Source organism: Lentzea sp. NPDC051838, assembly GCF_040681245.1.
Lineage (GTDB): Bacteria > Actinomycetota > Actinomycetes > Mycobacteriales > Pseudonocardiaceae > Lentzea.
In genome coordinates this window covers 55557-97024 of the sequence record NZ_JBFAYI010000031.1, presented here as the reverse complement: position 1 = coordinate 97024, position 41468 = coordinate 55557, and the positions used below count along the sequence as shown (strand labels likewise).

Here is a 41468-nt window from a genome sequence, read left to right as displayed (position 1 = left end):
TGGGTCAAGTCGACGAAAAGCGTGTCGACTTGACCCAACCCCTCTGGCGCGGCCAACGATCAGCCACGACTCGTGACGGGACCCACCCCACCTGTCGTTTCTTGGCTAAAAGCGGCTCGCCTTCGGCTTCGCTACTGCTCGCCTTCGGCTTCGCTACTGCTCGCCTTCGGCTTCGCTTGAGGCGTGCCGATGCTTAGTTCGCTGGCGGTGCTGCTGCCGGTGTCGTCAGAGACGGGATCTTTGCCTTGAAGGCCTTGACCATGGCGTCCCTGCCGATTGAGTTGAACTGCTTGCCCAGGGTTCGCATGATCGAGTTTGCTGTTGGGCGGTAGAGGCCCGTTTTGTAGTAACGCGCGCCCTCTACTGGGGCGATCACGCCGCCGTCTGGGGACGGCTTGCCCAGGTATTCAGCCCACTTGGCGCCGGTGGGGTCTGCGGTGACGTTGATTTCGCGCGGTTCGCTGCCCGTGTAGTTGAGGTACGGGTAGTCGTACTCGTCGGCCAGGCCGCCGATCGAGTGGCCCAGTTCGTGGATTGCGATTTGGCCTGCTTGGGCGTTGGAGCCCGCTGCGGTGGCCACTGAGCCGCCTGCGCCGCCGTATTTTGAGGTGTTGCCGAGGGCGATCACCTGGTCTGCGGCTGGGGCTAGAGCGGCGTATTCCTTGGCCCTGGTTTCGTTCACGCAGAGGAGGCGTTCGGTGTTCGGGTCGCGACCCTGGCACCAGAAGCCCATGTCCAGGGCCGTGTCCTTGAGGAGGCCCTTGGTCGGGTCGTGGTCCACACCGGACTCGTTCGAGATGACGTTGACCTGCCAGACGTTGAAGTAGGCCTTGTACTCCGCGAAGGGCTCGATCGAGGAGAGTTCGTCCCACTTGGACTTCACGTTGGCGGCGTAGGTCTCCAGGTCTGAGGCGGTGTAGCCGTCGCCTACGAAGACCAGGTCGAAGGAGTTGTTCGGGTCGCCGTTGGTGGCGGTGGCCTTCTGGACCTCGACGACCTCGGCTGCTGCGAGGGTTTTGAAGCCCGTTGTCTTCTGGGCCGGGGCTTTGGGGGTCAGGGCTTGGGTGATGGAGCCGTCCTCGTTGAAGACCTCGCGCCATTCCATCGCCGGGGCAGCGCCGCCGGCCGGTACCTGGGCGAACAGGGCCAGCGCGGTTGCCGTCAGCGCTGGGAGGATCAGCCGGGAACGATGCATGTGCTGACGCTAAGCAACCGTGATGTCACCCACAAGGCGGCAATCGTCGGTACTTCGGAGCAGGTGTGGCGGGTGCAAAAGGTGATGCCGGTGGGCGGGTGATCTGGGCAACTACCTACTCTGAGGTGTGTGAACCCCACCGATCTGGCGATCTCCGGGCCGTTGCTGCTGGCCACCGGGGTTGCTTTGCTCGCTGGCTTCATCTCGTTCGCGTCGCCGTGCGTGGTGCCGTTGGTGCCCGGGTACCTGGCTTATTTGGCTGGGTTGGTCGGGGCTGAGGCGCCTCGGGTTGAGGCGAACGAGCCCGCCAAGCGGGGGCGGATGCGGGTGGCTGGGGCCTCGCTGCTGTTCGTGCTCGGGTTCACGGTCGTGTTCGTGCTGGCCTCGATGACGATCCTCGGGGTGACGGATGCGTTGCTGCTCAACGCTGATCTGTTCCAGCGGATCGGTGGCGTGGTCACGATTCTGATGGGCCTCGTGTTCATCGGGCTGGTGCCGGCGCTGCAGAAGGACGTGCGGTTCCACACCAAGCCCAAGGCCGGGCTTGTTGGCGCGCCGTTGCTCGGGGCCGTGTTCGCGCTCGGGTGGACGCCGTGTCTTGGGCCCACGTTGGCCGGGGTGCTGGCCGTGGCGCGGAGTACCGAGGTCGGGTCGTCGACTGTGCGCGGGGCTGTGTTGGTCCTGGCGTACTGCTTGGGTCTTGGGTTGCCGTTCGTGGTGCTGGCGCTCGGGGCGCGGTGGGCGCTCGGGGTGACCAAGTGGTTGCGCACTCATGCGCGGCAGGTGCAGATCTTCGGTGGCGTGTTGTTGATCCTGGTCGGGATCGCGCTCGTGACCGGGCTCTGGGGTGAGTTCGTCGGGTGGCTGCGCTACTCGTTCGTCGACGTCGTGGAGTTGCCGCTCTAGTGATCGCCTTCCTGCGCAACACGTGGCGCGGCCTCACGTCGATGAGGACCGCGCTGACTCTGCTGTTCCTGCTGGCGCTCGCGGCCATGCCGGGGGCTTTGCTGCCGCAGCTGTCGCTGAACGCGTCCAAGGTCGACCAGTACGTCGCCGAGCACGGCTGGTGGGGCGCGCTGCTGCAGAAGCTCGGGTTCTTCGAGGTTTACGCGACGCCGTGGTTCGCGGCGATTTATCTGTTGTTGTTCACGTCGTTGGTCGGCTGTCTGCTGCCGCGCACGTGGGAGTACTTCAAGCAGATGCGTGCGCGGCCGGTGTTGACGCCGCGCAACCTGTCGCGGATGCCGCATCACGCGCAGGCTGTTCTCGAGGTGACGCCGGACGAGGCGGTCGAGCGGGCGCGGAAGTCGATGCGCGGCTGGCGGATGGACTCCGGTGAGGGGACGGTCAGCGCCGAGCGCGGGTACCTGCGGGAGACCGGGAACCTGGTCTTCCACTTCGCGTTGCTCGGGCTGCTGGTGTCGTTCGCGCTGGGCAAGATGTTCAGCTACGAAGGGCAGGTCATCGTCCAGGCGAACGGTGGCCAGTTCTGCAACGGCGGCATCTTCAACTACGACCAGTTCCGGCCGGGGCTGCGCGTCGACGGCACGGACCTGACGCCGTTCTGCGTGGAGATCGGCAAGTTCTCGGCCGACTACTTGGACAACGGGCAGCCCGTCGGCTACAAGGCCGACATCCGCTACCAGTCCGGCGCGGACCTCGCGGCGAACACCTGGGAGCCGTACACGCTCCAGGTCAACCATCCACTTCGGACGGACGGCGACCGGCTCTACCTGCTGGGCCACGGGTACACGCCGACGTTCACGGTGACGTTCCCCAACGGCGAGAAGCGCACGCAGGGGATTCAGTGGCTGCCGACCGATCAGCTGACGCTGGCGTCGGAAGGTGCGACCAAGTTCGACCCGCCTGGCGTGACGGACGCGGAGAAGCGCCGCAAGGGGCAGATCGCGGTCACCGGGCTGCTGGCGCCGACGCCGTTGCTGCACGGCAGCATCCTGAACTCGAAGTTCCCCGCGCTGAACAACCCGATGGTCGCGGTCGACGTGTACCGCGGCGATCTCGGTGTGGACGACGGCCGCGGCCAGTCGATCTTCTCGATCGACCTGAAGATGGTCGAGCAGGGCCGGTTGCAGAAGGTCGCGCGCAAGAACCTCGCGCTGGGCGAGGAGCTCACGCTCGACGACGGCACCAAGGTGCGGTTCGACTCCGTGAACGACTGGGTGTCGTTGCAGGTCTCGCACGATCCCACGCAGGGGTACGTGCTGGTGTTCGCCATCCTGATCATCCTCGGCCTGGGGGTCTCGCTGACCGTCAAGCGCCGCCGGGTGTGGGTGCGTGCGACCCCTCAGGAAGACGGGCGTACGTTGGTCGAGGTCGGCGGGCTGGCCCGCACTGACCAGGCAGGATACGGCGAGGAGTTCACGCGGCTCGCCCGCGCGGTCTTGAACGAGGAGAAGTCCTGATGCCGGTCAACGAGACACTCGCGACCTACAGCGACTGGCTGTACCGCAGCGCGCTGGGCGTCTACCTCTTCGCGATCTTGCTGTACGCGGTTGAGCAGGCATTCGCCCGTGCCCCGCGTGAGGCGAAGGCGCTGGTCGGAGCGGGTGCTCCGACTCCGGGCCTGATCGAGCCGGAGCCTTCGAGGATCAGGGCAGAGCTGTCCAAGCCGGAGCGCATCGGTCGCATGGGCGCCGCGCTGACGGTGCTCGGCGCGCTGTTGCACCTGGGCTCGCTGGTCATGCGCGGTCTGTCGGCCGGTCGTGCGCCCTGGGGCAACATGTACGAGTACATGTCGCTGCTGTGCCTCGCCGCGGTCGTGACGTGGATCGTGCTGATGGTGAAGTTCCCGATCCGCCGCCTCGGCGCGTTCGTGCTCACGCCGATCCTGGTCCTGCTGTTCCTCGGCGGCACCGTTCTCTACGCCGAGTCCGCGCCCGTCCAGCCGGCGCTGCGGTCGTACTGGCTGGTGATCCACGTCTCGGTGATCTCGATCTCGTCCGGCGTGCTGCTGATCCCCGGTGTGACGTCGATCCTGTACCTGCTCAAGGACAGCAAGGCCGAGCGCTTCCCGAAGCTGCCGTCCGCCGACGTGTTGGACCGGATGTCGTACCGGACGACGGTGCTGGCGTTCCCGCTGTTCACCGCGGGCATCATCTGTGGCGCGATCTGGGCCGAGGCCGCCTGGGGCCGGTTCTGGGGCTGGGACCCCAAGGAGACCGTGGCGTTCGTCTCGTGGGTGGTCTACGCGGCGTATCTGCACGCGCGCGCGACGGCCGGTTGGCGTGGTCGCGGGGCCGCCTGGATCAACGTCGGCGGCTTCGTGCTGAACGTCTTCAACCTGTTCTTCATCAACTTGGTCACTAGCGGGTTGCATTCGTACGCGGGTCTCTAACGAGTTAAGCCCCCAGGTCGATGGAACCGTCGTCGGTTGCGTACCGTCGCAACCTGGGGGTCGGGGAAGGCTCGATCCTCCTTGCTCAGGGAGGGCCACAGCGGTGAATTGGCAACCACCGGGTGAGGAACAGGGCTCCGGCCCGCAGTACGTCGACCCGCAGACGGCCTACCTCGACCCGCAGCAGTCCGGTCCGCAGCACGTCAGCGGTGGTCAATCAGGCCCGTACGACGTGAGTGGCGCTCAGCCGGACCAGTACCAGGCCGACATGTACCAGGTGCCCGGCCACGCGTCCGGCAACTACCAGGTGCCCGGCAACGCGAGCGGCCCCTACCCGGTGCCGGGCTCGCAGTCCGGCGCGTACTCGGTGGACGGCTCCGGCGCGTTCCAGGTGGGTGGCGGCCAGTCGGGTGCACATTCGGTGAGCGGCGGCCAGTCCGGACCTCACAACACCGCTCAGTACGGCCAGTTCGCCGGTGGGCAGTACCCGAACAACTTCCCGCAGCAGCAGTACCGCTCGCAGGCCGAGCAGGTGTCGTCGCAGCAGCTGATCAAGAAGGAGAAGCGGCCGCCGGCTTCGGGCTGGCGCAAGTCGCTGCACAACATGACCGGCGGTGCGGTCAACCTCGGTGAGAGCGCTGCCGACGTCCGCCGCCGTGAGCTGATCGCGCGGATCAACCAGCCGCTGCGCGGGTGCTACAAGATCGCGATGCTGTCCCTCAAGGGCGGCGTCGGCAAGACCACGACGACGACCACGCTGGGCTCGACGTTCTCGTCGCTGCGCGGGGACAGGGTGATCGCGGTCGACGCGAACCCGGACCGCGGCACGCTGGCGTTGAAGATCCCGAGGGAGACCACGGCGACCGTGCGGCACCTGCTGCGCGACGCCTCGCGGATCACCCGGTACAGCGACGTGCGTGCTTACACCTCGCAGTCGCCGGCGCGGCTCGAGGTGCTGGCGTCCGAGCAGGACCCGGCCGTGTCGGAGGCGTTCAGCGAGGACGACTACCGCCGCACGGTGCAGCTGCTGGAGCACTTCTACAACATCGTGCTCACGGACTGCGGCACCGGACTCATGCACTCCGCGATGAAGGGCGTGCTGGACCAGGCGGACCAGCTGGTGCTGGTGTCGTCCGGCTCGGTCGACGGCGCGCAGACGTCCGCGGCGACGCTCGACTGGCTGGAGGCGCACGGCTACCGCGACCTGGTCGCGAAATCCGTCTGCGTGATCAACTCGGTGCGCCCGAAGTCGGGCAAGGTCGACCTCGACAAGCTCGCGGCGCACTTCCAGCAGCGGTGCCGCGCGGTGGTTCGCCTGCCGTTCGACGAGCACCTCGAAGAAGGCGCGGAGATCGCGCTCGACCGGCTCGCACCGGAGACCCGCCTGGCCCTGCTGGAGCTCGGCGCCGTCGTGGCGGACGACTTCCCGAACACCTGACCAGCCGGTGTGGTGACGCGACGAGAGGGGCCCTGAGGTCAGGGCCCCTTTTCGTTCACTCGTCGCGTTTGCGCTGCTCGTCGAGCTTGCGCAGGAACTCCGGGTCGTCGTCAGGTGCGATCACCTTGCGGCCCGGGGTGTACTCCGAATGCTGTGGGGCGAAGGCTCGCCACACCAGCACAGCCACGGTGAGCGCACCGATCACCGCCAGCAGGTAGATCATCTGGTCGCCACCTCCCTTTGCCACGAGATTACCCGCGGCACAGGGATTACTACGGTTTCAGTGGCGGACGGGTTCAGTCGCCTCGGTCGTCAGCTCCGAAAGCAGAGCCTTCACCTCGGTCTCACGGAACCTGCGATGTCCTCCTGGCGTGCGAATCGAACCGATGCGACCTGCGGTGGCCCATCGGGTCACGGTCTTCGGGTCGACCCGGAACAGATTGGCGACTTCCCCAGGCGTCAACAGGCGCTCGGACGCTGTAGTCACTCGTCCTCCTCAGATCAGACGTTCCGGTCTGATCGTGGCATCTGACCCATCAGGTACTCGAACGCTTGTTTTTTGGTAAAGAGGTAGTAAGGGACGACCGGGGCGAACCGGACATCAGGCCGGTACTGGGTGAGCGCAGTCGTGGGGCATAGGGTTACGCGGGTGGATGCTCTTGATCGTCAGATCATCGCCGCACTGCGCGCCAACGGCCGGGCCACCTACGCCGAGCTCGGCAGGCAGGTCGGCCTGTCCGCCTCCGCCGTGCACGAGCGGGTCGGCAAGCTCGAGTCCAGCGGCGTGATCGTCGGGTATCACGCGGTCGTCGACCCCAGCGCGGTCGGCCTGGGCGTGACGGCGCTGATCGGCATCCACCCCACCGACATCGCGGACGACAACGAGGTCGCGGACGCGTTGAGCGAGCTCATCGAGGTGGAGTCCTGCTACCGGGTGGCGGGCGACGAGTCGTTCATCGTCAAGGTCCGGGTGGCCACCGTGGACGACCTGGAGAAGGCTCTCGGACGGCTGCGGCGCATCCACGGCGTCGCCCGCACGCGCACGACCGTGGTGCTCTCCACGCGCTTCGAGGGGCGGCCGAACACCGGCGACGAGGACGGCGTCGTAACCTGAACGGGTGCTCGCTCGAGATGTGACGCTCTACGTCCTCGCCCGCCTCGGTCTCGTCGCGGTCGTGACGGGCGCGCTCCTGCTGTTCAAGGTTCCTTTGCTTCCGGCGCTGGCCGTCGGCGTGGTCGTGGCGCTGCCGGCGTCGTTGTTCCTGTTCAAGGGGCTGCGCGAGCGGGTGGCGGTCGGGTTGAACGAGAAGCAGCAGGCGCGGCAGGCCGAGCGCGACAAGCTGCGCGCCGAGCTGCGTGGTGACGAAGGTCCTCTCACCCAGGCGTAGGACGTCTGCGCGGTTATCGTGCCTGCGTGAGTACCTCTGTTGACCGTGTTTGCAGCCGGACCAGGCACTGGGTGCGCGAAGCCGTCTCGATCATCGAGGCCGACGCGAACCGCAGCGCGGACACCCATCTGCTGCGCTATCCGCTGCCGCTCGACTGGGGCATCGACCTCTACCTCAAGGACGAGTCGACGCACCCCACCGGTTCGCTGAAGCACCGGCTCGCGCGGTCGCTGTTCCTCTACGCGATCTGCAACGGCTGGATCACCGGTGGCACGCCCGTGATCGAGGCGTCGTCCGGGTCGACGGCGGTCTCCGAGGCGTACTTCGCACGGTTGCTGGGGCTGCCGTTCATCGCGGTGATGCCCCGCTCGACGTCGGCGGAGAAGGTCCTGCTGATCGAGCGGCAGGGCGGGAAGTGCCACTTCATCGACGACCCGTCGACGATCTACGACGAGTCGCGGCGGCTGGCGTCCGAGCTCGGCGGCCACTTCATGGACCAGTTCACGCACGCCGAGCGCGCGACGGACTGGCGTGGCAACAACAACATCGCCGAGTCGATCTTCGACCAGATGAAGCTCGAACCCTCGCCGGAGCCGGACTGGATCGTCGTCGGGGCGGGTACGGGCGGCACGTCGGCCACGATCGGCCGGTACATCCACTACCAGAAGCTGAACACGCGCCTGGCCGTCGTCGATCCCGAGTTCTCGGTGTTCTTCGAGGCGTGGCGGGACAGCAGGCCGGAGCTGCTGGGCACGCGCGGCTCGCGGATCGAGGGCATCGGGCGGCCGCGGGTGGAGCCGTCGTTCATCGGTCAGGTGATCGACCGCATGATCAAGGTGCCGGACGCGGCGTCCGTGGCGACGATCCGGTACGTGGAGGACCTGCTCGGGCGGCGCGTCGGTGGCTCGACCGGAACAAATCTCTGGGGTGCGTTCCAGCTCATCGCCGAGATGCGGCAGTCTCGCACGCGCGGGAGCGTGGTGACTTTGTTGTGCGACGGTGGCGAGCGTTACGCGAACACCTACTACGACGACTCATGGGTATCCGCACAAGACATGGATCTCGACCCGTGTCTTGAACGTCTCAACAACTTCCACCGCACGGGGAACTGGTGACGAGAGTCGTGCGTCACAGCGTGACCTGAGCACTTGAGTCCGCAGGGGGGACCCCGTGTCGTCGCTGTTCACCGACGCCGCCGAGCTGCGCGCGTACGCCGAGTATCTGCGCACCGAAGCGCAGGAGTTCGAGACGATCCGCAAGTACGTCCACGCCACGGCGTGCGACAAGGCGGGCTTCACCGGCCTGCTGACGTTGCTGCAGCCGGGCGTGGACATCGTGCGCGCGTTGTTCGACGAGACGCTCGACTTCGGCAAGTCCAAGCTGGAGGGCACGGCGTCCGCGGTGGACTCGACGGCTGAGGTGTACGAGGCCGTCGACCGCGCCCAGATGGCGATCTTCAACGGGTTGCTGAAGTGACCACCTCCTACCGGGACCCGCGCCCGGTCGCCGCGTCCCTGAAGCAGCCCGAGATCGACCGGGCCTCGTTGAACGACGTCCTCGCCGACCAGGGCTGGGGCGTGCAGGCGGTCAACTGGGTGTTCGAGGCCGTGACCGGCGAGTCGCTGGTCGCCACGATCATCACGCCGATCACCGGTGACTGGTCGAAGATCCGGGCCGACGGCGACGCGTGGCGCATGGTCGGCAACGCGATGAACGACGTCTCCTACAACCTGACCGACGCGGTCGGCCAGGTTCGTACTCACTGGGACGGCGACGCCGCGCGCGCCCACGAGAAGTACATCGCTCTCGGGTGGAAGGCCGCGCTGTTCGCGGAGATGGGCGTCACGCAGCTCATCGCGAAGGGCTTCGACACGGTCGCTTCCGGCGCCGAAGCTCTCGGCAAGCAGGCCGCGCGCTTGTTGGACTACCTGGTCAACAAGCTCCTGGAGGCCGCCGCCACCGTCTGGATCCCGGTCGCCGGCTGGATCAAGGCCGCCGAGATGGTCTGGAACGCCTACCAGATCTACCGCCGTGTCATGGACATCATCGACACGGTCCAGAAGCTCATCGCCGACGTGAAGTCGTTGTTCGACGCCGTGGGCCGCGTCTTCTCGGCGATCGGCAAGCTGAAGGACGCCGACACCCTCGCCGAGGCCATGAACGCCACCCAGGAGGTGGCGGAGGCGGGCCGCGACGTCCGCAACGCGGTCAACGACATCCACGACGACATGTCGTCGATCAAGGACTCCGCGACCGAGATCGCGGACCGCGGCCACGACATCGGCTCGAAGGTGCGCGAGGTCTACACCCCGCCAGGTTCCGCTGACGACGGCACCAAGGCAGCCGCCGTGTCCTCGGTGGCTCCCGGCGGTGCTCCCGTCTCGGCCCCGCCCGTCGTGCACGGCGGCCCGGACGCTCCTGCCACGCACGCCGCCGCCACTGCCGGCCCGACGGTGTCCGCTCCGCCCTCGCTCGGCTCGGGTGGCGGCGCTGGCGGTGTGCCCACGGGCGGTTCCGGCGGCGTCCCGACCGGCGGTGTCCCGACCGGTGGCCACAGCGGTTCGGGAGGCGCGCCGACCGGCGGCCACGCGACCCCGCCGCGCCCGGACACCACGCACGCGGCAGGCGCAGCCCCCGCAGCCGCCCCGCCGTCGCACCACCAGACCCCGGTGGGCGGCGCCATGCCCATGGGCGCACCCCCGATGGGAGGCGCAGGCGGCGACTCCACTCGCAGCTCGGGTTCACGGCCTGGTTCCTCCGCGGGCTCAGCCTGGCCCACCACCCCGTCCGGCACTCCGTCCGGCCCAGCCAAGCCGGCGGGCCTCCCGACTCCGCCCGGCCAGGGCCTTCCCACGCCTCCCAGCCACCCGACCCCCGCCACCTCAGGCACCCGCCCCGGAGGCGCAGGCCTGCCCACGGCGCCTTCAGGCACCGGCACGGGGTCCGGCTCGCACGCGGGGGCCGGTACAGGTTCGGGTTCGCACGCGGGGCCCGGTTCGGGTTCGGGTTCGCACGCGGGGCCCGCAGGTCCAGCGGGTTCGCACCCGACGCCAGGCGGTTCCGGCGGCCTGCCCACCCCGCCCAGCCACCCGACTGCCGGCGGCGGCACGGCAACGGCCCCCGCGCCCTCGGGCCACCCGAACTCCGGCGGCCTCCCGTCCCCGCCCGGACATCAGCCTCCGACTTCGGGCGGTGGCTTGCCTTCGCCTCCCGGACACCCGACTCCCAGCTCCGGCGGCGGTCTCCCGTCGCCTCCCGGACACGAAACCCCGAGCAGTGGCGGCGGCTTGCCTTCGCCGCCCAGTCACCCGACTCCCAGCTCCGGTGGCGGCCTTCCATCGCCTCCGGGACACGAAACGCCGAGCAGCGGTGGCTTGCCGTCCCCGCCCGGACATCCGTCTCCGAGTTCAGGCGGCGGTCTTCCGTCGCCCCCGGGACACGAAACGCCGAGCAGTGGCGGTGGCCTGCCCTCGCCTCCTGGACACCCGTCGCCGAGCTCCGGTGGCGGTCTCCCGTCGCCTCCCGGACACGAGAGCCCGAGCAGCGGCAGTGGTGTGCCGTCACACCCGAGCCCCGGCACGGACCACTCCACGCCCAGCGGCTCCGGCGGCACGACGCCGCACGACCAGTCGGGTCCGCGTCCGCACGACACCACTCCCAGCGGGTCGACGGACACCAAGCCGCACGACGCACCGGACAGCACCAAGCCCCACGACACGACGGCCCCGCACGAGCCCGGCACGAAGCCGCACGACTCTGACGGCAAGCCGCACGACACCGATGGCAAGCCGCACGAGCCGGGCACCAAGCCCCACGACACGGACGGCAAGCCGCACGACGCTGACGGCAAGCCGCACGACGGCGAAACCAAGCCGCACGACGGCGAAACCAAGCCGCACGACGGCGAAACCAAGCCGCACGACGGCGAAACCAAGCCGCACGACGGCGAAACCAAGCCCCACGACGCCGACGGCAAGCCACACGACACCGACGGCAAGCCCCACGACTCTGACGGCAAGCCGCACGACGCCGACGGCAAGCCTCACGACGACCAGGACAAGCCCCACGACGGCAAAGAGCACGACACCGACTCGAGCGGTGCCGAAGACTCCAAGCCGCACGACGCCGACGACAAGCCCCACCCCACCGACCCGCACCCCGCAGACCAGCACGACCAGTCCGACCAGCACGACGGCACCCCGGCGGACACCCAGCGCCCCCAAGACGCGGACCAGCCCCCGAACAGCGGCGACAAGCACCTCTCGCCTGCCGGGCACGACCTCACCCCGCAGTACGACAAGGCCGCCATGGCCGCCCAGGGCGACAGCTACCAGAAGCAGCTGGAGCAGATCGAGCCCGACCCGGTGAAGCGCGCGGAGTACGAGGAGCTGAGCAAGAAGCTGTCGACCAACCTGAGCGCGGACGAGGCGCAACGGGTCGCCGACATCCGCAACCAGATCAAGGTCCACGAAGGCGACATCGTCACCAAGGTGCTGAACGACGGCGCCATGAAGACCTACCTGCCGGAGCAGCCGCACACCGACCAGCAGAAGATCGACCGCCAGGAGCAGATGGGCGGCTCGATCGCCAGGGGTCAGGACGTGGCCGGCATCAACACGCCGCAAGGGCTCCGGGACGGCCTCGCGCTCGACGACAAGGGTCAGGGCTGGTCGCCGACCCCGGTGGGCGCCGAGTCCGCCATGCAGTTGCGGTACAAGGCCGACGCCGACAACCTGCCCGCGTCCAACGTGCCGTTCGGCGGCCCGCGCAAGGACGTTCCGGACTGGAACTCGGGTGCCACGCCGACGGCGAACCAGTACCAGACGCCGCAGGAGCAGGCGCACTACGAGGCGTCGCAGAAGCAGATGGCGGCGGCGGGTGGGGCGGCCACGCCGTACACCAACTTCGACCCGTTCACCGGCACCGGTTCTACCGCGGGTGGTGTGCCGGAGTGGCTGGTCAGCGGTGGTACGCCGTTGCCTGACCGCGCCGAGATCTGGCAGGTCAACAAGGACGGTTCCGAACGCCTGCACGCGGTGTACGACTCCGCGCGCGGCTGGGCCGTCGTGCCGGAGAAGAAGCCGTGACCAGCTACCTGAAGGCCATGGCGCGCTGGCAGAACGAGCTCTACTACGCCGGGCCGAACGAGAACGACCAGCTCTGGATCGTCAAGATCGACGGGCAGGAGTACCGCACCCAGGAGGTCTTCGAGCAGTCCAGGGACCGGCAGCTCAAACTGGTGCCGATCAAAGAGCTCGAGGAGTGGTACCGCGAGAAGATGACGGCCAGGTGGAAAGGCGAGCCGTTCAACGTCACCAGCGTCGTCGACGGCAAGGCGCACGCGGGGTACGCGGGCGGTGAGTACGTTTGGGCCGCGCAGCAAGGGCTCGACGGCGACCAGTACAACGGCTACAACGGCACGTTCGACGTCGACGAGCTCGCGGACGTGCGGGTCGACCGCACCGACTACCTGGCGCGGTGGAAGGAGAACCGGGGATGAGCACGCCACAGGCCGTGCGGCACAAGGCGGCCGGCATCGGGCCGGAGACGATCCTGCAGAAGATCGTGCACCCCGCGGTCGCGCAGCTGTACCTGGGCAACGTCGTGGTGCCCGGGAAGTTCGAGCCGCACCGCACCGCCGGGTTCGTGACGCGCGGCCAGGACTTCCCCGACGGCACCTCCGAGCAGTTCGCCGAGGCGTTCGGCGTCGACAAGGTCGCGGAGTGGCCGAAGGGCACGCAGTACCTGCTGCGCTTCTTCGCGCACACCACGGAGATCTTCGAGACCAGCTTCGGCGGCCCGACGCTCGACGGCGCGCGGAAGATGGGCACGACGCGCGTCTACCCGGTGCCGTTCACGGGCACCGGCTTCACGCCGAGCGCGCACCCCATCCCCGAGTACGTCATGGAGCTCACCGAGCTTCCGGCGGGCGCGGAGCTGTGGCGGTTCGAGCCCAACGGCGAGAGCAGGAGCGTCGGCAAGTACATCAACCGCCAGGTCGGCTGGATCCCGACCGGTGACGTCGGGTTCGGGCCGGGAAGGTTCTGGCCGTCCCCGGTGGCGCTGCGCCCGACCGTCCGGCGTGGACTGATCGCCAAGTACCGCGGTCAGGACTTCGACGTCGACTTCGCCGGCAGGCCCGGCACGCTGCTGCTGCACCCGCTGGCCGGGCAGCCCGCGCCGGACGACTTCCCCCAGCTCGACGGCGGCCGGTACCTCGACGTGCTGGACGTGCAGGTGGAGGAGCTCGCGTACCTGCGCAAGCTCTGCACGTACCGCGGCGCCGAGTTCGAGATCCTCGGCATCATGGGCGACAACGCCGTCCTGCACTTCCTCGGCGAGAACTTCGAAACGGCCGAGCAGCTCGGTCTGTCCGAAGTAGACTTCCGGCAGTGGCGCACTCTCGCTGCGCGCAACGAGCTCGCGGACGTCCGCGACGAGATCCGGCCCGTCCAGCGGGGACTTTTCGGGAGCGACAACTGATGACGACCCCCAACGACAGCTGGAAGTCGCCGGAGCTGCGGGCCGCCGAGGCCCAGGTCGACGCGCGCTTCAAGGAGGCGCAGGACCTCGCGGCCAGGCTCAAGGACACGCCGTTGCCGCCTGTTCCGCCGGTCGACTTCAAGGCGATCGCCCAGCAGGTCGAGCGCGCCGCGCAGGAGAAGGACGCGCCGGAACAGCTGAAAGCCCTGAAGCGCAAGGTGGACGCGGGCGAGTTCTCGTGGGAGGACGTCGTCTCCGGCAAGGCCGCGCAGGATCCCGACGTGCAGGCCATGCAGCAGGAGAACGTCAAGAAGATGCAGCAGGCGTTCCAGATGCTGCAGGAGGGCATGTCGGTCGACGAGATCATGAACGCGCAGGGCCCGCGCAGAGACAGGGGTGACGACGGCGACGAGAACGACCCCGACATCTTCGCGGAGGACAAGTGGTGATGACAGCCTGGCGGACACCGGACATCACCGCCGCCGAGGACTTCCTGACGGGCGCGGTCGCCGACGTGGACCGCGCCATGCGGTCCGCGCAGCAGAACCTGAAGGGCAAGGAACCGTCCACTGAGGACGTTCGCAGGGTCATGCAGTTCGCGAAGTCGAGCGACGCGTCACCGGCGATGCGGCAGCTGGCCGACCGCATCGCCCGCGGTGCCGGCCTGAGCTGGCGTCAGGTCCTCACGGGCGAGGCGGGTCACGATCCCCTTGTGCGCCAGGCACTCGAGGCCGACCGGGCCAAGCTCGACGAGCTGATCAAGGGCGAGACGGCCCCTCCGCCGCCTCCGCGCAGGCCCGCGCGCACCGAGGACGACGAGCCCACGCAGTTCACCGAGGACGCCTGGTAAAACGTCAGTCGAGCACCAGCCCGACGCTGACCAGCACGGCCCACGCGAGCATCGCGATCCCGGTGAACTGCAGCACCGGGATCAGGTCGCGGCCACCACGCCCGGCCGCGACGCGGCGCACCGCGGGCAGCAACACCGGCGCCGCGAGGAACCCGAGCAACGCGTACGGCACCCGCACGGTCATCCCCAGCGCGATCAGGAACGGCACCGCCACCAGCGCCAGGTACAGCCTGCGGGTGTCCTTGTCGCCGAGCACGACGGCCAGGGTTCGCTTGCCCGACACGGCATCCGTCGGGATGTCGCGCAGGTTGTTCGCCACCAGCACGGCCGCCGAGATCGACCCCATCGCGATCGACGAGCCGATGCCGATCCCGGTGATCTCGCCGGTCTGCACGTACAGCGTGCCCAGCACCGCGGCCGGTCCGAAGAACAGGAACACCGCGATCTCGCCGAGCCCCGCGTAGCCGTACGGACGCTTGCCGCCGGTGTAGAACCACGCTCCGGCAATGCACACCGCGCCGAACGCGAGCAGCCACCAGTGCCCGGACAGCGCCACCAGCACGATGCCCGCCAGAGCGCCTACCCCGAGCGAGATGAACGCCGCCAGCCGGACCTTCGCCGGTTCCGCGGCACCGGACCCGGTGAGGCGGAACGGCCCCACCCGGTTGTCGTCGGTGCCGCGGATGCCGTCGGAGTAGTCGTTGGCGTAGTTCACGCCGATCTGCAGCGCGATCGAGACCACCAACGCCAGCACTGTGGAGAGCACGCTGAACTCGTCGATGTGGTGCGCCGCCGCCGCGCCGACGATCACCGGTGCGATCGAGTTCGGCAGCGTGCGAGGGCGGGTCCCCTGGATCCACTGGACGACTGAGGCCATGCCCCCATCCTCCGCTATGGCTACTGAGGACCCGCCAACGGGCCTATCAGCAGTTCGTCGCCCCGGACACGCCCGCCACGTACGCCTTCGCGATGTGCTTGCCGGACGCGATGCGGTACCAGATGTTCGACGTGCCCTGCGTGCCGGAGACCGACTCGCCCGTCAGCTGGCAGGTGACCCTGACCTGGGCGTAGTTCGCGGCCAGACCCACCTGCGCCGTCGAGGAGTTCGCGCCGGTGCGGACGTTCACCGTGCCGTTCGCCGCGGACGTGCGGACCGTCCCGACAGGACCGGAGCCGGTCCACAGGTACGTCACCGTCACCCAGGAGTTGGTGGTCAGCTTCAGGCCGTCCCAGAACGTGCCGTCAGCCAGGTCGATGCCGGCCGGGTTCGCGACCTCACGGCCGTACTGGTCCTTGCCGCCGTTGTAGTTGTTCTCGTACGCGGCCTGCGCCTCGGGCTTGCCCTGCGGCAGGTCCTTCCACATCTCGCGCGTGGAGGACGGGTTCCAGTAGTCGTCCTTGGTGTTCCACGGGCCGACGTCCCACACCGGAGCCCACTCGCAACGACCGTTCGACGCGCACACCTGCACGCTGTAGCTGCCGGAGTTGTTGGGCGCCAAGCCACGCCGCGACGGCAGCGCGACGAAGTGGTCGCGCGAACGGATCGTGTGCCCGTTGGCCGTGGTGCCGCCGACGAGACCCTCACGCGTCGCGTAGACCCGGTACGCACGTCCAGCAGCCGCAATGGAAACGTCTTCCGAAGCAGCAGGAGCCTGAGACGCCGTCAGCTTCACGCGCTCCGCCTTGCCACTGCTCAGAACCACGCGCGTCTGGATGGTGTCCGTGGTCACCGGCAACGTCGCCGGCGCCTCCAGCCACTCGGTCCACTGGCCGTCCGGACGCAGACCGCGCACGTCGACGACACCATCACCGGTCACCGCCGCCGTGACCTTGTTGGCGGGCTCAGCGAGTCTGTGCGGTTCCAGCTCGATCAGGCCCGTCCGCGGAGAACCGCCCCACGACACGAGCTTGTAGTTGAGGTCGGCGGACCACTCGTTTCCGGCTGCCTGGGCAGGGGACGCCAGTCCGACGACCAAGGTGGCGCCGACGACCAGCGGTAACAGGTAGCGCATGAGAAACCCCCATCGCTAGCGCACGCGGCTGGGTCCGCGCGCTTCGCGGGGAGAGTTGTCCTCAGCGGTAAAGGTTCACCTAAAAGAGTCGAGTACTGCGGTTCTGTCGACTTTGCCCGGTCCGCGCAACGGCAGCTCGTGCACGAACCGCACCAGCTTCGGCACCGCCGCCCGCCCCACAGCCTCCAACACCGCCGCTTTCAACGAGTCCACCGACGGCTCGTCCCCGCGCACCACCACGTCCGCCGCGACGACCTGGCCCCACTCGTCGTCCGGCACCCCGACGACACACGCCTCCAGCACGCCCTCAACGGTCGCCAGAGCCCGTTCGACCAGGATCGGCGGCACCTTCTCGCCACCGGTGACGATCACGTCGTCGGCGCGGCCCAGCACCTCCAGCCGCCCGTCGCGCAGCCGGCCGAGATCGCCGGTGCGGAACCACTCGCCGAACGGTTCCGCGCTGCCCCGATAGCCCAGCGCCAGCACGGGTCCGCTGATCTCGATCACGTCGTCCGTGCGCAGCGAGACGTCCCGCAGCGGCTCACCGTCGTACACACACCCGCCGGCCGTCTCGCTCATGCCGTACGTCGTGACGACCTGCACGCCGAGCGAGCGCGCCTGTTGCAGGAGCTTCGGCGGGGTGGCGGCCCCGCCGATCAGCACGCCGTCGAACTGCCGCAGCGCCGCGAGCCCCGGCCCCTCGCCCACGACGAGCCGGGACAGCTGCGTCGGCACCAGCGCCGTGTAGTGGCGTCCCGGCTGGGCCAGCACCGGCCGGGCGGCCTGCGCGAAACCCATGGCGCGGAAGCCTTTCGACATGTCCAGCGCGCCGGGGGTGGTGCCCGCGACGATCGACCGCACGAGCACCTGGACCCCGGCGATGTGGCTGGTGGGCAACGCCAGCAGCCACGTGCCGGGCCCGCCGAGCCGTTCGTGCGTGGCCTCCGCCGACGTGGTGAGCGCCTGCGAGGAGAGCAGCACCGTCTTCGGCTCGCCCGTCGACCCGGACGTGGGCACGCCGAGCACGGCCCGCTTCTCCCAGCCGGCGAGCGGGCCGTCGACCAGTGGTTCTCCGCCGTTCAGCGCGGCGCGCAGGTCGTCGAGCATCAGAAGTAGTACGGGTAGTTCGACCAGTCGGGGTCGCGCTTCTCCAGGAACGCGTCACGGCCCTCGACGGCCTCGTCGGTCATGTACGCGAGCCGGGTCGTCTCACCGGCGAACAGCTGCTGTCCCACCAGACCGTCATCGATCAGGTTGAACGCGTACTTGAGCATCCGCTGGGCCGTGGGCGACTTGCCGTTGATCTCGCGGGCCCACTCGAGCGCCGTGGTCTCCAGCTCGGCGTGCGGCACGACGGCGTTGACCGCGCCCATCTCGTGCATCTCCTGGGCGGAGTACGTGCGGCCGAGGAAGAAGATCTCGCGCGCGAACTTCTGGCCGACCTGCCGCGCCAGGTACGCCGAGCCGTAGCCGCCGTCGAACGAGCCGACGTCCGCGTCGGTCTGCTTGAACTTGGCGTGCTCCGCGCTCGCGAGCGTGAGATCGCACACCACGTGCAGGCTGTGGCCACCGCCGGCGGCCCAGCCGGGCACGACCGCGATGACGACCTTGGGCATGAACCTGATCAGGCGCTGGCACTCCAGGATGTGCAGCCGCCCCGCCCGCGCCGGGTCGACCGTGTCAGCCGTCTCACCGGAGGCGTACTGGTAGCCGCTGCGCCCGCGAATCCGCTGGTCACCGCCACTGCAGAAGGCCCAGACGCCGTCTTTGGGCGCCGGCCCGTTGCCGGTCAGCAGCACGCAGCCCACGTCCGACGACATCCGCGCGTGGTCGAGCGCCCGGTACAGCTCGTCCACGGTGTGCGGCCGGAACGCGTTGCGGACCTCCGGCCGGTTGAACGCGATGCGGACCGTGCCCTGGTCGAGCGCGCGGTGGTAGGTGATGTCGGTGAAGTCGAAGCCCTCAATCGGCTTCCACAGCGACGGGTCGAAGAGCTCCTGATCTGCCACGGACGAGACTCTAAGCCTCAACTGCTGAGACCAGCGGGCGGCCTCTCAGGCGACCCGGTGACAATTGAGGGATGAACCCGTCCACGACGCAGGCGAGAGTGATCGTCGACGAACTGGTGCGCAACGGCGTGCGTCACGTCGTGCTGTGCCCTGGTTCGCGCAACGCCCCGCTGTCGTTCGCGCTGCACCAGGCCGAGCAAAAAGGCCTGCTCACGGTGCACGTGCGCATCGACGAGCGCAGCGGCGGATTCCTCGCGCTGGGCCTCGCGAAGACGGGTGCGCCCGCGGTGGTGACGTGCACCAGCGGCACGGCGGTCGCGAACCTGCACCCGGCCGTCGTCGAGGCGCAGCTGACGAATGTCCCGTTGATCGCGCTGACGGCCGATCGCCCGGTCGACCTGTACCGCGCCGGCGCCAGCCAGACGATCAACCAGCACGACGTGCTCGGCATCCAGACGCTGCACCTACCTGAGGGGGTCGACGAGCCCACCACGCGGTCGCTGATCTGCCGCGCGATCGCGACGGACGGCCCGACGCACGTCAACGTGCCGTTCCGGCCGCCGCTGACCCCGGACGACGACGAGTGGCCGACCTCCGACCGGACTCCGTGGACCGCGACGGACCGCACGTTCACGGTCGAGACCAGACCGTCGGAACTGCCGCCCCGCACGCTGGTGCTGCTCGGTGACGACCGTCCGGAGCGGCTGCTCAAGGCCTCGCGGCTCGGCTGGCCGGTGATCGCCGAGCCGACCGCTCCTGGTGGCCTGCGGCACGGGTCGTTGCTGCTCAACGCGGGCCTGCCGGAGCACCTCAAGCCGGACGCGGTGCTGGTCGTGGGCCGGGTGACTCTCTCTCGCGGTCAGCAGGCGGTGCTGAAGTCGGTGCCGATCGTGCACGCCGTCGGCGACCAGGCGCAGTGGCCGGACACGCAGTTCACCGCGTCGCGTGCCTCGACGTGGCTGCCCGAGCCCGCCGACCACGACGGGGAGTGGCTGCAGGCGTGGCAGAGCGCGGTGAAGAACGTCAGCGTCGCCGTGGACGACCTGCTGGACGCCGAACCGTGGCCCACCGGTCTGCACGTCGCGCGTGATCTCACCCAGGCGGTGCCGTCGGGGTCGTTGGTGTTCGTCGGGTCGTCGAACCCGATCCGCGACGTGGACTACGCGGGCGAGCGCCGTCCGGACATCACGATCCACGCGAACCGGGGTGCCGCCGGCATCGATGGCAGCGTTTCCACGGCGATCGGGCTGGCTGTCGTTCACGACGGCCCGGCATACGCGCTGATGGGCGACCTGACGTTCCTGCACGACAGCAACGGCCTGCTGGCCGACCGCCGTCCGGACCTCACGATCGTCGTCCTCAACGACGACGGCGGCGGGATCTTTTCGTTGCTGGAACAGGGAGCTCCGGAGCACGGTCAAAGTTTCGAAAGGATATTCGGCACTCCGCACGGGACGGATATGGCCGCTTTGTGCGCGGGCTACCGAATTCCGCACTCCACAGTGGACGGCCAGGAGGAGTTCCGTAGCGCACTTGCGCGACCAAAAGGCCTCCAAGTGGTGGAAGTGCAGGCAAAAAGAGGCGAACTGCGTTCGCTGCACCAACGTCTCAAGTCGACTGTGTCAAACATTTTCAGCAGGTAGGAAACCTACGTAAGTCGGTGGTTCACACCTCAAAAGTGTGGATAGCGTCCCGCGCATGTCGATCAGATCCAAGGCGACGGCCGCGGTCGCGGCCACGGCCGCAATGACGCTCTTCGCGGGGACGGCGCTGGCGGCGTCTCCGGGTGCACCCGGTGCGGGCGACCCGTACTACCCGTTTTACGGCAACGGCGGGTACGACGTCTCCCACTACGACATCAGGCTCAACTACAACCCGACCGGCGACCAGCTGTCGGGCACCACGACGATCCTCGCCAAGGCCACCGAGGACCTCACGCAGTTCAACCTGGACTTCCTGCTCAAGGTGAAGTCGGTCCGGGTGAACAACAGGCCGACCTCGTTCGTGTCCGACGACGGCGAGCTGACCCTCACCCCGCCCGGCGGCGTGCGCAAGGGCCAGGACCTGACGATCGTCGTCACCTACGCCGACTCGCCGTCCACGGTGAAGGATCGCAACGGCTTCACGGCGTGGACCAAGACTCCCGACGGCGCCCTGGCCATCGGTGAGCCGGAGATCGCCTCCTGGTGGTTCCCGTCCAACGACCACCCGACCGACAAGGCCACCTTCGACGTCAACGTCGCCGTCCCGAACGGCGTCGAGGCGATCTCGAACGGCACCTTCGTCGGCCAGACCCGCCAGATCAACGGCTGGACGCGCTGGAACTGGCGCAGCACCAAGCCGCAGGCGACGTACCTGACGTTCCTGACGATCGGCCAGTTCGAGGTCCGCCAGTCGACCACGCCGTCGGGCCAGCCGTACGTCAACGCCTACTCGGAGCGTCTCGGCGAGAACGCCGACGCCGCCAAGGCCAGCATCGAGCGCACGCCCGAGGTCATCGACTTCCTCGCGCAGAACGTGGGCCCGTACCCGTTCGAGGCACAGGGTGGCGTCGTCACCCCGAACTTGGGCTACGCGCTGGAGAACCAGACCCGCCCGGTCTACGACACGGCGTTCTTCCGCCGCGGCGCCAACACCTACGTCGTCGCGCACGAGCTCGGCCACCAGTGGTTCGGCGACTCGACGTCGGTCCACCACTGGCGCGACATCTGGCTGAACGAGGGCTTCGCGTCCTACATGGAGTTCCTCTGGTCCGAGCACATCGGTGAGGGCACGGCCCAGGAGAACGCCGACTTCACCTACGACTCGTACCCGGCCGACAGCCCGTTCTGGGACGTCCTGCCCGGCGACCCCGGCGCCGACAAGGTGTTCGACGGGGCCGTGTACGACCGCGGTGCCCTGGCCGTGCACGCCCTGCGCGTGGCCGTGGGTGACGAGAAGTTCTTCGAGATCCTGAAGACGTGGACCGCGGAGAAGAAGTACTCCGACGCGACCGTCGAGGAGTTCATCGCGGTGGCGGAGCGCGTGTCCGGCCAGCAGCTGGACCAGGTGTTCCAGACGTGGCTGTTCACCAAGGGCAAGCCGGCCGAGGCCCCCGGTCGCGCCTCGGACGTCGCGGCCAGGTCGCTGTCGGTGTCGTCGGCTCCCGCCAAGGCGGCTGAGCCGAAGTCGCGCGCCAAGATCGCTCTGACGCACGAGCTGCTGGACGCGCACAAGTAATTCGGTGGTTCCCGACGCCGGCGGCGAGCACGATCAACGAGTGTCTTCTCGTGTCGCGCTCGTCACCGGCGCCGGTTCCGGAATCGGCGCCGGAACAGCCCAATCCCTTGCAGCTCTGGGCCATCGCGTCGCCGTCGTGGACAGAAGCGACCGTGCCCATGCCGTGGCCGAGCAGATCAACACCTCCGGCGGAACAGCGGTCGCGGTGCTCGCGGACATCAGCGAGCCCGACGCCGTGACCCGGGCGGTCGCCGAGGTGACCGCCGCGCTGGGCCCGGTGGAGATCCTCGTCAACAACGCCGGATTCGCCAGGGACAACCCTGTTCTCGACATGCCGCTCGCCGACTGGGACGCCGTGATGGCCACCCACCTGCGAGGGGCTTTTCTCATGCTCAAAGCCGTGGGACCGGCCATGCGCGACGCCGGCTGGGGCCGTGTCGTCAACATCTCCAGCATCTCCGCGCTGGTCGACGACGAACGCGCCAACTACGTCGCGGCCAAGGCCGGACTCGAAGGCTTCACCCGCGCCACAGCCCTGGACCTCGCCCCGTTCGGCATCACGGTGAACGCGGTCGGGCCGGGTGTCGTGCAGACCGAGATGACCAAGGTGTCGGCCGCCCGCGCCGGGCGCACGCTCGACGAGCACTTGGAGGTGCAGCGGAGGTCGATCCCGGTCGGCCGTACCGGCACTCCGCACGACATCGCTCGTGCGGTGCTGTTCTTCGCGGCGGAGGACGCCGACTATGTGACGGGCCAGGTCATCTACGTCAGCGGAGGGCCGCACGGTTGACCGATCACGCGCCCGAGTGGGCCTTCGAGCGGGCAGAAGTACGTCCGCACGACCCGAGCTGGAGCCTCCGTGCACAGGCTGAGTCCGCGGAGCTGACCAAGCTGCTCACGCCCTGGCTGGAAGCAGAGGTCGAACACGTCGGCTCGACCGCGGTTCCCGGCCTGGCCGCGAAACCGATCATCGACCTGATGGCCTCGGTGGCGGACCTGGACATCGTGGTCGACCAAGCGAACCTGTCCACCCGCGGTTGGCGTTACGTGCCACCAGAGCTGGATCAACGGCCGTGGCGCCGCTTCTTCGTCAAACCGGACGCCACCGGGCGACACCGCGAAGCCCACCTCCACCTGATCCAGCGAGGACACCACAGGTGGACCGACCAGATCAGGTTCCGCGACGCTCTCAGAAGCGACGAAACCCTGGCGCGCGCCTACGAAGAGCTGAAACGCCACCTGGCTACGAGCACGGGCCACGACCGCGAGGCTTACACCGAAGGCAAAGCCGCGTTCGTCGCGAAAGTCCTAAAGGCCTTCTAGAGCCTCACGCATCGGCCGCATCTTGGCGTGCGCCTCCTGCACCTCGATGTCCGGATCCGAGTCCGCCACCAACCCGCACCCGGCGAACAACCGAGCCGTGGACCCGGAAATCTGCGCACACCGCAATGCGATCCCGAGCTCCCCGTCCCCGTTCCCGTCGATCCACCCGACAGGCCCGGCATACCGCCCGCGATCCATGCCTTCCAACTGCGAGATCAACGTCGTCGCATCCAACCGAGGCGTTCCACCAACAGCAGCCGTGGGATGCACTGCCTCGCCGAGGTGCAGCAACGACACCGAAGACTCGAGGGTGCCGATCACGTCGGACGACAGGTGCGACACGTTGGGCAGCCGCAGAACCGAAGGCCCCTCGACTGACATCGTTGTGCAAAAGGGGCGGAGGGTCTCCGCCAGCGACGTGATCGCGTAGTCGTGCTCCTCGAGGTTCTTCTCGGAGGACATCAGCGCCGCGGCGAGCTCCTCGTCCGAAACCCCGTCGTGCGGCCACGTGGTCCCGGCCAGCACTCGCGAGTCCACGACCGACCCGGTTCGCCGCAGCAGCAGTTCGGGCGTCGCGCCCACCAGACCGTCCACCGCGTACGCCCAGCACTCCGGATACCGCCGCGCCAGGCCCTGCAGCACGAACCGCTGGTCCAGCCGTCGATCCGTGGACGCCACCAGGTCGTGCGCCAGCACCACCTTGTCGAGCTCGCCGCCGCGCATCCGGGCAACAGCGGAACGCACCGCCTCGCGGTACTGCGTGACCGGCAGCTGCCCGTTCGAGTACCGGACCCCAGAAGGACGGGACAACGGCGCTACGTCCGGTGTGGTGTCCGCGGCGCCGATCGTGGTGATCCACTGCTCGCCGTTGCGGCGGCCGACCACGACCTCGGGGACGATCAGCACCGAGTCGCCCGGCGAGTCCGCGAAGGCCATCGAGACGAACGCCACGGGACCGCTGCCCGGCAGGCCCAGCGCGTCGTCCACGTCCAGGTGGGCGCAGAACTCCCGCCACCACTTGTCGGCCTGGGCGAAGCGGTCTGGACCGCTGACCTCGAGCCGTGCGGCCTCGCCCCAGCCGACCAGACCTGACCCGTCGCGCACCCAGGCGAGCGCGTGCTCCGGGTCTGGCAGCAATCCGAGCAGGTCACCGGGGGTGGCCCGGCTGGACCGGACTCGAATCCGCTGCCGTGCTCGCGATGTCGGTGCTGAGGTCACGCTCCGACTGTATGGACCTGAACCTGAAAGCGCGGCACCCGCCCGGCTCTAGACTTCTCAGTTGTGGTGGAGGACGCAGTGACCAGGCCGGCGCTAGGTGTGCGTGTCCGCCGTGTGGTGAGCCGTGTGTTGTTGGTGGTCGGCGGGGTGCTCACGCTCATGTGCGTGCTGCTGCCGCTCGCCTGCCTGCGTGACGACATGGCCATCGAGCGGCACCTCGGACAGGCGGTCGCGCAGGTGGACTCCGTGGCTTTCAACAGGACGGTTGTGCGTTACGCCACACCGGACGGCCGCGTGGTGATCCCGCAGCAGGGCGTGCTGTACCCGTCGGGGCTCAACGTCGGCGACAACGTGCGGGTCGAGTACGACCAGGCGAACCCCGAGCTGACGCGCGTGGCCGGTCGAACCTGGGTGCTCAGCCTGTTGCCCGTCGGGACGTTCCTGCTGGCCGTCTGGATCGTCATCGCCGTGGTTGTGACAGTTCTACGCAGATTCGGCACTCAGGTGTAACATCGGGGCATGGCGGATGACCTGGAGCTGCGCTTCGAGCGCACCGTGCAGGCCGACGCGCGCATCGAGCCGCGCGACTGGATGCCCGACGGCTACCGCAAGACCCTGATCAGGCAGATCGCTCAGCACGCGCACTCCGAGATCATCGGGATGCAGCCGGAGGGCAACTGGATCTCGCGCGCGCCCTCGCTGCGGCGCAAGGCGATCCTGCTGGCGAAGGTGCAGGACGAGGCCGGGCACGGCCTGTACCTGTACTCGGCGACCGAGACGCTCGGCGCCGACCGCGAGGACCTGACGACCAAGCTCATCGAGGGTCGCCAGAAGTACTCCTCGATCTTCAACTACCCGACGCTGACGTTCGCCGACGTCGGCGTGATCGGTTGGCTCGTCGACGGCGCCGCGATCTGCAACCAGGTGCCGTTGTGCCGCACGTCCTACGGGCCGTACGCGCGCGCCATGATCCGCATCTGCAAGGAAGAGTCGTTCCACCAGCGTCAGGGCTACGAGCTGCTCATGACGATGATGCGCGGCACGCAGCAGCAGAAGGACATGGTGCAGGACTCGGTGAACCGCTGGTGGTGGCCGGCGTTGATGATGTTCGGCCCGCCGGACTCCGAGTCGACGAACACCGAGCAGTCGATGGCGTGGCGGATCAAGCGCGACACCAACGACGAGCTGCGGCAGAAGTTCGTGAACATGAGCATGCCGCAGGCCGAGGCGCTCGGCGTGACGTTCCCCGACCCGCTGTTGAAGTGGAACGAAGAGCGCGGGCAGTACGACTTCGACACGCCGGACTGGGACGAGTTCTGGCAGGTCGTCAAGGGTGGTGGCGTCTGCAACGAGCAGCGCATCGCCCACCGCCGTAAGGCGCACGAGGACGGTTCCTGGGTGCGTGAGGCCGCTGCCGCGCACGCCGAGAAGCAGGTCACTAAGGAAGGTGCCGCGTGAGCACGTCTTGGCCGCTGTGGGAAGTGTTCGTGCGGGGCAAGCGCGGCCTGAACCACGTGCACGTCGGTTCGCTGCACGCGCCGGACGCCGAGATGGCGCTGCGCAACGCCCGTGACGTCTACACGCGCCGCAACGAGGGCGTGTCGATCTGGGTGGTGCCCGCGGCCGCGATCACGGCTTCCTCTCCGGACGAGAAGGACCCGTTCTTCGCTCCGGCAGGCGACAAGGTCTACCGGCACCCGACGTTCTACTCGATTCCCGAGGACGTGCCGCACCTATGAGCTTCGACAACGCCTACGAGTCGCTGCTCGGCCACGAGGACTCGCACTGGGCTTTCGGCACCGGATTTTCGGACGCTTTGGTCGGCGTGAACCGCGAGTTCCCGGCGGGCGTCGACCGTGAGGCTCTGGCCGCGTACTGCCTGATGCTCGGCGACGACGCGTTGATCTTCTCGCAGCGCCTCTCGGAGTGGTGCTCGCGCGCTCCGGAGCTGGAAGAGGACATCGCTCTCGCCAACATCGCCCTGGATCTGCTGGGCCAGGCCCGGATGCTGCTGACCCGCGCGGGCGAGGTGCTCGACCGCGACGAGGACTCGCTGGCGTACCTGCGCGACGAACGCGAGTTCCGCAACGTGCACCTGGCCGAGATCGACTGCGGTCCCGGTCCCGGCGGCGACTTCGGCACGACCATCGCGCGTCTGCTGGTGTTCTCTTCCTGGCGCCTCGCCCTGTTCTCCCGGTTGCGCGGCTCCGCGGATCCCGTTCTGGCCGCCGTGGCCGAGAAGGGCCTCAAGGAGCTGGCGTACCACCGCGACCACGCCGCGCAGTGGACCGTCCGGCTCGGCGACGGCACCGACGAGTCGCACCGCCGCATGCAGGCCGGGCTGGAGCGCGTCTGGCCGTTCGTGGACGAGCTGTTCGCCACGCACGCCGTGGAAGCGCGTTTGGCGGGCGTCGCGGTCGACCCCGCGTCGCTCAAGTCCGAAGTGGACGGTGTGCTGGACGCGGTGCTGTCGGCCGCCGGTCTGACGCGTCCTGCCGACACCCGCGCGGCTCGTGTCGCGGGCATGGCGGGCCGCGACGGCGTGCACACCGAGGCCATGGGCTACCTGCTCGCCGAGATGCAGCACCTGCACCGCTCGCTGCCGGGAGCGGTCTGGTGACGACGGCACTGGAGGTCGCGTCGGCCGTGCGGGACCCGGAGCTCCCGGTCCTCACGCTGGCCGACCTCGGCGTGCTCCGCGAAGTGTCCGAAGAGGACGGTCGCGTCGTCGTCACCATCACCCCGACCTACTCGGGCTGCCCCGCGATCGACGAGATGGGCGCCGACCTGCGCCGGTCGTTGCTCGGTGCGGGCTTCGCCGAGGTCGAGGTGCGCCTGTCGCTGTCCCCGGCCTGGACGACGGACTGGATCAGCGCGGAAGGCCGTTCGAAACTGACGGAAGCCGGCATCGCGCCGCCGTCCCGCATCGGCCCGTCCGTCGCGGGCCCGGTGCCGCTGAACCTGGTGCCGCCGTCGCGTCAGGTGGCGTGCCCGCAGTGCGGTTCGCTCAACACCCAGGAGATTTCCCGGTTCGGCTCGACGGCGTGCAAGGCCCTGCGCCGCTGCAACGCCTGCTCCGAACCGTTCGAGCACGTCAAGGAGATCTGAGTTGTCGCGCCGAGCCGCCTTCCACAAGCTCACCGTCGCCCGCGTCGACCGCCTCTGCGACGACGCCGTGGCCGTCACCTTCGACGTTCCCACTGATCTCTCCGACGACTTCGCCTTCGCCGCGGGCCAGTACCTGACCCTGCGCCAGGGCGACGAACGCCGCTCGTACTCGATCTGCGCGCCGGCGGGTTCCTCGCCGCGCATCGGCGTGCGCAGGGTCGACGGCGGCCAGTTCTCGACGTGGCTCGTGGACCGCGTGTCCGTCGGCGACGTGCTCGAAGTCCTGCCGCCGCTGGGCAAGTTCAGCCCGACAGGCGTCGGCACCCACCACGGCTTCGTCGTCGCCGGCTCCGGCATCACCCCGGCCCTGTCGATCGCCGCGACCGTTCTCGCCACCGGCGCCCGCGTGACCCTGCTGTACGGCAACCGCCGCACCGACACGGTGATGTTCGCCGACGAGCTGGCCGACCTGAAGGACCGCTACCCGGCCACGTTCCAGCTGATCCACGTCCTGTCCCGCGAACCGCGCGACGTCGAGCTCTTCTCGGGCCGCCTCGACTCGGAGAAGCTCGAAGCCCTGTTCTCCACGGTTGTGCCGTTCGACGGCATCGACGAATGGTGGCTGTGCGGCCCGTACGAGATGGTCCAGGACGCGACCTCCGTACTGCGCTCACGCGGCGTCGCTGCGGATCGTGTGCACCACGAGCTCTTCTACGTCGACGAGCCCCCGCCCCCGCCGCGCCGTACGGAGGCCGTGATCGACTCGGCCGCCTCGGTGACGGTGATCCTGGACGGCAAGTCGACCACGCTCCCGTTGCCCGCCGACGAGCCGATCCTGGACGCCGCCCAACGGGTCCGCGCGGATCTGCCCTTCGCCTGCAAGGGCGGGGTGTGCGGCACGTGCCGGGCGTTGGTCACCGACGGCACCGTGGAGATGCGCCGCAACTACGCGCTCGACGAGTCCGAGGTGGCGGCGGGGTTCGTGCTGACCTGCCAGGCACTGCCGACCAGCGAGTGCGTGACGGTCGACTTCGACGCCTGAGTTGACCCCACGAACACCCGGCGAACGTGGCACGATCACGAGCCATGGGGGTTGTCGTCCGCTCAGCGCTCTGGGGTGCCGCAACAGGCACCCTGCTCATGGGCGTCCTCACGACGGCGGTGGATCTGGCGTCCCCGAGCGACAAGCCGTCCTCGGTGATCGTCAGTGTCATGGCGATCCTCATCTTCACCTTCGTGTTCGGCACCGTCCCTGGCGCGGCGGTCGGTACCGGGATCGGCTTCATCCGTCGCGCCGTCCGGGGCCCCAGGCAGAAACCGTTCTACCCGCCGATCCCGCAGCAGCCCTACGACATGTGGTCCGAGCTGGTGGAACGCTGCGCCGAGTCGACGAGACGAGTGGCAGCGGCCGTTCAGACCGTGCCGAAGTCACCGGCCAAGGAGTGGCTGCAGAGGATCAGCGAGCAGCTCAGCAAAGAGCTCGACGACGTCAGGGGCATCGCGCAGCTCGGCAGGGCTCTGGGCGCGGTCGACCAGCAGCACCCGGTGTACCAGCGGCTGCTCAAGGCCGCGCACGACTTCAAGGTCTTCGAGAACGAGGTCGGCAGGGTCGCGTTGCAGATGTTCGACCACCCTGAGCTGGACGCGGCGCGCACCCACCTCGAGGTGCTCGAGAAGCAGCTCCCTCAGCTCTCGACCTGAAGCGCGGACTGCCACCAGCCCAGCACCTCGTCGGCCGCGTCGGGAGCGGCCACCAGCAACCCGTCCGCGGGTAGCTGAGCCCCGGCACCGCGTCTGTCCAGCACGACCGCCCCGGACTCCACGGCCAGCGACACCGCCCCGGCGACGTCCCACTCGTGATAGCCGTGCAGGACGGCGGCGGCGACGTGGCCCAGCGCCACCTGTGCCACGGCCAGGCACTTGGAGCCCAGAACGCGCACGCCGGTGCCCGCTATGGCCGCTGTGGAGATGAATTCACCCATTCCAGGCCAGGGACCCGATCGGGTCATCTCCGTGCAGACGACCAAGGAGTCGCCCTGACGCTCCGTGAGCCGCACCGGCGTGCCGTTCGCGCGCATGCCACGACCTCGCGCTGCGGCGTAGATCTGCGAGCGGTATGGGTCCGCGACGACGCCGACCACCGGGCCCCAGCGGTCCACCAGGGCGAGGCTGTACGCGCACCACGGCATGCCCGCTGTGTAGTTCGCGGTGCCGTCCACCGGGTCGACCACCCAGCGGAACTCGGAGTCGCCGGGAACGTCGACGTCAGAATTCTCACAGAAGACCGGAATCGAGGGGAACTCCGCCGTCAGGACACGGCGGGTGTGGCGTTCGAGGGTTCGGTCGGTGTCGGTCACCCAGTCGAACGGCGACTCGTCGGAGTCCGGGCGCACCCCGCGGCCAGCGGTGGCCATGATGACGTCCGAGGCGTCGTTCGCCAGACGACCAGCCACTTCCAGCGCTATTGACACCAGTCCGGGGTCGACTGGATGCGCGGGCCGGGACGACAAGACGGTCATGCTGGCCTAGTTTCACCGCGTCGGGTGACCGGCAACCTAATCGAAGATGACGAATCGACGATCACCTGGCCACGACGTGAGGTGTTCTGACCGCGTCAAATTTCGCGTCACGCGGACTTCACACCCGCACTACAAGGTGTGTTCTGTGCGCGTAGCGATCGTGACCGAGAGCTTCCTGCCCCAGGTGAACGGGGTCACCAACTCCGTGCTCCGCGTCCTGGAGCACCTGCGCCGCAACGGCCACCAGGCGATGGTCGTCGCGCCGGGTGCCGGGGCGGACGAGCACCACGGCACGCCCGTCGTCAGAGTGTCCGCTGTCGACGTGCCGATGGTGACGAGCTTGCCGATCGGGGTTCCGACGCCGAGAGTGCTGCACGAGCTGGCTGACTTCCAGCCGGACGTGGTGCACCTCGCGTCGCCCTTCGTGCTGGGCGCGTACGGGCTCAGAGCAGCGCGCAAGATCGACGTGCCGACGGTCGCCGTCTACCAGACCGACGTCGCCGGGTTCGCCGGCAGCTACGGCCTCGGACTGACCAAACGGGCGGCCTGGCGGTGGACGAAGCGGCTGCACACGCTGGCCGACCGCACGCTGGCGCCGTCCAGCTCGGCGGTCGAGGCGCTGGAGCAGCACGGGGTGCCGCGCGTGCACCGGTGGGGGCGTGGCGTCGACATCGACCTCTTCCACCCCCGCGGGAAGCAGAACGACGAGCTCACCGTGGGCTACATCGGCCGTCTCGCACCGGAGAAGCAGGTCCACCGGCTCAAGGAGCTGCACGACCTGCCGGGTGTGAAGCTCAAGGTCGTCGGCGACGGACCCGACCGCGAGCAGCTCGAACGCGACCTGCCGAACGCGGAGTTCCTCGGTTTCCGCACGGGTGAGGCGCTCGCAGAGGCCTACGCGTCGCTCGACGTGTTCATCCACACCGGACCGCACGAGACGTTCTGCCAGGCCGTTCAGGAGGCGCTGGCGACCGGTCTTCCGGTGCTCGCTCCGAACGCAGGCGGCCCGCGCGACCTGGTCGCGCACGGCCGGACGGGGTACCTGTTCGAGGACGACATCGCGCAGTACGTCGAACTGCTGCGCGACCCGCTGCTGCGCAAGCGGTTCGGTCTCGCCGCCCGCAAGTCGGTGCTGTCCCGCACCTGGCCCGCGATCTGCGACGAGCTGATGGACCACTACGCTGCGGTGATCGGACTGACTCACCAGGCGGCAGCTTGAGGATCGTTCAGCTCGCCAACTTCTACGGACCGAAGTCGGGCGGCCTTCGCACGGCACTGCACCACCTCGGCACCGGCTACGTGCAGTCGGGTCACGAGGTGGTGCTCGTCGTGCCCGGCGACCGCCGCGCGGACGAGGTCCTGCCGGGCGGTGTCCGGCGCATCACGCTGCCTGCCGTGAAGATCCCGTACACCGGCGGCTACCGCGTCGTGGACCCGTGGCGGGTCAAGGCGCTGATGGAGCACCTGAAGCCGGATCGGCTGGAGGTCTCGGACCGGCTGACGTTGCGCGGGATGGGTGCGTGGGCGAGCGAGCGCGGCATCCCGAACGTCGTGATCTCGCACGAACGCCTCGACCGCCTGCTGCAGTTCGTGCTGCCGGAAGGCCCGGCCGTGCGCGGCGCGGACTGGGCGAACGGGCGCATGGCCGCGAGCTACGACACGGTGGTGTGCACGACGGCGTTCGCCCGCGAGGAGTTCGACCGCATCGGCGCCCGCAACGTCACGCAGGTGCCGCTCGGCGTCGACCTCGCCACGTTCACCCCGAGCCGCCACTCCGCCGACCTGAGGAAGGATCTCCTGCAGGGCAAGGAGAACCTGCTCATCCACTGTGGACGTCTCTCCCCGGAGAAGCACGTCGAACGCTCCGTCGACACCCTCGCCGAACTGCACGAGCAGGGCCACTCCGCCCGTCTGGTGATCGCCGGCGACGGTCCGCGCCGCTCCTTCCTGGAGAAGCGCGCGCACGGTCTGCCGGTGACGTTCCTGGGCTTCGTGAAGTCGCGTTTGGACGTTGCCTCGCTGCTCGCGTCGGCCGACCTCTCGCTGGCTCCCGGCCCGCACGAGACGTTCGGGCTCGCGGCTCTGGAGGCCCTCGCCAGCGGCACCCCGGTCGTCGTGAGCCAGAGCAGCGCGCTCAAGGAGATCGTCCAGCCGTCGTGCGGCGCGGCGGTCGACGACCACGCGGCGGCCTTCGCGACGGCCGCCCGGCACCTGCTCGCGTCCGGCTCCAGGGAGGCCGCGAGAGCGCGTGCCGAGGAGTACCCGTGGGAGGCGGCGGTGGACGGCATGCTGGGTGCCCTGAAGGTGCCCTGAAGATGATCTCAGCGGGGCTGACCTAGTCTGATGACCATGTCGCGAGCCGGCTTGGACAAGAACCCCCGCGAGGTCGCCGAGATGTTCGACGGCGTGGCCAAGGGCTACGACCGCACGAACTCGGTCATGACGCTGGGCTTCGACCGCCGCTGGCGGGAGTGGAGCCGCCGCGTGCTCGACGCGCGCCCCGGTGAGAAGGTCCTCGACCTCGCCGCCGGCACCGCGGTCTCCACGGTCCAGTACGCCGAGTCCGGCGCCTGGTGCGTGGCCGCGGACTTCTCCGTCGGCATGCTCGCCGGCGGAGCCCACCGCCGCGTCCCCAAGGTCGCCGCGGACGCGCTCAGGCTGCCGTTCAAGGACAACTCGTTCGACGCCGTCACGGTGTCCTTCGGCATCCGCAACTTCAACGACACGGTCCTCGCCCTGACGGAGATGGCCCGCGTCACGAAGCCCGGCGGCCGCATGGTGATCTGCGAGGTCTCCACCCCGGTGTGGAAGCCGTTCCGCGTCGTCTACATGCGCTACCTGCTCAAACTGCTGCCGCTGATCGCGAAGTTCGTGTCGAGCAACCCGGTCGCCTACTCCTACCTGGCCGAGTCGATGGCCACCTGGCCGAACCAGCGGGCGCTCGCCGAGCTGATCTCGAAGGCCGGCTGGGAGGACGTCGCCTGGCTCAACCTGACCGGCGGCATGGTGGCCCTGCACCGCGCGACGAAGCCGAAACCTAAGGCCGCGCAAGAGTCCTGACGCGAGGGGCGTGCCCCACGTCACACTGGGTCGTGTGAACACGAACGACCTCGGTGAGAACCACGGCACCGCCGTGCAGGCGGGGTACGTCCGGCACCTCTCGGTGGGCGCCGCGGCGACCGACCCGACGCCGGTGCCGAGACAGCTGCCGTTCGCGTCACCCGGCTTCACCGGCAGGACCGAGCACCTCGCCACGCTCGACCGGCTGCTGACCGACGACGGCAGCACCGCGCTCGCGGCCGTGGTCGGCACCGCAGGTGTGGGCAAGACGTCGCTGGTCATCAGGTGGGCGCGGCAGGCCCAGCGGCACTTCCCAGACGGCACGTTGTACGTGAACCTGCACGGCTACGGCCCCGGCGCACCGGCCACTCCCGGTGAGGTGCTGGCCGATCTCCTGACCGCGCTGGGCGTCCAGCCGGAACGAGTGCCGCCACGTCAGGACGCGCGCGCCGCGCTCTACCGGTCGGTGCTGGCCGACCGGAGGGTGCTCATCGTCCTCGACAACGCCAACGGCGCGGAGCAGTTGCGACCGTTGCTGCCTAGCGGGCCGGGCTGCGTGGTGGTGACCAGCAGGTCCGACCTGAAGGGCCTGGAGATCGCCGAAGGAGCGAGACGCGTTCCGTTGCCGCTGCTCACCGCGGAGGAGGCGGTGGAGCTCGTGCACGCCGTGCTGGGCCCGCGTCTCGTGGAACCCGGTGCCGTCACCGCTCTGGTCGACGCGTGCGCGCGACTCCCGCTGGCACTGCGGATCGCCGCCGGACGGATCGCCGCGAACCCGCATCTGACGGTCGCGGAACTCGTGGGAGAGCTCCGGTCGGAACGGCTGGAGGCGCTCAGCGTGCCGGACGACGACCACAACGCCGTGAGGACCGTGTTCGACTGGTCCTACCGACGGTTGCCGCCTGAGCAGGCCAGGTTGTTCCGGCGGATCGGCCTGATCCCCGCGCTGACGATCGGCGTGCACATGGCCGCGGTGCTGTGCGAGGTCGAGCCGCACGTCGCACGCCGGCTGCTGGCCGCTCTCGCCGCCCAGCACCTGCTCGAACCGGTCGGCAAGGACCGCTACACGTGCCACGACCTGCTCCGCGCGTACGCCGCGGACCTCGCCGAACAGGACGACGACCGCGAGCAGACCCTGCACCGCCTGCTCGAATGGGTCGCGCACCACGCGAGGAAGGCGTTCGTGACGCTCTTCCCCGACCGGGCGGACATGCACGCGGGCGCCCGCGTGGCCACCAGCACCGCCCTGGAGGTCGACTTCGGCACTCCGGAGGAGGTCTGGGCGTGGGTGGAGGCCGAGTTCGCGAACGCGGTCGCCTTCGTGCGCACCGCGGCGCGACACGACCTGCCGGGGATCACCATGCTGCTCGCCGACATCGCGTCCTCCCAGCTGGGCCTGATGGGCCGCTTCGACGAGGCGCTGGAGGTGTGCCGGCTCGGTGTGCTCGCGGCCAGGGACCTCGGTGACCGCCGGGGTGAGGGGCTGGTGGGGCAGACCCTGGGCCAGCTGTACTGCGGGGCCAACGAGTGGCAACGGGCGATCGAGGTGTTCCAGGCCAACCTCGAAGTGGCCCACGAACTGGACGACCCGTGGCTGGCAGCGGAGGCGCTCAGCCACCTCGGCTGGGTCCACGTGGAGCTGGGGCAGTACGCCGCCGCACGGCCGTACCTGGAGCGAGCGGTCGCGTTGAGCCCTGACGGAACCCGCGTGCGCAGCTTCGCCGAGTTCTGCCTCAGCGGTGCGCACGCGGGGCTCGGCGATCACGAACAGGCGCTCCGGCACGCGCAGCGCAGCCTGGAGCTGCTGGGCGACGACCCGTTCCAGCGCTATGCGTTGCACGCCATGGCGCGTGCCAAGCAGGTGGCGGGGGAGCACGCCGACGCGGTCGAACTGTGCGAGCGGGCGATGGAGAACGAGGACGGGCACGACAACCCCCGCAACCACGCTCTCCTGCTGGACACGCTCGGCGAGTCGCTGCGGCACACCGGCGACCGGCCGCGAGCGCTGGCGTGCTGGCGGGAAGCGCTGGCGATCTTCGAGGAGCGCGGCGACCACCGCGCGCCCGATCTGCGCGAGCGCCTGGCGGCCGAGGTCTCAGGGAGCGCCGGTTAGAGTCGCGGAGGAGTCACGGCACACGAGGGAGTCTGGATGAGCAGGCGCGGGATCAACGAGGACGCCGACGTCATCGTCGTGGGCGCGGGACCGGCGGGCTCGACCGCGGCCACCTACCTCGCCAGGGCGGGCCTCGACGTCCTCCTCCTGGAGAAGAGCACGTTCCCCAGGGAGAAGGTCTGCGGCGACGGCCTGACCCCGCGAGGCGTCAAGCAGCTCATCGACCTGGGCATCGACACCCGCGAGAGCAACGGCTGGCTGCACAACAAGGGCCTGCGCGTGGTCGGCGGCGGCGTCACGATGGAGCTCGACTGGCCCGAGCTGGCCACGTTCCCCAACTACGGCGTGGTCCGGCCGCGCATGGACTTCGACGAGATGCTCGCGAACGCCGCGAAGGCAGCCGGCGCGCGCATGCACGAGCACACGACCGTTACCAAGGCCATCATCGAGAACGGCCGGGTCGTCGGCGTCGAGGCCAAGCAGGGACCGGAAAAGAACCCGGTCACGTACCGGGCGCCGATCACGGTCGCCTGCGACGGCGTGTCAGCGCGCCTCGCGATCAGCGCCGGCCTGCAGAAGGACGACAGCAAGCCGATGGGCGTCGCGGTTCGCCGCTACTACGCGAGCCCGCGCACCAAGGACGACTACCTCGAGTCGCACCTGGAGCTGTGGGCCCCGGACGGCCAGCTGCTGCCCGGCTACGGCTGGATCTTCGGCATGGGCGACGGCAGCGTGAACGTCGGTCTGGGCATCCTCAGCACGTCGAAGGCTTACGGCACCACGGACTACCGCCAGCTGCTGCGCTCCTGGCTCGACGGAACGCCGGAGGAGTGGGGCTTCCGCGAGGAGAACGCGACGAGCCGCATCGGTGGCGCCGCGCTCCCCATGGGCCTCAACCGCAAGCCGCACTACCGGGCGGGCCTCGTCCTCGTCGGCGACGCCGGCGGCATGGTCAACCCGTTCAACGGCGAGGGCATCGGCTACGCCATGGAGTCGGCCAAGATCGCGTCCGAAAGTGTCGTCCAAGCGCTTGCGCGGACGGGCGTCAACCGTGAACGCGCGCTGCACGGCTACCCGGTCCGGATCGAACAGGCGCTCGGCAGTTACTACCGGCTCGGCAACGTCTTCTCGAAGCTCATCGGGAACCCGGCGGTCATGCGGACCGCAACGAAGTACGGAATGCCGCGAAAGCGCCTGATGAAACTCGTGCTCAAGCTACTCGCGGGCCTCTACGACCCGAAGGACGGCGACGCAATGGACCGCCTGATCGTGGCTGCCACGAAGCTCGCGCCGACGGCATAAATTACTCCGAATAGGTGACGGCACCGGCTCAATACGAGCCGGTGCCGTTTCGTATGTTCCGACGATGTTAAACCCCCAGGTCAGACCCTGTGATCCAGGTCATTTACACGCGTTCTACACTGGCGAGCGACCTTGTGAATCACTTCACAACAGTCTGAAGTAGCTTGTGAACTGTTTCACAAGCGTTTGTTAGGGCCGCCTAACAAACGCGCTGCAGAACTACACCCTTAGGGTGCGCCTCGACCGCGAGGAAAGGACGACGGAGCGTGCTTGACCCTTACCTCCCCCTCGTATTGATGTTCGCGCTCGCCGGGGCGTTCGCACTGTTCTCGGTGACCGCAGCGCCCTACATCGGACCCCGCCGCTACAACAAGGCGAAGCTCGACGCCTACGAGTGCGGCATCGAGCCGAGCCCGCAGCCGGTCGTGGGTGGTGGGCGCATGCCCGTCGCCTACTACCTGACGGCGATGCTCTTCATCTTGTTCGACATCGAAATGGTCTTCCTCTACCCGTTCGCCGTGGCTGCCGACAAGCTCGGCCTGTTCGGGCTGGTGGAGATCGTGCTGTTCGTCGCAACGCTGGGCTTCGCGTACATCTACGTGTGGCGCCGCGGCGGCCTCGACTGGAACTGAGGAAGTCATGGGTCTCGAGGAGAAGCTCCCGAACGGCGTCCTGCTGGTCAGCGTGGAGAAGCTGGTCAACTGGACCCGCAAGTCCTCGCTGTGGCCTGCCACCTTCGGCCTGGCCTGCTGCGCCATCGAGATGATGACGACGGGTGGTCCCCGCTACGACCTCGCCCGCTTCGGCATGGAGGTCTTCCGGGCGTCACCGCGCCAGGCCGACCTGATGATCGTCGCGGGTCGCGTCACCAACAAGATGGCGCCGGTGCTGCGGCAGATCTACGACCAGATGCCCGAGCCGCGCTGGGTGCTGGCGATGGGCGTCTGCGCGTCGACCGGTGGCATGTTCAACAACTACGCGGTGGTGCAGGGCGTCGACCACGTCGTGCCCGTCGACATGTACCTGCCGGGCTGTCCGCCGCGGCCGGAGATGTTGATGGACGCGATCCTCAAGATCCACGCCAAGATCATGGACGAGCCGCTGAACGCCGTGCGCGCCAAGGCACTCGCCGACTCGGGCTACCGCACCGATCTCATCCCGTCCTCCGAGCGTTTTGCGAGGAAGAAGTGACCGAGCCAGGGGGAGAGCACTCCAGCGCCGAGCGCGCTGTCGAGGGCCTCGAAGCCAACGGAGCCGAAGCGAAGGCCCCGATCTTCGCCGGCAAGGAGCGCAAGGGCCTCTTCGGCGTCTCCGGCTCCGGTGACACGTCGGGCTTCGGTGGCCTCAGGCTGCCCGCCCACGTCGCCGCGCCTTCCGAGCGGCCATTCGGCGGCTGGTTCGACGAGGTCGCCGACGAGCTCTTCGCCGCGATCAGCGACAAGGGCCTGCCCGCCGACACCGTGCAGCAGGTGACCGTCGACCGCGGCGAGATCACCTTCTACCTCAAGCCGGAGACGTTGCTGGACGTCGCGCGGATCCTGCGCGACACCCCGTCGCTGCGCTTCGAGCTCTGCAGCTCGGTGTCCGGTGTGGACTACGGCGCCGACGTGCCGCAGCGCCTGCACTCGGTCACGCACCTGACGTCGATGACGTACCGCCGCCGCATCCGGCTGGAGGTCGCGGTCGACGTCGAGCACCCGCACGTGCCGAGCCTCGTCGAGGTCTACCCGACGGCGGACTGGCAGGAGCGCGAGACCTGGGACATGTTCGGGATCATCTACGACGGTCACCCCGGACTGACCCGCATCCTCATGCCGGACGACTGGGACGGACACCCCCAGCGCAAGGACTACCCGCTGGGCGGCATCCCGGTGGAGTACAAGGGCGCGGAGATTCCTCCGCCGGACCAGAGGCGGTCCTACTCATGACCGACAACACCGTCAACGAAGAGATCGCGCCGAGCAGGCAGACCACCGAGGGCACCGTCTACACGGTCACCGGCGGCGACTGGGACGAGGTGCTCGCGGACGCCGTTCACGACGAGCGCATCGTCATGAACCTCGGCCCGCAGCACCCGTCGACGCACGGCGTGCTCCGCCTGGTCCTGGAGCTCGAGGGCGAGACCGTCACGCACGCCCGCAGCGTGATCGGCTACCTGCACACCGGCATCGAGAAGAACCTCGAGTACCGGAACTGGGTGCAGGGCGTCACGTTCATCACGCGCACCGACTACCTCGCGCCGCTGCACCACGAGGCCGCGTACTGCATGTCGGTCGAGAAGCTGCTCGGCATCACGGTGCCGGACAAGGCGCAGGCCGTCCGCGTGCTCCTGATGGAGATCAACCGGATCAGCTCGCACCTCGTCGCGCTCGCCACCGGCGGCATGGAGCTCGGTGCCCTCACCGGCATGACCTCCGGCTTCCGCGAGCGCGAGGAAGCGCTGCACCTGCTGGAGCACCTCACCGGTCTGCGCATGAACCACGCGTTCATCCGCCCCGGCGGCCTCGCGCAGGACCTGCCGGCGGACGGGATCGAGAAGATCAACGCGTTCGTCAAGATCATGGAGAAGCGGCTTCCGGACTACGACAAGCTGCTCACCGGTCAGCCGATCTGGCGCAACCGCCTCGCGAACGTGGGCTACCTGCCCGTCGACGCGTGCCTCGCGCTCGGCATCACCGGCCCGATCCTGCGCTCGGCCGGCCTCGCCTGGGACCTGCGCAAGATCGAGCCGTACAGCGGCTACGAGAACTACGCCTTCGACGTGCCGACCTCGAACGCGGCGGACTGCTTCGCGCGGTACCTGCTGCGGCTGGAGGAGATGCACCAGTCGCTGAAGATCATCAAGCAGGTCGTGAAGACCCTGCCGACCGGTCCGGTGATGGTCGAGGACGCCAAGATCGCGTGGCCCGCGCAGCTCACGATCGGCAGCGACGGCATGGGCAACTCGCTCGAGCACGTCCGCAAGATCATGGGCCAGTCCATGGAGTCCCTGATCCACCACTTCAAGCTGGTGACCGAGGGCTTCAAGGTGCCGTCCGGCCAGGTGTACGTGCCGGTCGAGTCGCCGCGCGGCGAACTGGGCTACCACGTCGTCTCCGACGGCGGCACCCGCCCGATGCGCGTGCACCTGCGCGAGCCCAGCTTCGTGAACCTCCAGTCGATGCCCGCGATGTGCGAAGGCGGCATGGTCGCCGACGTCATCGCGTCCGTCGCCTCGATCGACCCGGTGATGGGTGGTTGCGACCGATGACTCAAGCCCCAGAACAGACCTTCGACCAGTCCACTGTGGACCGGGCACAGGCGATCATCGCCCGGTACCCGCAGTCCCGCAGTGCGCTGCTGCCGATGCTGCACCTCGTGCAGTCGGTCGAGGGCTACGTCTCCCAGGAGGGCATCCGGTTCTGCGCCGGGCAGCTCGACCTGACCGAGGCCGAGGTCAGCGCGGTCGCGACGTTCTACACGATGTACAAGCGCCGCCCGTGCGGTGAGCACCTGGTCAGCGTGTGCACCAACACGCTGTGCGCGGCTCTCGGCGGCGACGACATCTACAAGACCCTCAAGGACCACCTCGGTGTGGGCCACGAGGAGACCGCGGGCGAGCCGGGCGCGCCGGGCTCGATCACCCTGGAGCACGCCGAGTGCCTCGCCGCGTGCGACCTCGGCCCGGTTCTCCAGGTGAACTACGAGTTCTACGACAACCAGACGCCCGACAAGGCGCTGGGACTCGTGAAGGCGTTGCAGTCGGGGGAGAAGCCCGCCCCCACGCGCGGCGCCCCGCTCACCGATTTCAAGCAGGCGGAACTGCAGCTCGCCGGGTTCTTCGAGGGGCGCGACGCCGACCTCGACGGACCGTCGGCCGCGCCGGAAACCCTGCGGGGCGCCCAGATCGCGAAGGACCGCGGCTGGGACGCGCCGAAGGTGCCGGCCAACGCCGAGTTCCCCGCACTGCCGGAAAAGAAGTAGGGGGAACCGATGGCAAACCCGCTGACTCCCGTTCTCACCAAGAGCTGGACCGAGCCCAGGTCCTGGACGATCGAGACCTACGAGCGTCTCGGTGGTTACACCGCCCTGCCCAAGGCGCTGAAGGCCCACCCGGACCAGCTCATCCAGCAGTGCAAGGACTCCGGGCTGCGCGGCCGCGGCGGCGCGGGCTTCCCCACCGGCATGAAGTGGGGCTTCATCCCGCAGGGCGACGGCAAGCCGCACTACCTCGTCATCAACGCCGACGAGGGCGAACCGGGCACCTGCAAGGACATCCCGCTGATGATGGCGGACCCGCACTCGCTGATCGAGGGCGTGATCATCACGTCGTACGCGATCCGCGCGAACTTCGCGGCGATCTACGTCCGCGGCGAGGTCCTGCACTGCATCCGCCGCCTCAACGCCGCCGTGCGCGAGGCGTACGCCAAGGGCTACCTGGGCAAGGACATCCTCGGCAGCGGCTTCGACCTCGACGTGGTGATCCACGCGGGCGCCGGCGCGTACATCTGCGGTGAGGAGACCGCGCTGCTCGACTCGCTGGAGGGCCGTCGTGGCCAGCCGCGGCTCAAGCCGCCGTTCCCCGCGACCTCGGGTCTCTACGCGTCGCCGACCGTGGTGAACAACGTCGAGACGATCGCGTCCGTGCCGTTCATCGTCAACGGCGGCTCGGACTGGTTCCGCGAGATGGGCCGCGACCGCTCGCCCGGTCCGAAGATCTACTCGCTGTCGGGTCACGTCACGAACCCCGGCCAGTACGAGGCGCCGATGGGCACCACGTTGCGCGAGCTGCTGGACATGGCCGGTGGCATGAAGGACGGCATCCCGCTGAAGTTCTGGACGCCGGGTGGTTCGTCCACCCCGCTGTTCACCGCGGAGCACCTCGACGTGCCGCTGG

At 68.8% G+C, this 41468-nt stretch carries 44 protein-coding genes (1 of these 44 only partly in view); 35 read left to right on the top strand and 9 right to left on the bottom strand.

The window, feature by feature from the left end:
* Positions 1-193 precede the first annotated feature (193 nt).
* A complete protein-coding gene (locus AB0M24_RS39660) occupies positions 194-1195 on the bottom strand; it encodes a M64 family metallopeptidase (RefSeq protein ID WP_363778784.1) in 1002 nt (333 codons plus the stop codon).
* A 129-nt stretch (positions 1196-1324) separates the two neighbouring features.
* Between AB0M24_RS39660 and AB0M24_RS39655 the strand changes: the two genes are divergently transcribed.
* The 4 genes from AB0M24_RS39655 (at position 1325) to AB0M24_RS39640 (ending at position 5988) form a co-directional block, all read left to right on the top strand.
* Positions 1325-2101, top strand: a complete 777-nt coding sequence (locus AB0M24_RS39655) for a cytochrome c biogenesis CcdA family protein (protein ID WP_363778782.1) — start codon at positions 1325-1327, stop codon at positions 2099-2101.
* A gap of 41 nt (positions 2102-2142) precedes the next feature.
* Positions 2143-3618 carry a cytochrome c biogenesis protein ResB gene (locus AB0M24_RS39650; RefSeq protein WP_363778796.1) on the top strand — a complete coding sequence of 492 codons (1476 nt, stop codon included), beginning with the start codon at positions 2143-2145 and terminating at the stop codon, positions 3616-3618.
* The gene (gene ccsB / locus AB0M24_RS39645) at positions 3618-4550 is read left to right on the top strand and encodes a c-type cytochrome biogenesis protein CcsB (RefSeq protein ID WP_363778780.1); all 933 of its coding nucleotides are present in this window, start codon (positions 3618-3620) and stop codon (positions 4548-4550) included. The genes AB0M24_RS39650 and ccsB overlap by 1 nt, the downstream gene beginning before the upstream one ends.
* A 103-nt stretch (positions 4551-4653) precedes the next feature.
* Entirely contained in the window at positions 4654-5988 is a 1335-nt protein-coding gene (locus AB0M24_RS39640; protein ID WP_363778778.1) for an AAA family ATPase, read from the top strand.
* A gap of 55 nt (positions 5989-6043) precedes the next feature.
* On the opposite strand, the gene AB0M24_RS39635 is transcribed toward AB0M24_RS39640, so the two are convergent.
* Complete coding sequence (locus AB0M24_RS39635; protein WP_086667950.1) at positions 6044-6211, bottom strand: hypothetical protein; 168 nt, start codon at positions 6209-6211, stop codon at positions 6044-6046.
* 57 nt (positions 6212-6268) lie between these two features.
* Positions 6269-6475 (bottom strand): BldC family transcriptional regulator, encoded by a 207-nt coding sequence (locus tag AB0M24_RS39630; RefSeq protein ID WP_167980329.1) that lies wholly within the window; start codon positions 6473-6475, stop codon positions 6269-6271.
* Positions 6476-6637: 162 nt separating this feature from the next.
* Between AB0M24_RS39630 and AB0M24_RS39625 the strand changes: the two genes are divergently transcribed.
* Genes AB0M24_RS39625 through AB0M24_RS39585 form a run of 9 tightly spaced genes read left to right on the top strand, consistent with a single transcriptional unit; the run spans position 6638 to position 14709 of the window.
* Positions 6638-7102: an Lrp/AsnC family transcriptional regulator gene (locus tag AB0M24_RS39625; protein ID WP_363778775.1), complete on the top strand. Its 465-nt coding sequence runs from the start codon at positions 6638-6640 to the stop codon at positions 7100-7102.
* A gap of 4 nt (positions 7103-7106) precedes the next feature.
* Complete coding sequence (locus tag AB0M24_RS39620; protein WP_363778773.1) at positions 7107-7376, top strand: DUF4229 domain-containing protein; 270 nt, start codon at positions 7107-7109, stop codon at positions 7374-7376.
* Between the two features lie 26 nt (positions 7377-7402).
* Positions 7403-8491: a PLP-dependent cysteine synthase family protein gene (locus tag AB0M24_RS39615; protein WP_363778771.1), complete on the top strand. Its 1089-nt coding sequence runs from the start codon at positions 7403-7405 to the stop codon at positions 8489-8491.
* A gap of 55 nt (positions 8492-8546) precedes the next feature.
* Positions 8547-8852 (top strand): hypothetical protein, encoded by a 306-nt coding sequence (locus tag AB0M24_RS39610; RefSeq protein ID WP_363778769.1) that lies wholly within the window; start codon positions 8547-8549, stop codon positions 8850-8852.
* Positions 8849-12463 (top strand): hypothetical protein, encoded by a 3615-nt coding sequence (locus AB0M24_RS39605; RefSeq protein WP_363778767.1) that lies wholly within the window; start codon positions 8849-8851, stop codon positions 12461-12463. The genes AB0M24_RS39610 and AB0M24_RS39605 overlap by 4 nt, the downstream gene beginning before the upstream one ends.
* The gene (locus AB0M24_RS39600) at positions 12460-12876 is read left to right on the top strand and encodes a hypothetical protein (protein ID WP_363778765.1); all 417 of its coding nucleotides are present in this window, start codon (positions 12460-12462) and stop codon (positions 12874-12876) included. The genes AB0M24_RS39605 and AB0M24_RS39600 overlap by 4 nt, the downstream gene beginning before the upstream one ends.
* Positions 12873-13859 (top strand): hypothetical protein, encoded by a 987-nt coding sequence (locus tag AB0M24_RS39595; RefSeq protein WP_363778763.1) that lies wholly within the window; start codon positions 12873-12875, stop codon positions 13857-13859. Before AB0M24_RS39600 ends, AB0M24_RS39595 begins: the two co-directional genes overlap by 4 nt.
* Positions 13859-14308, top strand: coding sequence for a hypothetical protein (locus AB0M24_RS39590; protein WP_363778761.1), 450 nt, complete (start codon positions 13859-13861; stop codon positions 14306-14308). Before AB0M24_RS39595 ends, AB0M24_RS39590 begins: the two co-directional genes overlap by 1 nt.
* On the top strand, positions 14308-14709 hold the full coding sequence (locus AB0M24_RS39585; protein ID WP_363778759.1) for a hypothetical protein: 402 nt from the start codon (positions 14308-14310) through the stop codon (positions 14707-14709). Before AB0M24_RS39590 ends, AB0M24_RS39585 begins: the two co-directional genes overlap by 1 nt.
* A 4-nt stretch (positions 14710-14713) precedes the next feature.
* Here the strand turns inward: AB0M24_RS39585 and AB0M24_RS39580 are convergent, their stop codons facing one another.
* The 4 genes from AB0M24_RS39580 to AB0M24_RS39565 form a co-directional block, all read right to left on the bottom strand.
* Positions 14714-15586: a 1,4-dihydroxy-2-naphthoate polyprenyltransferase gene (locus AB0M24_RS39580; protein ID WP_363778757.1), complete on the bottom strand. Its 873-nt coding sequence runs from the start codon at positions 15584-15586 to the stop codon at positions 14714-14716.
* Between the two features lie 46 nt (positions 15587-15632).
* Positions 15633-16721, bottom strand: coding sequence for a hypothetical protein (locus tag AB0M24_RS39575; protein ID WP_363778755.1), 1089 nt, complete (start codon positions 16719-16721; stop codon positions 15633-15635).
* 75 nt (positions 16722-16796) lie between these two features.
* Complete coding sequence (menE, locus tag AB0M24_RS39570; protein ID WP_363778753.1) at positions 16797-17828, bottom strand: o-succinylbenzoate--CoA ligase; 1032 nt, start codon at positions 17826-17828, stop codon at positions 16797-16799.
* Positions 17828-18730: a 1,4-dihydroxy-2-naphthoyl-CoA synthase gene (locus AB0M24_RS39565; protein WP_363778751.1), complete on the bottom strand. Its 903-nt coding sequence runs from the start codon at positions 18728-18730 to the stop codon at positions 17828-17830. Before AB0M24_RS39565 ends, menE begins: the two co-directional genes overlap by 1 nt.
* A gap of 71 nt (positions 18731-18801) precedes the next feature.
* On the opposite strand from AB0M24_RS39565, the gene menD reads away from it, so the two are divergent.
* From menD to AB0M24_RS39545, 4 genes are read left to right on the top strand one after another with little or no spacing between them, the layout of a single operon-like run.
* The gene (menD, locus tag AB0M24_RS39560; RefSeq protein WP_363778749.1) at positions 18802-20373 is read left to right on the top strand and encodes a 2-succinyl-5-enolpyruvyl-6-hydroxy-3-cyclohexene-1-carboxylic-acid synthase; all 1572 of its coding nucleotides are present in this window, start codon (positions 18802-18804) and stop codon (positions 20371-20373) included.
* 55 nt (positions 20374-20428) lie between these two features.
* On the top strand, positions 20429-21949 hold the full coding sequence (locus AB0M24_RS39555; RefSeq protein ID WP_363778747.1) for a M1 family metallopeptidase: 1521 nt from the start codon (positions 20429-20431) through the stop codon (positions 21947-21949).
* A gap of 40 nt (positions 21950-21989) precedes the next feature.
* The gene (locus AB0M24_RS39550) at positions 21990-22739 is read left to right on the top strand and encodes an SDR family oxidoreductase (RefSeq protein ID WP_363778745.1); all 750 of its coding nucleotides are present in this window, start codon (positions 21990-21992) and stop codon (positions 22737-22739) included.
* Positions 22736-23272, top strand: coding sequence for a GrpB family protein (locus AB0M24_RS39545; protein WP_363778743.1), 537 nt, complete (start codon positions 22736-22738; stop codon positions 23270-23272). The genes AB0M24_RS39550 and AB0M24_RS39545 overlap by 4 nt, the downstream gene beginning before the upstream one ends.
* On the opposite strand, the gene AB0M24_RS39540 is transcribed toward AB0M24_RS39545, so the two are convergent.
* Complete coding sequence (locus AB0M24_RS39540; RefSeq protein WP_363778741.1) at positions 23258-24490, bottom strand: isochorismate synthase; 1233 nt, start codon at positions 24488-24490, stop codon at positions 23258-23260. The two genes, AB0M24_RS39545 and AB0M24_RS39540, sit on opposite strands and share 15 nt — an antisense overlap.
* A gap of 126 nt (positions 24491-24616) precedes the next feature.
* On the opposite strand from AB0M24_RS39540, the gene AB0M24_RS39535 reads away from it, so the two are divergent.
* The 7 genes from AB0M24_RS39535 to AB0M24_RS39505 are packed head-to-tail and all read left to right on the top strand — an operon-like array spanning position 24617 to position 29299.
* Positions 24617-25000 (top strand): DUF3592 domain-containing protein, encoded by a 384-nt coding sequence (locus AB0M24_RS39535; protein ID WP_363778739.1) that lies wholly within the window; start codon positions 24617-24619, stop codon positions 24998-25000.
* Between the two features lie 9 nt (positions 25001-25009).
* A complete protein-coding gene (gene paaA, locus AB0M24_RS39530; protein WP_363778737.1) occupies positions 25010-25948 on the top strand; it encodes a 1,2-phenylacetyl-CoA epoxidase subunit PaaA in 939 nt (312 codons plus the stop codon).
* The gene (gene paaB / locus AB0M24_RS39525; protein WP_045309706.1) at positions 25945-26229 is read left to right on the top strand and encodes a 1,2-phenylacetyl-CoA epoxidase subunit PaaB; all 285 of its coding nucleotides are present in this window, start codon (positions 25945-25947) and stop codon (positions 26227-26229) included. Before paaA ends, paaB begins: the two co-directional genes overlap by 4 nt.
* Positions 26226-27110: a 1,2-phenylacetyl-CoA epoxidase subunit PaaC gene (gene paaC, locus AB0M24_RS39520; RefSeq protein ID WP_363778734.1), complete on the top strand. Its 885-nt coding sequence runs from the start codon at positions 26226-26228 to the stop codon at positions 27108-27110. Before paaB ends, paaC begins: the two co-directional genes overlap by 4 nt.
* Positions 27107-27598, top strand: a complete 492-nt coding sequence (paaD, locus tag AB0M24_RS39515; RefSeq protein WP_363778732.1) for a 1,2-phenylacetyl-CoA epoxidase subunit PaaD — start codon at positions 27107-27109, stop codon at positions 27596-27598. The genes paaC and paaD overlap by 4 nt, the downstream gene beginning before the upstream one ends.
* A gap of 1 nt (position 27599) precedes the next feature.
* Positions 27600-28640 carry a 1,2-phenylacetyl-CoA epoxidase subunit PaaE gene (gene paaE / locus AB0M24_RS39510; protein WP_363778730.1) on the top strand — a complete coding sequence of 347 codons (1041 nt, stop codon included), beginning with the start codon at positions 27600-27602 and terminating at the stop codon, positions 28638-28640.
* A 44-nt stretch (positions 28641-28684) separates the two neighbouring features.
* Positions 28685-29299 carry a hypothetical protein gene (locus tag AB0M24_RS39505; protein WP_363778728.1) on the top strand — a complete coding sequence of 205 codons (615 nt, stop codon included), beginning with the start codon at positions 28685-28687 and terminating at the stop codon, positions 29297-29299.
* Here AB0M24_RS39505 and AB0M24_RS39500 read toward each other — a convergent pair.
* Entirely contained in the window at positions 29284-30117 is an 834-nt protein-coding gene (locus AB0M24_RS39500) for an inositol monophosphatase (RefSeq protein ID WP_363778726.1), read from the bottom strand. The two genes, AB0M24_RS39505 and AB0M24_RS39500, sit on opposite strands and share 16 nt — an antisense overlap.
* 145 nt (positions 30118-30262) lie before the next feature.
* Between AB0M24_RS39500 and AB0M24_RS39495 the strand changes: the two genes are divergently transcribed.
* The 11 genes from AB0M24_RS39495 to nuoF all read left to right on the top strand — a co-directional run.
* The gene (locus AB0M24_RS39495; RefSeq protein ID WP_363778724.1) at positions 30263-31336 is read left to right on the top strand and encodes a glycosyltransferase family 1 protein; all 1074 of its coding nucleotides are present in this window, start codon (positions 30263-30265) and stop codon (positions 31334-31336) included.
* Positions 31333-32430 (top strand): glycosyltransferase, encoded by a 1098-nt coding sequence (locus tag AB0M24_RS39490; RefSeq protein WP_363778722.1) that lies wholly within the window; start codon positions 31333-31335, stop codon positions 32428-32430. Before AB0M24_RS39495 ends, AB0M24_RS39490 begins: the two co-directional genes overlap by 4 nt.
* A 36-nt stretch (positions 32431-32466) precedes the next feature.
* Positions 32467-33177: a demethylmenaquinone methyltransferase gene (locus tag AB0M24_RS39485; protein WP_363778720.1), complete on the top strand. Its 711-nt coding sequence runs from the start codon at positions 32467-32469 to the stop codon at positions 33175-33177.
* A gap of 34 nt (positions 33178-33211) precedes the next feature.
* Positions 33212-35290 (top strand): tetratricopeptide repeat protein, encoded by a 2079-nt coding sequence (locus AB0M24_RS39480; RefSeq protein WP_363778718.1) that lies wholly within the window; start codon positions 33212-33214, stop codon positions 35288-35290.
* Positions 35291-35326: 36 nt separating this feature from the next.
* Complete coding sequence (locus tag AB0M24_RS39475) at positions 35327-36592, top strand: geranylgeranyl reductase family protein (RefSeq protein WP_363778716.1); 1266 nt, start codon at positions 35327-35329, stop codon at positions 36590-36592.
* Positions 36593-36858: 266 nt separating this feature from the next.
* Positions 36859-37224: an NADH-quinone oxidoreductase subunit A gene (locus AB0M24_RS39470; RefSeq protein WP_363778714.1), complete on the top strand. Its 366-nt coding sequence runs from the start codon at positions 36859-36861 to the stop codon at positions 37222-37224.
* A 7-nt stretch (positions 37225-37231) separates the two neighbouring features.
* The gene (locus AB0M24_RS39465; RefSeq protein ID WP_363778712.1) at positions 37232-37783 is read left to right on the top strand and encodes an NADH-quinone oxidoreductase subunit B family protein; all 552 of its coding nucleotides are present in this window, start codon (positions 37232-37234) and stop codon (positions 37781-37783) included.
* Positions 37780-38520 (top strand): NADH-quinone oxidoreductase subunit C, encoded by a 741-nt coding sequence (locus AB0M24_RS39460; RefSeq protein WP_363778710.1) that lies wholly within the window; start codon positions 37780-37782, stop codon positions 38518-38520. The genes AB0M24_RS39465 and AB0M24_RS39460 overlap by 4 nt, the downstream gene beginning before the upstream one ends.
* The gene (locus tag AB0M24_RS39455; protein ID WP_363778708.1) at positions 38517-39842 is read left to right on the top strand and encodes an NADH-quinone oxidoreductase subunit D; all 1326 of its coding nucleotides are present in this window, start codon (positions 38517-38519) and stop codon (positions 39840-39842) included. Before AB0M24_RS39460 ends, AB0M24_RS39455 begins: the two co-directional genes overlap by 4 nt.
* Positions 39839-40555 carry an NADH-quinone oxidoreductase subunit NuoE gene (gene nuoE, locus AB0M24_RS39450; protein ID WP_363778706.1) on the top strand — a complete coding sequence of 239 codons (717 nt, stop codon included), beginning with the start codon at positions 39839-39841 and terminating at the stop codon, positions 40553-40555. Before AB0M24_RS39455 ends, nuoE begins: the two co-directional genes overlap by 4 nt.
* Before the next feature lie 9 nt (positions 40556-40564).
* Positions 40565-41468 carry the 5' portion of an NADH-quinone oxidoreductase subunit NuoF gene (nuoF, locus tag AB0M24_RS39445; RefSeq protein ID WP_363778704.1) on the top strand. Its footprint extends 377 nt past the window's final position, so only the first 904 of its 1281 coding nucleotides appear in the window; its start codon is at positions 40565-40567; its stop codon lies off the right edge, out of view.

What these genes read in the sequence shown, in the direction of transcription:
- AB0M24_RS39500 (WP_363778726.1), bottom strand. Translation starts at nt 30,117, where the DNA reads ATGACCGTCTTGTCGTCCCGGCCCGCGCATCCAGTCGACCCCGGACTG.
- AB0M24_RS39575 (WP_363778755.1), bottom strand. Translation starts at nt 16,721, where the DNA reads ATGCGCTACCTGTTACCGCTGGTCGTCGGCGCCACCTTGGTCGTCGGA.
- AB0M24_RS39590 (WP_363778761.1), top strand. Translation starts at nt 13,859, where the DNA reads ATGACGACCCCCAACGACAGCTGGAAGTCGCCGGAGCTGCGGGCCGCC.
- AB0M24_RS39465 (WP_363778712.1), top strand. Translation starts at nt 37,232, where the DNA reads ATGGGTCTCGAGGAGAAGCTCCCGAACGGCGTCCTGCTGGTCAGCGTG.
- menD (WP_363778749.1), top strand. Translation starts at nt 18,802, where the DNA reads ATGAACCCGTCCACGACGCAGGCGAGAGTGATCGTCGACGAACTGGTG.
- AB0M24_RS39585 (WP_363778759.1), top strand. Translation starts at nt 14,308, where the DNA reads ATGACAGCCTGGCGGACACCGGACATCACCGCCGCCGAGGACTTCCTG.
- paaC (WP_363778734.1), top strand. Translation starts at nt 26,226, where the DNA reads ATGAGCTTCGACAACGCCTACGAGTCGCTGCTCGGCCACGAGGACTCG.
- AB0M24_RS39455 (WP_363778708.1), top strand. Translation starts at nt 38,517, where the DNA reads ATGACCGACAACACCGTCAACGAAGAGATCGCGCCGAGCAGGCAGACC.
- AB0M24_RS39635 (WP_086667950.1), bottom strand. Translation starts at nt 6,211, where the DNA reads ATGATCTACCTGCTGGCGGTGATCGGTGCGCTCACCGTGGCTGTGCTG.
- nuoE (WP_363778706.1), top strand. Translation starts at nt 39,839, where the DNA reads ATGACTCAAGCCCCAGAACAGACCTTCGACCAGTCCACTGTGGACCGG.
- AB0M24_RS39595 (WP_363778763.1), top strand. Translation starts at nt 12,873, where the DNA reads ATGAGCACGCCACAGGCCGTGCGGCACAAGGCGGCCGGCATCGGGCCG.
- paaA (WP_363778737.1), top strand. Translation starts at nt 25,010, where the DNA reads ATGGCGGATGACCTGGAGCTGCGCTTCGAGCGCACCGTGCAGGCCGAC.
- AB0M24_RS39555 (WP_363778747.1), top strand. Translation starts at nt 20,429, where the DNA reads ATGTCGATCAGATCCAAGGCGACGGCCGCGGTCGCGGCCACGGCCGCA.
- AB0M24_RS39485 (WP_363778720.1), top strand. Translation starts at nt 32,467, where the DNA reads ATGTCGCGAGCCGGCTTGGACAAGAACCCCCGCGAGGTCGCCGAGATG.
- AB0M24_RS39580 (WP_363778757.1), bottom strand. Translation starts at nt 15,586, where the DNA reads ATGGCCTCAGTCGTCCAGTGGATCCAGGGGACCCGCCCTCGCACGCTG.
- menE (WP_363778753.1), bottom strand. Translation starts at nt 17,828, where the DNA reads ATGCTCGACGACCTGCGCGCCGCGCTGAACGGCGGAGAACCACTGGTC.
- AB0M24_RS39660 (WP_363778784.1), bottom strand. Translation starts at nt 1,195, where the DNA reads ATGCATCGTTCCCGGCTGATCCTCCCAGCGCTGACGGCAACCGCGCTG.
- AB0M24_RS39505 (WP_363778728.1), top strand. Translation starts at nt 28,685, where the DNA reads ATGGGGGTTGTCGTCCGCTCAGCGCTCTGGGGTGCCGCAACAGGCACC.
- ccsB (WP_363778780.1), top strand. Translation starts at nt 3,618, where the DNA reads ATGCCGGTCAACGAGACACTCGCGACCTACAGCGACTGGCTGTACCGC.
- AB0M24_RS39475 (WP_363778716.1), top strand. Translation starts at nt 35,327, where the DNA reads ATGAGCAGGCGCGGGATCAACGAGGACGCCGACGTCATCGTCGTGGGC.
- AB0M24_RS39650 (WP_363778796.1), top strand. Translation starts at nt 2,143, where the DNA reads ATGAGGACCGCGCTGACTCTGCTGTTCCTGCTGGCGCTCGCGGCCATG.